Here is a 56,413-nt window from a genome sequence, read left to right on the forward strand (position 1 = left end):
AATGATTGTCAGCTTCTGCTCGGTTGTCCACCGCCTGCGGCGGACATCACCCGTCAGCAATTCAATGTGTCGGTACTCGTTAGACATAAGCCTATACCCAAGCCTGTGCTTGAGCCTTACTGCTTATGCCGACTGTCCGGTCGAAACGGGGGGCAGTTCAGCCTGAGACGATGGAAGCCTGTCCCGGAGCGCATTATTGGGGCCGCGAGATAAGCAACCTCGGCCATACCGTCAGGTTGATTGCGCCGGCTTATGTGAAGCCCTTCGTAAAGCGGCAGAAGAATGATGCTGCTGACGCTGAAGCGATCTGCGAGGTCGCGCACGGCCGACGATGCGCTTCGTCGCGGTCAAGAGCGAGGAAAAACAGGCCTCGGCGATAATCTTTCGGACCCGCGATGTCCTTATCGGCCAGCGCACGCAAACCATTAATGCGATCCGTGGGTCACTTGTCTGAGTTTGGCTTCATTGCGCCGCAGGGGCCCTCTCACATCCAGCAACTCATCGCGCAGGTCGAGGATCCTTCCTCGCCCCTTCAGAAGCCGCTCGTTGTTGCCTCTACCTCCTGGTCGAGGCTTTACGCCGTCTCGAGGCGCAGGTCAGAGAATTGGATGCGGAGATCAAGGCGCGGGCGAAAGCTGACGATACGGCCCATCGGCTGATGAGCGTTCCTGGTATCGGTCACCGCTGATCCCCACCGCCCTGGAAGCGCTGGCTCCGCCAGCGGAGACCTTTCGTTCTGGACGCGACTTCGCCGTGTGGATAGTCTCCATGGAGAAACTCCTTGTCGCTCGTCCATGGAAACTCGATCACAGATCAAGCATCAGCGGGCAACGTGGGATCAAAACACCGGTTACGCTTGATCGAGACGGATACTCTAGTGGATCATTCTACACCCAAAGACCAAGGAGCACGTCGGAGGGTTTAGTCAACGCCGAAACAGCTTGAGTACCGTCCGCATCATTAAGACTACATCGAAGCATAGGCTCTGGTTTCGCTGATACATAAGATCGAGGCGAGCTTTTCGCGGTACGCATGCTCGACCATAGACAGCGTCGGTTTCTTCTGTGGACACGCAGCGTCTAAGCAGCCAGGTCTCGTGGCGATGAAAATGAACCGAAGCAAGACCGGTTATTCCGGGTCTTGATCGTAGTACCTTTATATAGATGTCCGGAAAACGTTCGACATATTGTCGCAACGGCGGACGAGGCCCAACGAAACTCATATCTCCAATCACTACGTTAACTATTTGCGGTAGTTCATCAAGCCTTGAGCGGCGTAGAAATCGACCCGTCCGCGTGATTCGATCAGCCTTGTCCCCACCCGACACTCCAGAGTCTGTTATAGCCGGCTTCATCGTTCTGAACTTGATGAGCGAGAATTCCTGAGTCATGGTTTTCATGCGCCTGGAAAGATAGAAGACCGGTAGGCCATCCAGTAGCGCGACAAGCAAGGCAACACTGAAAATTAGTGGTAAAAGAAGAAGTAAAAGGCTCAGTGACAGCACAAGATCAAAAATACGCTTCTGGACACTCATAAAGTGAATCCCAAATCTTCCAATCTAGATATCATCGACGAGGGGTTGCAGTCACCCTGCTCAAATTTATGATACTGTTGCAACAGATCACAATCGAGCACGATACGTTCATAAGCGATTGAAGGAGCGGGACGCCAGCGCCATGGTATCCTAGCTGCGTCCGCCAGTGCTTGCATAGAAACAGGAGTTGGACAAGCCACGTTCAGGACTCGGGGTAGACCACTCGGGTAGCAAGCAAGGGACTCCAAAACACAGGTCAGGAGAGCAGGATCTATGTACGAGCGGACGGGTCCACCGCCGCTTTCAAATTGGTCCAGCTCAAGGGGCTCGCCGCACTTCAGCTTGCGCGCTGCAGTCAACAGAGCGTCGGCTCCCAATACGTTTCCAATTCGCAAGATGGAGTAGTCTAATTCGCCTGCGCTGTCAAAAATCGCGGCTTCCATTGCTAGTTTCGACTCGCCATAGGCGTTCTGCTGATCTGGATTATAACTTTCGTTTATCGGCGTCCCTAAGCCCGGACCATAGACGGATGATGATGATGAAAAAAGAACTCGTCGCGCTCCTATGCGCTGCGCAACCTCAACACATTCGATTGCGATATCACGATTGCCTTGTAGTGGCGAACCAGACGCGGGCGTAATCCCCGCCATGACGATCATCGTCGTCTCTGCTCCGTGGCGGATTATATCTGCCGGTGGAGCCGACTTCAGGTCCCAAACGATGGTGTTCTCATCGGCTGTAACATCGGCAGTTCGCCGTTGTCCAATCACTTCAAAATTGGCGGGCGGTGATCTGCGCCAATACTTCAGCATCAATGAGCCGACCCGGCCAGAGCTTCCAACTAGGAGCAACCTATGCCTCAGGCCCGCTCCTCTACTCATTCTAATCTCCTGCTAATGCGATTACGCTCTGTCATCAAGACGACTACCGGCTGCACGAGGCCGAGATAGATCCGACCCTAAGATACTTCCCGTCCGGCCTTCTGCAGTGCAATCAGATCAACGATCTCCGGACTCGGTTGGTAACCCGTAATCAGAGTTGTTAGCAGCTTCTTCATCTCATTGATCTTACCCCCATCTATATAAGCTACAAGATGTGCAATCTCTTTCTGTAGCGTCGGCCAAGGCACGAAATCCTCTTTGGCCCGAAATATAAGAGGGTGTTGGCTCCTGGAAGGCTTGTTCCCAATGAGCAATTCCTCATAGAGCTTTTCTGCAGGCCGTAGCCCAGTCATGACAAACTCTATATCGCCAGTAGGATTGCTTTCATCTTTCACGGTGTGTCCTGATAGCTCAACCATGCGTCGCGCGAGATCCATAATCTTGACCGGCTCCCCCATATCAAGGACGAATACATCGCCACCCTTAGCCATAGCTCCCGCCTGGATGACCAACTGCGAAGCTTCTGGGATGGTCATGAAGAACCGAGTGATCTCCGGGTGCGTCAGCGTCAGTGGCCCCCCCTCGCGAATTTGTTGCCTAAACAGTGGCACCACAGAACCCGAGGAACCTAGCACATTGCCAAAGCGAACCGCCGAAAAAACGGTTCCCTCACATGCTTCCCCTATAGCCTGAATCACCATCTCTGCAAGCCGCTTGCTTGCTCCCATTATGTTCGTTGGGCGGACGGCTTTATCAGTGCTCACGAGCACAAAGCTAGAAACTCCGTGACTTATTGCTGCGCTGGCAAGACTTTGTGTCCCAAGAACATTCGTTCGTATTCCTTCAACTGGGTTTTGCTCAACGAGAGGAACATGCTTGTAGGCGGCAGCATGATAGATCGTGTCAACGGACCAGCTTGTAAGAATTTCATTGAGACGGTGTTCGTCGCGGACGGACGCGAGTAGTGGGATTATGCGCTCCGCGTTGGCGGGGAGCAGACGCGATAGTTCGCGATGGATAGCATAAAGACTATACTCGCTTTGCTCTACTAGGAGGAGCACCCTAGGTTTTAAAGCTACGATCTGGCGGCACAGCTCACTACCGATTGATCCTCCGGCGCCTGTAACAAGAACGGTTTTACCTTCTACATTCAGATGAAGCAGGTTCTGGTCAGGCTCAACGGGCTCACGACCAAGCAAATCGTTCAGATCAAGCTCCTGGATTGCCGAAATGTTCAATCGGCCTTGCGCGATTTCGCTAACGTTGGGCGCCGTACGGACGGCTACGTGCTTGCCCCTCAAGCTGTCTATTATCTCTCTTCGTCGGGAGGGTTTCAAAGCCGGAAGTGCTAGGAGGACGGTCCGAACATCATGTGTCACGACAAGCGTGCTGAGCGCTGCCGGGTCGTATACCCTCACTCCGTTGATGACGGAGTTATGGAGGGTTCTGTCGTCATCAAGAAAGCCGATGACGCGCTGTGTCCCGGAGTTCGCCAGCGCACTAGTCACCTGACGCCCAATAGAACCCGCGCCATAGATCAAGACGTTCGACTGATCTCGTCCACTTAGGATCCGACGGTACGGCTCTCCGAGAAAAAAACGAGCGACCAGACGCGACAGACCCACTGCGATTAGCAGCAATAGGGGCTGTAACAAGCCTACTGTCCGGGGCACCCCTGGAAAGCTGATCCATGTGAAGATCGCGGCGTAAACTAGCCCATAGAGGCCAACGGCTTTGAGAATGGCAGAAAACGCCTGCCATCCAACATAACGGAACACCGCCCTATATAATCCAACGCGGATGAATATGGGGATCGCTACCGCAATTGACACAGGAATAGTTATCAATTGACTTCCGGACAGTATGACCCATGCATCAAGCCTCAGGCAGAATGATAGCCAGACTGTCGTGCTACACAGCAAGATATCTACCACGATCACGATCAGGCGTTTTGCGACGCGCGGAATACTGAGGATACGGGTTATCAGTGCATCAATCATCATGTCCCCAAGTCCTAAAGTACGGCATTGAATAACCCCTATCTCCCTACGGTCACAAGATCCGCCTTTCGTCCGAATCTGACGCTAAGGTAATCGCAGTCTGAACACAGAAAAATCTAGACACCGCGCTCCCTTTCGAGGCGTTGGCTGTAGACTCAGAGCCCCATCGCTCTGATCATCACAGCGTTGATGTTGCGCACGTCAAATTTTTCCTCGGCATAGGCGCGGCTCTTCGCGCCCATAGACGAGATGAGCCCGGGTTCGGTGATGAACCGGCGCATTGCAGCAGCTAATGCCTCAGCGTCGCGTGGTGGTACTAAGAAGCCATTCTCCCCCGCAATCACGGTTTCGCGGCATCCGGGCGCATCGGTGGTGATAATTGGCCGCCCCATCGCCATGGCTTCCTGGGTAGAGCGGGGTACCCCCTCGCGATAGGAGGGCAATACGAAGACGCTTGCCTGCGCCAGCCATTCCTTGACGGCGACCTGACCGGGCCACTCAACAATCCCGCTTTCCGCCCAGGCCGTCAGTTGCAGGCGGCTAATGGCCTCCGGGTTGGCATCGGTATCACCGGCGAGAATGAAGCGCGCCTGAGGATGCACTTCGCGTACGGCCCTTGCGGCCTCAACGAACTCGAAAACCCCTTTATCGCGCAGCATCCGCGCGACGAGAAGGAAAGTGACTGGCGAGGATACGGGCGGTGTAGGCGCCCACTCGTCGAGGCGGATCCCGGTTCCGTCGACGGTAATGATCTTGTCCTGATCCACGATCCCCATCGAGACGAAGTCGTGAGCGTCGTCCGGGTTCTGCATGAAAACACAATCTGCGCGGGCAAGGGCAAGGCGATAGAACCGCCGCGCCGAAAGCCCAACAACCCGACGCTTAAGGCTCACGTCCTCACCCTCAGTGAAGGCGTAACCCAGCCCGGGCACGAGGGCATGGCGGCGTGGGACGCGGGCGAGAGAGGCGGCCAAGGTGCCATAGATGACGGGTTTGATGGCATAGCTCAGGACGCAATCGACATTCAGCCTATCCAGCGTCCTGAACAGCTTGAAGCTATCCACAAAATCCCTTCCTGGATTGAGCCCGGTGCGAGAGAGCGAATACTCCACCGGCTCGGCGCCGAGCGCGCGAACCGCTGCCCGTGTGGGCGCGTCAAAATCGGGCGCCAGCGCGAATACCCTGTGGCCACGGGCAACGATATCTTCTATCAGCGGACCGCGAAAGTTGACTTGCGAGAAGCCCGTGTGGCCAATGATGGCGAAGTTGGCTGGAGCGGAAACGTTCTTCAAAATCACTCTCCTGCCGATCCCTCTTTCGGGCTCGCGGAACTCTTCCAGAGCTGGTGGTAGGCCTCAATCATCCGTTCGAGCGAAAATATCTCCACGATGCGCCGACGCGCGGCGAATCGTCTCGCTTGCCACGTTTCCTGGTCCTGGCGCTCTTCCAGAGCCTGGTCAAGTGCGCGAGCCAGGCATATCGGATCGGCTGGCGGAACAACCCAACCGGTCTCGCCCACGATGAATGCGGCGTCGCCCACATCGGTGACGACGCATGGGGTCCCACAGGCCATCGCCTCGGCCACCACGTTGGGAAAGGCTTCGCTGGATGAAGAAAGCACGTGAATGTCCAGTGCGTTCATGACTGCCGGAATATCGGAGCGTCGTCCGGCGAAGATAACGCGGGAACTGAGACCATGGCGTTCCACCTGCGCAGCCAGTTCGGCATTTTCTAATGTACAGCCGGCCCCGATGAGTAACAGGGCGATATTCTTCCGCTCGCACGCGAGTCGCGAAAAGGCGGAAAGAAGGTTCGGATGGTCCTTTTGCGCATTCCACCGTCCGACAAGTCCGATCAGGATCGTGTCTGGGCTTACGCCGAATTCCTGCCGCAGGGTCGCCCTGGCTTGCATATCTGGCTGGAAGCGAGTCACATCATAGCCATTGTGGATGACGGTCAATTTGCGGCAATCATAACCCATTTCAATGTGGACCGTGCGTGCACGTTCGGCGCAGGCGACAATGCCCGTTGGCACGAAGGGCGAAAGAAGAGCTCCGATTCGCGCCACCAGCCGCGTGCTGCGCCCTGTGGCGCCGGGGACCAAATCGGTGTGGCGAATGTTCCAGAACACGTTTGTGCATCCGGCCAAGCGGCCCACCACACCCCCGACGAGATCACCGTGATACATCCAGGTTTGCATGGCATCGGGCTTGTGCTGGCGGATTAGGCGATGAAGTTGCCAAAGCCCCCGCAGGCTAATCCACCCGCGCGACATGCCTAGACAGGTGACGCGGACACCTGCTCCTTGGAGCAACGGGCCATACTTGCCCCCGTCTATCATCGAGATGACGTGATGACGCGAAGGATCGTCATGGGTGCATAGCCGATAGAGAACAGCTTCCGCCCCACCATCGCCGAGCCCGGTGATGATGTGGAGAATTTTCATCGGCCAACTAACGGTTTTGGAGTTGCATGATGCAAGGCAAAGCCTCGGAGCGAAATAACAATTAAAACAATAGCGAACATCGTAGCAAAATTGAGATATGACACCATATAGGTATTCTCGAAAAACTCCCGTGCACTGAAGTAAGCGACCAAAGAGCCCGCTACTACACCCCAAAATTGGTGTTCTCGGGGGTTTTTGCTGTTCCGCGCTACGGTGTTCAGCGTTCTTTTAACGGCCACGAGGATAGCGAGAAGCGGCAGCGCAATAATGGAAATATAGCCAACTAAACCCACCTCCGAGAGCAATCGCACATGAAGGCTATGAGGAGATGCTGCAACATCGGGGTGCTGATCCAATAATCTTGTTGAGTTATACCAGCCTACGCCACCGAAAAGCGGGTTCGAGCGGAATTCGGCAAGAAGAATACCCCAGGCCCGCGCCCGAGACGATAAATTATCGTCACCATTAACAGAGAGACGCGTTTCCAAGTACTGGGCAATAGGGTGCCTTAGATAGGTCGGCTCTAATAAGAATGCGTTAAATAGTAATATAATGAACGTCAAAACAATCCCAGCCACCGATATTGCTAGCCAAAGTACGAGAAGACTGGTGCGAAAACGCCCCATAACCAGTATTCGAAGCAGTTTTACCCATGTCAAAAATGCGAAAAGGACAGAAAGAGCGAGCCAAGCGGAGCGTGAAAAGGAGAGAGCGGCTACGGTTATGGCGAGCAAAAATAGTATTCGATCGTATGTGCGCCAATACCCTTTGGAAAACGCGGAGAGAAGGGACCAAACTACTGTGGTGAACGCGAGAAACCCGGCGGTATTTGGATTGATGCCGGCGGCAAGACGAAAGCCGCCCATTCCTCCCGACCTGAAACCTCCGAATCCGAACAGGTAGCCGCTGAGCAGGACTAGCAGGAATGCTGATAATGCTGCACTTATCGAAGGCAGCACTTCATCAGCATATCTTTCAGTCACGTTCACAAATCGGTAAGCGACGATCCCCGATGTACCGAAAAGGAGGCAGGAGGTTAACGCTCGCGGCGCCGAGTACATCGGATCCGAAGATGCGATGGTGGCTATCAAAAGTGCGGCACCTAGAGTGGCAGAGTAGAGTAGCAGCCAACACTCTTGTCTATGGAGACTTCCGCTCTGCAAAATTAGAACAAGAACGAGAAGTACAAAGCCGACCCTGCCTGCCGTATCTGGACCCTCATACATCCTTAGGAACCAAAAGCCAACGACCCACACCACAACCCCAGAGATGACTAGGTGGGCAGCGCCAAAGTTCTGCGGATTAAGCGTCACAACCCAAGCCTTCATGAGTTCGTATCGAAGCCGAAGATAGGCCAAGTAACTTGAGATATTGGTGGACAGCTATGTCCACGGAGAAATCCATTACGCGGCTCGGTGCTGTATCTGAACGGTCTTCCTTCAGCGTCTCTATGATCGCCTCAGCCATGGCTTCGTGATCTCCCACCGGCACCAGCCGCCCCCATCTTCCGCCTTGCAGTATTTCCGAGGGACCGCTGGAACAATCGGTGCTGACGACTGGTACACCACATGCCATGGCTTCTACCAGCGCATTACCAAAGCCTTCCCAGCGCGAGGACAAGACGAATACCGCCGACCGGCCAACGTATCGAAAGGGATTCAACGTGAACCCCGGCAGCGAAGCGCTTGCCTCAAGGCCCAGGTCTTTGATGAGTTGCTCAAGATCTGGACGCTCCGGTCCTTCTCCTAGGATGATAAGGCGCGCCTCCTGTTCCCGTCGTACTGCAGCAAAGGCGTTGATGAGGGTGCCAAAATCTTTGGCCCGGACAAGACGCCCGACTCCAATTATAACAGGGACGGTATCATCAAACCACGGATGTTCGATTGGATCCCGCGCCTTCTCTCGAACAGTTTCGACGTCGATAGGGTTGTGGATCGTCACTACGTCGGTGCGCCCAGTCGCATGAATGATGTCCTGGCTTACGCCTTCTGAAATGCCGACGACACAATCAGCGCGGCGATAGGCCCATCTATATGCTAACCGGAACAACCCATCCCTGAAACTCTGTTTGTTCTCAGGGTTTAACATACTGGCTTCCCGCAGGACAAGCCGGACCTTGAGACCAGATAGAAACAGCGCCAGGGAGGTGGTGACGTTGAGATGTCCGAGGGTACACAAGACTGCGCGGGGGCGCTCGCACCGGAAATACCGCAGCATGGGAGAAAGTGCATATCGCGCTTTGGAAACGTTCAGGTCTACGATCCGAACGACATCGGATACCTCATCCAAATAAGCGCCCTCGCGGCGCAAGAGGACGAGATCGACCTTCCAGCCCAGCTTTGCAAACCTATTGGCGAGCAGGAGCATGATGCGCTCGGCTCCGCCCCCGCGAAGAGAGGGTACCAGTAGTGCAATATGCGCCTTTGATAGGTGATCCTTCATTTCGGCTGCTTCTTATCGAACCACCGCGCCAACAGCAGATAGGTAATAATTTGCAGTACGTAGAGAGCCGTGGTTGCTACCGAATAGCCTGCCACAGCAGCTGCAGCGGTGCCGTAGAGGGTCCGCCCGCCCAACATACCAAAAATTCCTCCTACCAAAATGAGCAAGTTGAATATGAGATGTGCTGCCTGCTGCCTGATGACAGGCAACAGGCGTACGACAGGAATGTTGGCAAGCATTCCCGTCACCAAAAGCGCCATCCACTGCGCGTACTCGCCGGCAGTTCGCCATGTTTCTCCGAAAACAAAAGCGAACAGCGTTGGAAACAAGAATGAAAACAACAGTAGCGGACCGGCTAGAAGCGCAAGGTGAAGTAGTGTACTTTTTGCTGCTAGTGGAAATACCGGGTTGCCTTCTCTGGCCAAGGCGGTGAACTGCGCATAGTAGACGTTGCCCACCGCACTGCCCACAACATTGAGCGGCAGACCGACAACACTACGGGCCAAGATGTAAAACCCGGCAGTAGCCGGAGAGAACAGCTGGGACAAAAGCAGGACAGGCGAGGTTTGGCCTAACGCACCCACCACATCGGTCGGAACTCGGTAGCACGGGAAATCTCGGTGCATCCGGAGCAGAGCAAGGGACCGCGCAGTCGAGTGAGTGGGGACAGCCCCACCATGTAGGCGTCGGATTCCGAGAATCAAAAGCCCCGCCTGCACGGTCGGAGCAAGCGAGGTGACGAAAATCAGGACGGCGGCGACTGGGGCCAGTAATCCACCCAAGACCCGGGCCAGATTTGTTACGAAGGAGTGCACCGCGGTAACAGTCCCCACCAGATGAAAGCTGCCAAGGCGAGTGGCACGGTAGTTTGCGACATCCTGCAATGCTACACAAAACAGAGCCAGCGGCAGGAACCAGACCAACGCACCCAAAGCCTCAGCACCCAGCAATATCAGGAAAGGTTCCTGCAAGATGGCAAGCATCAGCGCCACCATGCAGGAGAGGAGGAAGGCGATCATCAGCGCCAGACGCGAGAGTTGCAGAGCATCCGCTTCGTTAGCGGCGACAACAATGGCCATCGGATAGCGTAAGGCAATCGCGGGGCTTAGGATGCTAATCAGCGACAGAAATACGCCCTGCAGCCCGAAAACTTCGGGACTATAAATTCGAGTAATGAGTGGCGCAAAAAAAAACGCCACCAGTTGGCCTGTCGCAGTGCCGCCGGTCACAGCCAACAGGCTCCGCAGAAGGGGGGAAGAGGATAGGTCGCGTGCGGCCTTCATCTGAGCGTGGTGTCTGCGGGGTGGCCGTGGTAGTCCAGATACCACTCCACGAACTGGGCGACGCCTTCGGAGACCGGGGTTTTAGGCTTGTAGCCAACGGCGCTCTCCAGGGCAGACGTGTCGGAGAAGGTGTCGGGTACATCGCCCGGTTGAAGGGGCAACAGGTTGCGGATCGCCTTCCGGCCCAGTGCCGCTTCGAGTGCCTCAATATAGGCCGAAAGGTTTACGGGCGCCGAATTACCAATGTTAAACAGGCGATAGGGCGCATTGGAGGTCGCGGGGTTCGGTGCTGCGCCGTCCCAATCGGGATCGGGCACGGCAATATCGTCCGAAGCTCGGACCACGCCTTCGGCGATATCATCCACATAGGTGAAGTCACGCGTGTGATTGCCGTGGTTGAAAACGTCGATCGGCTCGCCCGCGAGAATGTTGCGCGTGAACTTGAACAGCGCCATGTCCGGTCGCCCCCAAGGGCCGTAGACGGTGAAGAAGCGCAGTCCCGTAGTGGGCAGGCCAAAGAGGTGGGAATAGGAGTGGGCCATCAACTCGTTGGCGCGCTTGGTAGCGGCGTAAAATTGCAGCGGGTGGTCGACACCCTGACGCTCCGAAAACGGCATTTTCGTGTTGGCGCCGTAGACTGAAGACGTTGAGGCATAAGTAAAGTGCGGCGTCGCGGCGTGGCGGCAGGCCTCGATCAGATTGGTGAAACCAATAATGTTAGACTGGACATAGGCGTGAGGGTTCTCAATCGAATAACGTACGCCCGCCTGCGCTGCCAGATGAATCACACGATCGAAACTATGCTCGGCGAAGGCTGCGTTGACGGCGACAGCATCCGCCAGATCGGCCTCGATGAAGCTGTAGTTGGCCCCTTGCCGCTCGCCCTCGTCGGCAAGGATGGCAAGGCGGGCGCGCTTCAGATCCGGATCGTAGTAATCGTTGACCACGTCCAAACCGACTACGTCATCCCCTCGCGCGATGAGTTTCCGGACGACATGGAACCCGATGAAGCCAGCATTTCCGGTGACAAGAACTTTCATAAGCTAGTTATTTCCCAGTTACAGCCGAAGGTCGCTTTCATCCGGCGCAAAGAGGTATTTTACGTCGAACAGAACATGCTCGGGCTTTCCGAACCGCCTTATGGCGCTGGCCCCCATCTCGGCGAACTCGCGGTGCCCGACCGCAACGATGATAGCGTCATAGGTGCCGGGTTCGGGACTGGCAATGGGCGATATGCCATATTCATGCAGCGCGCCTTCGGGCTCGACCCACGGATCGTAGACATCGACAGAGGCATCATAGTCGCGAAGATCGCGCACGATGTCGATCACGCGGGTGTTGCGAACGTCAGGGCAGTTCTCCTTGAAGGCAAAACCCATGACGAGGACTCGCGCGCCGTCGACATGAATGCGCGACTTGATCATCTGCTTGACCAGTTTCGCCACGACGTAGGAGGCCATGCCGTCATTCAGACGCCTGCCCGCCAGGATGACTTCGGGATGATAACCTACAGCCTGCGCCTTCTGGGTCAGATAATATGGATCGACGCCAATACAATGTCCTCCAACCAGACCCGGGCGGAAAGGGAGGAAATTCCATTTGGTGCTGGCCGCTTCGAGAACGGCCTGAGTGTCGATGCTCAGCCGATCGAAGATGATGGCAAGTTCGTTGATGAGCGCGATATTGAGATCGCGCTGCGTGTTCTCGATGACCTTGGCTGCCTCTGCCACCTTTATCGACGGCGCCTTGTGCGTGCCTGCGGCGATGATCTCACCATAAAGAAAATCAATGAAGTCCGCTACATCGGGCGTCGACCCCGCAACAACCTTCCTGATGTCCGTTAGGCGATGTTGCTTGTCCCCAGGATTGATTCGTTCCGGACTGTAACCGGCAAAAAAATCTACATTAAACCCGAGCCCCGAGACTTCCTCGAGGATGGGCACGCAATCTTCCTCGGTAGCGCCGGGATAGACGGTCGATTCATAAATCACAATATCCCCTACCTTCAAAACCTTACCGACTGTCTCACTGGCTTTAAGGAGAGGGGTTAGATCGGGCCGCTTGTGCTCATCGATCGGCGTAGGAACCGTGATGATAAAAACATTGCAGGATTGAAGATCGTTGGGATCAGTGGTGACATGAAGGCCACTGGCCGCCTTCAACTCGTCTTCTTCGACCTCCCTGGTAACATCCCGGCCGTCACGCAATTGCGCGACCCTATTGGCATTGAGGTCATAGCCTACCACCCGATGGCGGCTAGCGAATGCTACGGCCAATGGCAAGCCGACATAGCCTAGCCCGATAACGGCTATCACGGCCTTGCCGGCATCTGGTCTGTGACGAAACTCGGTTTGCATGTTGGTCCTTCAGCAATATCTACCGGAAACACGACGGCGCGAGAAAAATGACGCCTAGTTAAGCTTTCTTGCGGTCCAGCCAGAATGCCCGACGGATGCGTGCGACCTTGGCCGACCCGTTTGGGCTGGCCGATGCACGGCGCAAGCCCTCGCGCGCAAATGCGCCGACAAGCACCAGAAAGCCCATTATGACGACGACAAGCGCCGATATCATAAACAAACCGCGCGGTTCGGGATTGTCGGGCAGCGTCGGCGCCTGAATTACGTCTTCCTCGGAAAGAGAACCAGATAGCGCTTGGGTTGTCCTCGCGACCTCCTGGCGCTTAGCCTCGATGCTTGAGATGAGGGCAACGAGCGACTGCCCGATTTCCCCCTGTATAAGCGGAACCTGCCCGTCCCCGCCAGTCAGCAACCTGCTGTAACCCTCATTCAGGCGGGCGAAGGAAGCCGTCAAGTCGTCAAGTGCCGCTTGCTGGGTTTCAAGCTGAAGTTCCAGCATGCTCCGATAATCTCCGAGGGGCTCGGATTCCGAGATGAGCTTGGCTATAATTTGCGTCAGCAGTCGATTTGCTTCATCGGGATCATCAAGCGTAAGCGTGATACGATACATGCCGGTGCCGTCGACAGGTTCGAGCGTCATGGCTTCGAGCAGGCTGCTCCGTGCGGCCTGTATTCGATCGTCGTGCTGGCTCAAGAGCGTGCTTTGGCGAAGGGGTTCATTCAACACTCGCGCCGATCGAAGCAACGCAATCTCATGTGCATCGGCCCGAACAAGCGCTTCTGATTTGTATTCGCGTGGCTTTAGGGCATCAATCGCGAAGTACGCTAGGGTACCTGCCAGCAGGGGAACGATGATCAGAAGCTTTAAGTTTTCCGCGACTACAACCGACAGATCCAGCAGGCTGATCTCGTCATCGCGGTTATGATCCATCTCATCCATTAAATCGTTCCGATGATATAGGGGACGACGCTCCATAGTCGAAAGCGTAAACGATGCCAAGCAGTCGCGAGAGAAATAGTAATGAGGTGCTGTCGGTGAGGCGCTCTCAGCCTCCGGATCATCCGGCCGGTGGATTTGCAGGACTTGCCCTTTGGAGGGGGGACGGGCTGGAGCCATTCCTGAGCTTCTGGAAACGAAGCCACGGACGCGGCCGCCATTTGCGAAGCGGTGACGCGGCCCTCCATGCAGCTTGTCGCCGGCAAGCGCCAAGCCTGCTCATCACTCATGGGTCTCCACCGCACACGGGAGTTTGTGGTCCGTCAACGTACACAGATCGGTAATGCGATCCTGAGCGCATATGACAGAATTCGGCGTCATTGCAGCGAAGGGCGCCGAAATGTCGATCGGCTGAAAGCACAACTGGATCAGTTGCCCCAAATGGCTCGAATGCCTGTGAGCCGACTGTTCGACCAACTGTCGAGACGGATAATCGGATCAAGGGCCTGACTAGATCACGGAGACCTATGAGCAAAGCGGGACAAGTCAGCGTCTGGCGACGCTGCCAGGTGCGCGTGTCCTGTCAACGGCGATTATCGCGACGACGACACCCAATGTCGACGACTTCGACTGTGCGAGGGACTATGCCGCCTGGCTCGAGTCACGCCCGAACCGCACTTTATCCGAGGCAAGCACAGGGTGGGCGGGATTTCGAAGTGGGCAATCGATACGTCCGACGCTTGCTATATCTCGGCGCGATGGCACAGATCATGCCCAGACGTCAGCTCAAGCGCGCCCGGGATCGGATTGGGTGTCGGGCATGCTGATGCGCAAGAAAACGAAGGTTGTCGCCATTGCCTTGGCGCATCGCGTGGCAAGAGTGCTTTCGCCGTCCTCAGCGACGGGTCTCGCTACGAGCGGGAGCCCGCTTGGCAGGATCAAGGCGTGGTCGGAAATGAGGTGATGGGAGACAAGGAACCAGGATACCCCGATCAATCCCGAGCACCCTCGAGCGCGCGATGAAGTGGACCCATTCTCGAGCGGATTTCCATGAGGGTGCGCAGCGTTGCAAATCACACACCCTATACAGGGCCGTAGTCCACCTATCTACCAAATCTAAACCGACACCCTGACCCGCAGGAGCCGTACAAGGGATTGAGGTCCAGAGACTAAGGCGGCAGGAAGAGAATTCATGCGCCCCTAGGCTTCGACCAACGCCTCTGCTCGCTCACTCTTGTGAAAGCCGAGACTGTTAAAAATGACGGCTCGCCTTCGATCGTGGAGCAAATTGTGTTTCCACCAGGCATTCGAAGATGCGACTGTTCATCGGCGCATTGACATATGCAGGAAATCTGCGCTTTGAAGACTACAGGAGACGAAAGATGATGGAGACCTCCACCCCAACCATTGCAGCGCTTCAGGAGCGAGTTGAAGCCATCTTCCTGAGACATGGCCTGAGCGCCCTGCAGGCCGGCGCGGTGGCACGCGTCATCGTGGCCGGCGAGCGTGATGCCTGCAAGTCGCACGGCATCTATCGCATCGAAGGCACGTTGCGCACGGTAAAGGCGGGAAAAGTGAACCCAAAAGCCGTGCCGATGCTCGATCTCAACGAAGGCTCCGCCATCGTCAAGGTCAATGCCAATGGAGGCTTTGCCAATCCTGCCTTCGAACTCGGCGTTCCCGCACTAGCGGAGCGTGCGCGCAAGCTCGGCCTCGCCGCTCTCGTTATCAATGATTGCACCCATTTCTCTGCCCTCTGGTCGGAGGTTGAAGCCGTCACCAAGGAGGGTCTTGCTGCTCTCGTCATGTGCCCAAGCTATGCAACGGTGGCGCCCACCGGCGGCATCAAGCCATTGCTTGGCACGAACCCTTTCGCTTTCGGGTGGCCGAGGCCAGATGGTGTGCCCTATGTCTTCGATTTCGCAACCTCGGTGGCCGCACGCGGGGAGCTCGAACTGTATCGGCGCGCCGGAAAGCTGCTGCCACAAGGATGGGCAATCGATGCAGATGGCGAGCCGACGAACGACCCGCAAGCGGCACTCGCCGGCGCCATGCTGCCCTTCGGGGGCCACAAGGGCTCAGCCATTGGCACGATGATCGAACTTCTTGCCGGCATCATGATTGGGGACCTCACCAGTCCCGAGGTTCTCGACTATCTCGGAACAACGACGCTTGCTCCAATGCATGGTGAACTCGTCATCGCGTTTTCTCCCGAGGCCTTTTCTGCCGGACGAGCCGGAGATCCCTTCGCCCGAGCAGAGATGCTCTTTGAAAGCATCATCGGCCAGGGAGCCCGCCTGCCCTCTCAGCGCCGCTTTGCAGCCCGCGCCAAGGCTGAAGCGGACGGAATCTCCCTGACGGCCGCCGAGTTGGAGCACCTTGACCGACTTTTCGAGAAGGGCCTAGAGGCCATCGCCTAATCCTTGACGCAGCTTTTTGAGCGTCCTGCCTGCAACGGCTCAATCAGCTGCAGCGTGACAAGAAGGCTCTCTCCCGGATAGCCCCTAACGGAAATGTGGAAGCTTCCAGATCCACATTTCCCCCATTTGCCCGCGGAAGCCGCCACCAGCTTCCGGGTCAGCCATGGATTAACAAAGGCCTATCGCTTCGATACGGTTTCCAGACATAGCCGTCAAAGGTCTCGGGGACGAGGTTCAGCTGCTAGTCTAGGCGCGGTCTGATGCCGGAGGTGAAGGCGTCGCCCTCATGCTAATTGACCAGGGTAACTAGCCGGAACTGCGGCTGGGATCGGAAACTGCTCACTTTACCAACAAGGGAAGCAGCAGTTTCGCAGGGTCAGGTTGTGAGGCAATTGGAAGCCGGAAGCCGTTGTGGCTGGCGAGCTTCCTGGGATGTTCCATCTGGCAAAGGGCCGGCTCCTCGCAGGGCCGACCCTTTCTGAGGACGTGTCTACGCCTTGTACGTCTGCACGGCGCCCGGCAACGTGCTCCACTGCGCATACCATCTGTCGAATAGCTTCAACTGGCTCTCGACATAGCCGCGCTGGCTCTCCGACAGTTCGTCCGTCTCGTTGAAGTGCAGCGTGTATTCCTTGTCGCCCTTCAGAACCATCATATGTTTGAAATAAAGGACAAGGTCTGGCCCCTCATCGAAGGAGGACAGGACCGCAAGCGCCGATTCCAGTTCCAACGCACGCTGGCGGGCATCCGGATCACCTTTCGCGGCGCCTTGAGCGAGGTTGCACAGGTGCAGCACCTCCTTCGGCAGGACACAGCCTATCCCGGTGATGGCGCCGGTCGCGCCGCAGTTGACGAAACCTTGGAAGACGCAGGTGTCGACCCCGATCATCAGCGACACGTCATCATCACGGCTGGTGATGTTCTCCGCCGCATAACGCATGTCGGCCGCTCCGCCGAACTCCTTGAACCCGACGAGATTGGGGTGCTCGGCGCGCAGTGCGAAGAAGAGATCCGCACGAGTGGCGAAGCCGTAGTAGGGGCTGTTGTAGATGACCGCGGGCAGATCAGGAGCCGCAGAGAGGATCGCCTTGAAATGGCTTCTTTGAGCCGCCATGACCGAACCTCGGGACAGGACGCGGGGAATGACCATGAGACCCCGGGCACCGACCTTCTGGGCGTGGGCCGCATGGGCGACGGCGGAGCCCGTGTTGACGGCGCCGGTTCCCACAATGACGGGAACGCCGGCCTTTACCAGCCGCTCTACACCTTCCATGCGCTGCTCATCGGTCAGCAGTGGCCAGTCCCCCATGGATCCGCAATAGACGACGGCCGACATGCCCTTCTCGACCAGTTCCTTCCCCTTGCGGACAAGCGCATCGAAGTCCGGGGTGCGATCATCCTTGCAAGGGGTCATCAGCGCGGGGATGACACCGGAAAAAATCTTGGCCTTCACGTCACTCTCCTTCTAGCGATTCAAATGGACCGTCGGCTGGAAGGACGCCAAAGGCCTCCCTTCCGATAATCCCAGGTATCAATCTGCATTCATGTTGTCGACAATTATTATACAAGGGCTATAATGTGATGTCGAGCCCGCCATTGCGACTGAACAGTTTTTGCACCTGAGCAACGATCTGCTCCGCATGGGCCTTGCCAAGCCGGTCGGCTCCCTCGACGTCTCGTGCTTCGATTGCCGCAATGAGTTGCGCATGTTCCTCGACGAAGTGCTGCGGGAACTGCTCGTCATAAGACCTGTAGTAGAGGCGCAGGATCCGCCTCCCCTCGTCCAGCAACCGCTGGAAAAGGCCTGTAAAATAGGGGTTGCGGCCCGCTTCTGCGATGGCCGCATGGAAGGTGGCATTGGTTGTGATCATTACCAGCACGTCCCGCGCCTCCACCGACGCAGCGTAATCTAGATGATGGCGGCGGATGATGGGCAGGTCTTCGAGCCGATGGTTCTGGGCCGCGAGCCGCGTCGTCACCCGGTACATCAGCACAAGGGCGTCGAAAAACGGGCTCAGGTTCAGGAAGTCGATGTTCGATACCATGGTCGAGCGATTGGGCAGCGTCTCGATCAGCCCTTCGCCCGCCAGCCGCACGAGCGCTTCGCGGATCGGGGTACGCGACATCTGGAAGCGTTCCGCAAGCTGTACCTCGTCGATGGGACTGCCAGGGGCGAGCTTGAGATCCAGAATTTCGTTTCGAAGAAGGTCGTAAACCGTCTTGACGCCAGAGCCTCGCTTACGTCCGGGCGGTGGAGGGGAATGGGTATCGGTCATCGATAAACCTCTTGTCGACACTTAAAATACACCCGACGGCGGCCCATCAATCGATCGACGCTGCCGTCGCGTCAAGTGCAGCGGCGACAGATTCCGGGATATAGCGTGCAGAATGATCATAGGGCCGCACCACGTCCGTCGTGGCCTGCCGGCTATCGCCTTTGCGGGCACGTAGCCGCGTGCTGGTCAGCATTGACCTCTGCTCCAGCAGATGCGAACCCTTCCACCTTGGGCAAACCGGTTTGGGCAAGTCTGCCTGCCTGAAGCGTCTTTGATGGCTTTCGTGGACAGCCTGAGATGCGCAGCATAGCCGTATCGGTCTATGAGCCGCAGCTCCTCCGGTCCCGGGACAGAAAGCGCCTCGCCTGTCTGTCATTCAACCAGGAGGCCGAGTGGCCGGAAAGGAACCGCCCGACGAGCGGGCGGCTCTGCTTGTCTTAAAGCGACGCGCCAACCTTGCGCAGATCAGCGAGGATGGGTGCCTTCGGCAACCAGATCTTGTCATAAGCCTCGATGATCTTGCCGGCATCGGCGACTTCGACATCCTTGATCGTGATGACCTTCCCAAACTCCTCCAGAAGCTTGGACTCGTTGGCGACCGTTGCGTCGATCTGCTCGTCGAGCGCCGACTTGGTCAGGCGCGAAATCAGTTCGCGGTCGGCTTCCGGCAGTTGCTGCCACATGCGTCCCGATGCGAGCGCAACACATGGCATGAAGATGGCATTCATCTTCAGCATGGTCTTCGAGACCTTGTCGAAACGCTGGTTCCAGGAGAACTCCAGATCAGCTTCCAGCCCGTCAACCTGACCGTTCGACATCGCATCGAAAACCGCCGGCGTCGGGATTGGTGTCGGCGCGGCACCTAGCAACTCATAAAAGTCCTTATAGGCGGGCGTCGTGTTTATGCGCAGCTTCATGCCATTGAGATCCTGAAGCCCCGCAATCTCCTTGGCCGTAAACACGACGCGCATCGTGGTGATGCCCCAGGCCAGCCCGATCGTGCCGGTCTCGGCGGGAAGGACATCTAGCATCTGCATGGCGATCGGATCCCGGACCAGCTTCGCCACTTTTGCGGTGGAATCCACGACCCATGGCGCATTGATCGCTGCAATTGACGGGATGCGCGATCCAAGTTCGGCCGTCATGATCCAGCCAAGGTCCAGCGAACCGGCCTGCATCTGCTGCAACATGGCAGCCTCGGTGCCGAGCTGATTGGCCGGAAACACGGCTATGTTCAGGCGACCATTGGTCTCCGCCTTCAGCATCTCGCCGACCTTCAAGGCGGCATTATTCCACGGATGCCCTGGGGGCGTGGTGATACCTAGTCGGAGGGTCCGGCTTTCCTGGGCACGCGCAATGAAGGGCGTGCCAAGTACCGCCGCACCGATCGCGGCACTGCGAAGTATTGTTCGACGGGTTATGTTCATTGTCTTATCCTCTGGAGTTGTCGGCTACCCGGCAAAGAAGGTGGAGAGCTGGGGGAAGATCGAAAGAAGGACCAGCAGTACGCATGACGCGGCAAAGAACGGCAATGTGACGATAAACATCTTGCCAGGCTTTGCACCAGTCACCGCTGACGCCACGAAGAAGCACAGCCCAACGGGCGGCGACAGAAAGCCCAGAACCAGATTGATAACAACCACCACACCGAAGTGAATTGGATCAATGCCGTACACTTCCGTCGCGATCGGGAGCAGGATGGGCACCGTCATGATCAGCCCCGGAGCGCCATCAATGACCGTGCCTATAACCAGTAGGATGACGTTTACCAGCAGCATGAAGGTGATGGGATCAGACGCCACCGTCTGAACCCACGCGGCAACCTTCTGCGGCACCATTCCGTAAACCAGAACCCAGGAGAACACTGCCGCTGCGGCCACGAGAAACAGTACCACTGCCGAATAGATTGCCGAGCGCAGCAGCATCTTTGGAATGTCCGCGTAAGACAAATCGCCGATCCAGTAACGCCCAACGGCGAAGGCTGCCACCACGCCGACAGCTGCGGCTTCCGTCGGATTTGCAATACCAGCCAGGATGGAGCCAACGATGATCACGGGGATGAGCAGTGTCGGCAATGCATCGAGGACGATCTTCGCGCGCACTCGCATCGGCTGCTTCTCTGCCTTCGGGTAGTTGTAAATGAAACCCATCAAGGCAATCACGACACAGAAGATCACCGTCATCAGGATGCCGGGGACCATGCCTGCCATGAGCATGTCAGCGACGGGTTCCTGGGCGAGCACGCTATAGACGACGAACATGATTGACGGAGGTATGATCGGGCCCAACATGCCGCCATAGGCAGTAAGACCGGCCGCAAATGTCTTGTCGTAGCCTGCCTTTTCCATCTCCGGCACCATCATCTGGGCCATGATAGCTACCTGCGCTGTAGCTGAACCCAATATCGAGGCCACAAACATGTTGGCGAACAGATTCACATAGGCCAGCCCGCCGCGCAGCGCGCCAATGAAGGCCATCGTCATGTCGATGATCCGGCGCGTAATCCCTCCGCCGTTCATCACCTCGCCGATCAGCACAAACAGCGGAATGGAGATCAATCCGTAATTGTCGACGCCGCCAAACAGTTGAACCGGCAAGCTTTCGAAAAGGAGGATATTCCCGCTGTCGAGAATGTAGATCATGCTGACAAGCATCAGGCACAGCCCGATTGGCACCCCGATCAGCATCAGCAAAAGGAATGCGGAGGTCGTCACCATCAGTTCACGCCCTCCGCATGGTCAAATCCCGGCCGTGAGCGTACTGGAGCAAAGCCCAAATCCTCTAGAAGATTTGCAAGTCCATGGATCAGCATCGTCGCCGCAAAGATCGGGATGATCAGGCTGACCATCCAGGTGGGCCAACGCAGCGTTTGCGTCTGTTCCGTGTACAGGAAGTTGAACGTCTGACCGGCATAGGCCTTGGCATCGAAACCAGCTGCGGCAATGCCAAGTGGATCCATCCAGCGCCAGCACATATAGCCGAGAGCAAAGGCGAACACGGCGATAAACAGGCTTGCGGCCGCCTTTAGCCGCCGGGCATGAACCTCCGACAGCTTGTCGGAGAGCAAAGTCACGGAAAAATCCAGCCGAAGTCGCGTGAGAGCCGAGGCGCCGACGAATGCGAGCCAGACCATGGCGTACACTGCGGCTTCATCGACCCAGTAAAGGGGCACGCCGGTGTAGCGGGTAATCACGTTGAGCAGAATTAGCCCGAGCACCAGCGCCATGAAGGCCCCTGCCAAGACCTTTTCGAAGACGAGTACGGCTTCCGAAAGACCGACCACAAGACGGACGGGTGCGGCCGGTGTCTTCACATTTGCAACCGATCCTGTTCTCATTTGTCCCCCTTGTTTTCATATAAAGTAGATTTTATACATTTCGCGATGTCAATGCCCAGCTGGATGATTTTGTGAAACCATCTTTCAAACACCGAACGCTGTCGGCGGCGCTCCTGGAAGAAATCCGCCAGGACATCTTGTCGGGGCGCTACAAAGCGGGAACCCAGCTCAGACAGGACGCTTTGGCAGAGGCCTATGGCGTCAGTCGGATTCCGATTCGAGAGGCTCTGTTTCAGCTGGAGGCAGCAGGACTGGTCAAAATCATGCCGCAGAAAGGGGCAGTGGTATCCCACCTTTCGCGTGAAGAGATCGAGGATGTATTTCAGCTTCGCATCCTACTGGAGCCGCGCCTTTTGCTGGCGTCGGCGCCCCAACTGACCGATGAGGACTACGAACGTCTGCAGGTCAAGCACCTCAATTATGTTGAGGCCATCTCCGCCAATGCTGTCAATGAATACGGTCGGTTAAACGCAGATCTTCATCTAGCCCTCTATCACCGTGCAAATCTACCAAGAACCGCCCAAATCGTAACTTCGCTCCTGGAGACAAGTGATCGCTATACCAGGATCCAGTTGTCGAATCCGGCTGCCATGCAAAGGGCTATGACGGAGCATGCGGACCTTATTCAGCTGTGCCGTTCAGGCCGATTTCAAGATGCTGCCCGCTTCCTGGCGGAACACGTGGCTGCGGTTCAGGACGACCTGGTCATGACACTGGCCAAGGTGCCGGAAACAGGCCCGCCAGATGCTTCTTCAGTCCCTGTGCATGAACGGGCGTAGGCAGTGACTGGCGCCGAGGGACATTTGATTGGCCTTAAGGCGATCCTGGTAAAAGGATCGATTTTCGACCGAAGCTCGATGGAGCGCGCCCTCCTGACGAAATCGCTTAAACTTGCAGCTGCTGCAACGCTCGATAGAGCAAACATCCATGACCTGGTGCAGATCCGCGAGGATTGGTGCCTTCAGCAGCTTGATCTTGGCATAAGCCCCCGATGATCTTGCCGGGCATCGGCGACATCGACATCCTTAATTGTGTTAACCTTCCAGATCCCTCCAGAAGCTTGGGCGCGTTGGCGACATCCAATCGATCTGCTCGTCGGGCGCCGACTGATCAGGGTTTGAACCCGCCTTTGCGGACGGCGCTCGATTGCTCTCGGTGACTGCTCAACGGTGCGTGCTAGCTCGGACATCCGATGCAGGGTATTCCCATGCACGGCTCCTGGCATAGCGCCTTTTCTCATCAAAAGGACCTGTCGCGCAGGTTGCCGTTAAGCCGTCAGCTGCAGCTTTATTTTGCGGCCGACACCAACATGCAATTAAGCTTGCGGATCGGCCTGCGCCTTTAGCCCCAGGATCTCGCGTTTGCCAACGTGGTTTGGAGGCCCCACCAGACCTTCCTGTTCCATCCTTTCAACGAGAGAAGCAGCGCGATTATAGCCAATCGACAATCTTCGTTGGATATAGGAGGTCGAACATTTGTTGTCACGTTGCACGATCTTCAGCGCTCGATCGTAAAGTTCATCAGCGCCTCCGTCTTCACCCGCCTCGGTTTGATCGAAGACCACGGCATCTTCCGCCTCATCCGTCTCCGTATCAGCCTCCTCGGTCACTCCACAAAGATAAGATGGCCGTCCCTGTGCCTTCAGGTGGGCGACAACCCTCTCCACTTCGTAATCGGACACAAAGGGTCCGTGCACGCGGCAGATGCGGCCGCCACCCATCATATGCAGCATGTCCCCTTGGCCAAGCAGATGCTCTGCACCCTGCTCGCCCAGGATAGTGCGACTGTCGATCTTTGAGGTGACCTGAAAAGAAATCCGGGTCGGAAAGTTGGCTTTGATTGTGCCGGTGATGACATCTACCGACGGACGTTGAGTGGCCATGACAAGATGAATGCCGGCCGCACGAGCCATTTGCGCGAGCCGCTGAATGGCACCTTCGATCTCCTTGCCGGCGACCATCATGAGGTCTGCCATTTCATCGACGATCACGACGATGTAAGGCAGTGGTTGAAGATCCAACTCTTGCTGCTCGAGTAACTCCTCACCAGTGCTTCTGTCCAACCCACAGGGGACGCTGACGTAGATGGTCTCGCCCTTGCTACGGGCTTCTGCCACGCGCTGATTGAACCCGTCGATGTTGCGCACTGCCAGACGCGACATCTTGCGATATCGCTCTTCCATCTCACGGACCGCCCATTTGAGCGCAAGTACAGCTTTCTTGGAGTCCGTCACAACAGGTGTAAGCAGATGAGGAATACCATCATAGACCGACAGCTCCAGCATTTTCGGATCAATCATGATGAGGCGGCATTCGTCCGGCCTGAGGTGGTATAGCAAGGACAGGATCATCGTGTTGATGGCGACTGACTTGCCAGACCCTGTTGTGCCTGCGACGAGCAGATGCGGCATTCTGGCAAGATCAGCAACGACGGGTTCACCGCCAATCGTCTTTCCCAAGCAAAGGGGCAGGCGTTGGTCCGTGCTCATGTAGCTTTCGCTTTCAAATAGCTCTCTAAGATAGACCGTCTCTCGTTGCGGGTTAGGCAGCTCGATCCCGATGACGTTACGCCCCGGCACGACGGCGACACGCGCAGACAAGGCAGACATGGATCGGGCGATGTCATCCGACAGATTGATGATGCGCGAGGATTTCACGCCAGGTGCAGGCGCAAACTCATATAGAGTTACGACCGGACCGGGGCAGACATCAATGATGTCGCCCTTGACGCCAAAATCTTCCAGAACACTCTCAAGCAGACCGGCGCTCTTCTCAAGAGCCTCCTGACTCATCTCACCGACAGGGATCGCTCTTGCGGGCTGCAAGAAATCGATGGATGGGAACAGATAATCGAAAGCGTCGGTGCCGGATGACGCCGTCCTGACGCGACGAAGGTTGGGGCTGTCGCTGCAAGCCGGCGGATGCCGCTCAAGACGGTGGCCGGGAGTAGTGCTAAAGGGTGATCTGCTTACGGCGCTGTCAGCTCCCTGGGGCCGAACTTCGACCTGTCGATAAAAAGCCAAGGGAGATGCCAGCTGTGCCGGAGCATCATGGGAAGAGCTCCCCTCCTCCAAACGCGTCGCTGTCACTTCAGGAGCTTGAATGAGCCGCTGCGGCCGAGGCGTCGTGAGAACTGGATGTGGCATCGACGGTCGCGCGAAAGTCGTGGTCGGCTGTCGCTCCTGATGCTTGTCGAGATCCAAACCTGAGGTCCCCAAGCTAAGCATCTCCCAAAAGAGGTGATCCGGAATTGCCCGCGCCACTCGCTCTTCTTGTGATCGTCTGCCGTTAGCCATTGGCGGCTCTGGAAGCTTCCCCAGGTTTAGACCACCAGGAACGTCCTGCTTTTCTATCTCCACAAAGTTCGCGGCGGCCGCGGCAGCTTGAGCATGAGCGTCGGCGTGCTCGGATGAACCCCGCGCGAGGCTTGCTTCCTTCTTGAGACGCACGTCCAGCGCGGGAGTCACAGTGCCGACAATGGCCTGCTCGACGCGATGCTGTAGCTCTCGAGCTGGTGAGACTGCCTCAGCGGTTTCGGTCAAACCAGATGTTAAGCCCACGTTCGCAGTTTGCCGATCTTGCGATTCCACATCTTCGGGCCTCGCCCTTCCCGGAGTGCGAGTAAAGCGGACGTTGGGCTTGAGTACGAATGGACGCTGCCACCGCGGTAACTGTTCCGGATCAAGGATAATCGCATCGTGCACCGGATCCGGCGACGTCTTCACATCAGGCAGACTTTTAGCAGAGGCTGGTGAAGTGGTGACGGCGGATGGATCCTCTCCAGCCTGGTCGATTTGATTGTTGGGGAAAGAAATTCGAGGATGCTCGTGCATACTACGCGACACCATTTATGAGCGATCAAACCGGGACCGTTAATAGAAAGAAAACCTTAACCAGGTGTTGCCGAGCTTCATCGTGAGGGGGTGGAATACCCGCTTACCTGACGTCATGGGCAGGTGCCGCGATGTGCGCTTATCCCGCTGCGTTCGTTATGGTCACGACATGGTCAGCTTCATTGAACTTAAGCTCTGGAAGTATGTCGTTGACGATATCGAGGTTGCAATGGCCTACTGGCTCGGCACGATGGGCGTAGGGCCATGGCACTACAACGCAAAGGTGCCGATCGAGGACTACACCTACGAGGGAAAGCGCTACGAGGTCCACAATTCCGTCGCGCTCGCCAATGCCGGCTTTATCCAGGTCGAGCTGATCCAGACTTTGCGCCATCGGGAGAACCGATTGTAGAGCGTGGTACGCGGGCCCTATCGTTCGGGCATATCCCGCCACGATGAACCGGTCCGAAACCGCCATAGGATGCCATTGATCACTCGGCGGTCATCAACTCTTTTGATCCCACGGCGATTGGTCGGTAAAAGCGGCGCGAGGACGGCCCACTCTTCGTCGCTCGATTCGTGACGGCGCATGGCAATCTCCTTTCGCGAAGATTGAATCACACACCGTTACGAAGATGAACCCCGTTTATGCGGTCACGGCCTAAGGTTGCGCGCTCTGATCGGGGAGTGGAAACCCAATGGGATTGGGTCCCGCAACCTTCAGCCGAAGCCTTTTGTATACGTTGCGGGCTCCCCGACCGAGGCTCGCGCGGCGTTCGAACAGAAGCACAAGAGATCGTCCGTGCCAAGAACAATAGAGCAGCCGCAACGAGGGTGGGGCTCTCACCCGCTGACTCGGCCCCCACCTTCCCCGCGATCATCAACGCCGTCCAGCATCTGGGCGAGGTGATCGATGGCACTAGCTGCCTCGGCTCTTAAGTCATCCATGAAGGAGACGAGCAGACCCGGCTGCGGCTTGTGGCGCGGCATGAGGGCGTAGATGGTGAACGGGATGGCGGGGCTGAACGCCACGACATCGATCCCGCTGGTCCTGGCGGCGGCGAGCGCGGTGAACGGGTCGACGACGGTTACGCCGACACCTGCTGCGGCGAGCGCGCAGGCAGAGCATGCATAGCCACTCTCGACCACGTTCTTCCGATCGACACCGCTGATGTCGAAGACGGCATCGATCCTTCCGCGCAGTTCGGTTTCCCTACTCAGCGAGATGAAGCGCTCTTCCTTAAGATCCTCCGGGCGTAGCGAATGTGATCCTGCCAGCCTGTGGCCGGCCGGAAGCACACAGACGGCCGGCGCAGAGACCAGGACTTCGGACGCAACGGAATCCCTCTTCGGCTGGGCTGTCGACAAGCCGAGGTCGCAGCGGTGACCACTGACCCATTCCTCGACATAGCTCGAGCTGCGGATATTGAACTCGACCGTCGCCTCGGGGCGATCGGAGAGAAACCGACCAATTACCTGGGGTAGCGTATCAAGACCAAGTGCCGCGGTGGCAACGATGCGCAGATGCCCGGCCGAACCGCGCGAGAGGCGACGGGCATTGCGCGCGGTCTCCTCAAGGACTGCAAAGGCTTTATCGACCTCTTCGAATAGGGCATTGGCTTCAGCGCGCGGGACGAGCCGCCCGCGAACCCGGTCAAACAACCGTATCCCCGTATGTGCCTCGAGCTGCGACAGAAGCTTGCTGACGCTTGGCTGGGTCAGGCGCAGCATCTCTCCCGCACCTGTCACCGAGCCGCATAGCATCGTGGCTCGAAAGGCTTCCAGCTGGCGAACATTCAGGGGCGGCATAGCCCGTCCATAGATTTGGTGAATGGATCCGTTCCCTTTTCGACTTTGACACTGCCGGACCCCCACGGCAACCTCACCCTTGGAAAAAAATGGGAGACTACATATGCGGATGCTTTCAAATCGCCGCGGCGGCAGGCCGTGCGCGACGCTCATTCTTGCTGCCTTTTTCTTTACGGCCCCTGCAATCGCCCGTTCTCAGTCGGCAGACACGACCCTCTATGTTGCGGGATATGGCGGAACCTCCGAAGCGACGATCAAGACGCATGTGCTTGAGCCTTTCGCGCTCCGTCACAAGGTCAGGATCGAATATATCGCCGGCACCTCTGCGGCGAACCTTGCGCGCCTGCAGGCACAGTCCGGCAATCAGCAGATCGATCTCGCCATTCTCGATGACGGTCCCATGCAGCAGGCGGTCGACCTTGGCCTGTGCGACGAGATCAATCCGTTTCCCGCCATGGAGCGCCTCTATCCGCTGGCAAAGGCCAATGGCCAGGGCCATTCCCTCGGCATCGGCTTCGTAGCTACCGGCTTTGCCTACAATGTGGAGACATTCGCCGCGGAAGCTCTGCCGGCGCCGGCATCCTGGCTAGATCTTGCAGATCCGCGCTACAAGGGCCGCTTGCTCGTGCCGTCGATCACCAACAGCTATGGTCTGCACACGCTTCTGGGACTGCAGCGCGCCCTCAAGTCGGACGACATCGAGCCCGCCTTCGACTTTTTCGAGGAAAAGGTCGCAGACAACGTCTTCAGCTTCGAAACCTCGTCGGGAAAGATCTCCGAACTGCTGCAGACCGGTCAAGTGAGCATTGCCGTCTGGGGAAGTGGCCGCAGTCATTCTCTCGCCAAATCGGGCTTCCCTGTCAGGTTCGTGACACCTCGGGAAGGCGCCATTGCCCTGCAGACTACGATCTGCCCGATCGTCGGAACCGAGGCGCCCGAGCTCGTCCAGTCGCTTCTGCAGGCCTTCTATGATCCCGAAGTCCAGGCAGCACTGGCAAGGGAAGCCGGTTGGGGACCGTCCAATCGCGATACGGTGCTTGATCCCGAGACGGCAGCTGCGGTGCCCTATGGACGGGAAGCGGTTGGCAAGCTGATCGCCGTCGACTGGACCCAGGTGAACGCCAGCCGCAGCGACTGGTCCCGCCGATGGACACGGCAGATCGAGAAATAACGATCGCCAGAATTCCTCCTACAACATCAGTTTCGGGTGCCCAATGACCTTTCTTGAGTTGAATGGGCTGCGCAAGCACTATCACAGTGTTCGCGCAGTCAGTGAAGTGAGCCTGTCGGCGGAGAGAGGCGAGTTCATCAGCCTCCTTGGCCCTTCCGGTTGCGGCAAGACCACCACATTGCAGATGATTGCGGGCTTTGTTGAGCCGTCTTCCGGTTCGATCTGGCTGGATGGCCAACCCTTGACTACCGTCAAGCCGCAGAACCGCGGCCTCGGCGTCGTCTTCCAGTCCTACGCGCTCTTCCCCCACATGACCGTTGCGGAAAATGTCGGCTTCGGGCTGGACATGCGCAAGATACGGGAGCCCGAGCGCGGCCGCAGGGTTCGCGATGTTCTGGAGCTTGTGCAACTGGAGCAGCACCGGGATCGCCTCCCGGCTCAACTCTCCGGCGGCCAGCAACAGCGTGTGGCGCTGGCGCGTGCTCTCGTTATAGCACCTCCTCTCCTTCTCCTCGACGAACCCTTGTCGAACCTCGATGCCAAGCTTCGGGCGGAGATGCAGCTGGAGCTTCGGCGCATCCAGCGTAGCTTCGGTACCACCACCGTCATGGTCACCCATGATCAGGACGAAGCCATGGCTTTGAGCGACCGTATTGCAGTCATGGACTCTGGTCGCATCGTCCAGCTCGGAAGGCCGCAAGACGTTTATGAACGGCCTGCGACGGCCTTTGTGGCGAGCTTCCTTGGCTCCACCAACCTGATCTGCGGGCAGCTGCGCCTCTCGGCAGCAGGAATGCAGCTTGTGGTTAGCGATAGGGTAGCACTGCCATGTCCGGACAGTACAGGCCGGGCCGGTGAAACTGCGTGGTTCTCGATCCGGCCTGAAAAGATCCGCCTCGTCGGAGACGGGTCAGGCGAAACGGGTCATCTTAAGGGGAAGATCGTCATGCGCGTGTTTTGCGGCGATCGCTGGATCTATGAACTGGACACCGATGTCGGTCGGCTGGTTCTAAGGGTCCAGAACCAGGGCCATCCCGCAGATGAAGGCAGAACCGCCGGCCTCACCTGGAACCTCGGTGACATGATCAGCGTTGAGGGCGGCCATGCATAGTCAAAGGACGATGCTCATCTGGATGACGCTTCCGGCGCTGCTCTTCTATCTCGCCCTGCTTGCGGTGCCGCTCCTGTCGATCTTCCTGCTCAGCTTCGAAACCGAGGCCGGTCCTGGCCTCGACAGCTATCGTCAGGTTTTCTCGGATCCGTATTTCCTGACGATCTTCCTGCGCACCCTTGGACTTTCACTGCTGGTCACGGCCATTGCTTTGGTCCTGGGCACAGGTGAAGCGCTCGTATTGTCGCGAATGTCACCATCATGGCAGGGGATCTTCCTGGTTGTTATCCTCGGTCCCTTGCTGATCTCGGTGATCGTGAGGACGCTGGGATGGGCCATCCTGTTTGGCGGCAATGGCCCACTGAGCGTCGCTGCTCAATGGCTCCACCTGTCCGATGGGCCGATCAGCCTCATGTACAGCATGACAGGATTGATCGCGGCACTGGTCCACGTCAGCGTTCCATTCGTGGTCATCTCGGTCTGGGTCTCGCTGCAGGGCATCAATCCGGATGTGGAACGGGCCGGCGCCTCCCTGGGCGCAAACGGGTTCACCATATTCCGGCGCCTTGTCCTGCCGCGGATCCTGCCCGGTATCCTGTCGGCATCGCTCGTGGTGTTCTCCCTGGCGGCAACCGCCTTCGCGACACCGGCCATCATTGGCGGCCGGCGTCTGAAGGTGGTGGCGACAGCCATCTATGACGAGTTCCTGAGCATGCTGAACTGGCCTCTGGGGGCGGCCCTTGCGGTCGTTCTTCTCCTCGTCAATGTCGGCCTTTTCAGCCTCTTCAACAGGGTCCTCAACAGATCCCGTCGTCGCGCCACCACCTCTCTCTCACGTCCGGAAGGTCAGCCAACATGATGAGAAACGGTCCCCTCTCACTTGTCTTTCATGCCGTCTTCGTCGCGTTTACCGCCGCCCCGCTCGTCGCGGTCATGCTCGTCTCGTTTACCGACAAAGGCTATATGGCCATGCCATTCTCAGGCGCCTCGCTACGCTGGTACGTCGCCCTCATCGATGCTCCGCATTTCCTCGATGCTTTCATCACAAGTCTCTGGCTCGGCGCGATCTCCGCCAGCCTTTCGCTCCTCCTGTCGCTTCCTGCAGCGCTAGCGATCTCCCGCTACCGCTTTGTCGGGCGCGATGCCATCAGCGCAGCGCTCTTGTCGCCCCTGCTGATCCCTCACGTCGTGCTGGGTGTCGCCTTTTTGCGCTTCTTTACCGACTTCGGGATCAACGGCACGCCGGCAGGTCTCGTCGCCGCCCACGCTCTGATCATAACGCCCTACTGCTTGCGATTGTGTCTGTCGGCCGCCAACAGCATTGATGAACGGATCGAACAGGCTGCCGTATCGCTCGGCGCCAAGCGTCGGCAGGTATTTACCCGCATTACCCTGCGGCTCATCCTTCCGGGCATTGTCAGCGGCTGGGTGCTTGCCTTCATTCACAGCTTTGACGAAGTGACGATGAGCGCCTTCCTCGCCTCCCCCTCCCTGATGCCACTTCCCGTCGCTCTCTATCACCGCATCGAGGATTCCATCGACCCGAGTGTGGCTGCCATGTCGTCACTGCTGATCGTGATGGCTGTCATGGCCATGGTCGTCATCGACCGGGTCTATGGCCTCAGCCGCGTCTTCACCGGCAGCCGCTAAGGGAGAGGACCGATGTTTCAGTTTCTTGAGCCCCATGCGCCGCTGGTCACCTTAAAAGTGGACGGGCGCGACGTGCAGGTGCCGGCAGGAGCCTCCGTGGCCCTTGCACTTCTGGCAAATACCGGCGGCCCCACCCGATACTCCCCCGCTGCACACGGGCCGCGCGCTCCGTTTTGCCTGATGGGCGTCTGCCACGAGTGCACTGTGGAGATCGAAGGACAAGGTATCACCCGCAGTTGCCTGTCTACCGTCTGCCCCGGCATGCGCATATCCACGGAGACCGGCAATGGGACACTATGACCTCATTATCGTCGGCGCCGGTCCTGCTGGCATGGCGGCAGCCGTCAAGGCCGGCGCCTGTGGCCTTCGCGTCCTCATCCTCGATGAGCAGGCGAGACCCGGAGGGCAGATCTACCGCAATGTCGAGATCCTCGCGCCCCACCTGCGTCAGGCTCTTGGCGAAGACTATAGCCGCGGCGAAGACGCCACCCGGGCGCTGCAGAACAGTCTTGTCGAATATCGGCCCAATGCCACCGTCCTTCATCTGGATCAGGGCAGATCGATCGTCTGGTCTCAGCATGACGGGTTGCACTCAGCATCCGCCAAGCGTTTCATCCTGTCGACGGGCGCGTTAGAGCGCCCTTTTCCAATCGACGGGTGGACGCTGCCCGGCGTCATGACGGTAGGCGCAGCACAGATTGCCCTGAAGTCCGGTGGAGCGGCGGCAGACAATGCTGTGCTGGCCGGCTCAGGCCCGCTTCTTTGGCTCGTGGCCAGTCAGTATCTTCGGCTCGGGCTGAAGCCAAGGGCAGTTCTCGATACTGCGCCGCCGGAAAACTACGTCCAGGCACTGCGGCAGTGGCGAGGCGCTGTCGCCGGTCGCGAGCTTCTCCTCAAGGGCTGGCACTTGCAGCGGGAAGTGCGTGCATCCGGCACTCCGGTCTATCGCAACGTGAGCGATCTATGGGCGAGCGGTAAACGCCGCCTCGAGTCGGTCGGCTTTAGAACCCATACCGGATGGCATCGGCTCGACGCCGTGAGCCATCTCTTCCTGCACCAGGGACTTGTCCCGAACGATCAGCTGGCGGCGATCGCGGGCTGCGAGCGGCACTGGAACAGCCGGCAGCTCAGCTGGCAGGTCATCACAGACCCTTATGGTCGCACCTCGATCCCGTCGATCTTCGTGGCCGGTGACGCGATGTGGATTGCCGGTGCCGACAGCGCAGCTCTTACCGGCCAGGTGGCAGCTGTCTGTGTGGCCAGTGACCTTGGCCACCTCCCCGCCGATCTCTACGCGCTGGAGCTCGAACGGCTGATGAAAAGCGTGCAGGAGCAGGCTCGCATCCGGGCATTTCTCGACATCCTGTTTCGACCGCCCCGCTGGGCGGTCGTGCCCCGAGAGGAGGAGACTGTCATCTGCAGATGCGAGGACGTCCAGATGAAGCATCTTGATGACTACCTCTCCGCGGGAGGAGACGACATCAACGAGTTCAAGAGCGCGACACGATGTGGAATGGGGCCCTGCCAGGGCAGGCTGTGTGCGCCAACGGTTGCGGCGATCTTGGCGGATCGAGGACAGTTGCCCGGCGGCAAAGCACGCCCACCAAGACCCCGTCCGCCCGCCAGTCCCGTTTCACTCGATCAGTTGGCGGCTTTGTCAGGGGACGGATGCAGGCAATGAACGGGTCAAGCGATGTCCTGATCATAGGAGGTGGCATTCATGGGTGCGCTCTGGCTTTCCATCTTGTCCGCTCGGGTGCCAGCGTGCGGGTGCTGGAGAAGGACTATCCCGGCAGACACGCATCAGGCGTCAATGCCGGAGGCGTGCGCACGCTCGGTCGGCATCCGGCAGAGCTCCCCCTTTCGCTGATCGCCAAGCGCTGCTGGAAGGGATTGGCAGACCTTCTCGACTCTGATGTCGGTTTCAGCGCGGTCGGTCAGCTCAGGATTGCGGAAAATGAAGACGAACTGGAAAAGCTCCGGCACCGGCGCGATCTCGTCAGCGGCCTCGGGCTCGATTACCGTGAGGAGATCATCGGGGCGGACGACCTGCACCGAATGGTGCCGGCCTTGTCACCCCATTGCATCGGCGCCCTTTACGTTGCCGACGACGGCCATGCCAGTCCCTTCCGCGCCACGACCGCCTATCGTTTGGCGGCCGAGCGCCTCGGAGCATGCTTCGAGCGGGGAGCCGAAGTGGTTTCCGTGACGGCGGGTCATGATCGTTTCCATGTCACGTTGCGTGACGGCAGGTCCTTTGGGGCCGACAGGCTCGTCAATTGTGCCGGTGCCTGGGGTGGGCGAATTGCCGCTCTCGTCGGGGACGATATCGCGCTGGAGCCGAACGGCTCGATGCTGATGGTGACGATGCGAATGCCAGCCTTCCTCGGGCCCGTCGTCGGAGCCGCCGGCCGCTCGCTGTCCTTCAAGCAATTCGCCAATGGCTCGGTTTTGATCGGAGGCGGGCATCGCGCTCCTGTCGACATTGACCGCAATGGTACCAGTATCGACCTCATGGGACTGGCAAGGGCTGCGCAGAATGCCACCGCCCTTTTTCCTCGAATGAAGAATGCCAAGGCACTGCGCTTCTGGTCCGGGATCGAGGGCTTTACATCCGACCATCTGCCGGTGATCGGGCCAAGCGCGTCCCAAGCCGGCGCCTTTCACGCCTTTGGCTTTTCCGCCCATGGTTTTCAGCTTGCCCCGGCAGTCGGCCTGGTTCTGTCGCAGGCGATCCTTGGGGCGACCACGGCCTGTGATCTCTCAGCGTTCAGGGTGGACCGCGAGAGCATCAGAGGATCGGTAACAAAAGGAGCCTAACGGATGACGTTAGGTTTTTTCTTTGTGATGTCCCACGTGTAGTCGAGCCGCGGGGAAGAGATGGCTGACGAAATCGACCTCAAACTTCAAAACTCTCTCCAAGCCGTTGAGTATGCAAGGGTAAGAGCGAGAAGAAGGCTTTGGGCCTCACTGCCACAGGCATCGCGCGCGGGGTGTCTCGATTTCCGCTTTTTGCTACCGCGTCTATGTGGCAGGCAAAGCTCTGTTCCCCGCCGCTTGATACAGCAGCCGTCTTTAAGAACCCCTAGCGCCAACTAGCTGTTTTCCTCTCTGGGCGTTACCAGTAGGCGGTGACGTGGCAGAAGAAAGACCGCTGGACGCGAGCCTGGGGCGACAGTTCAGCCACCCATCTTCATACATAGGCAGCACCCGCGAGGTTTCCTGGAAGGCTGAGGCCTCAACGTTTCCTGAGGCAGGGAAAAGCTATTCGATGCTCAGGCAGCTACGTCTTCCAATTTGATCCTCCCGCAATCTTTTTGGCGCTCACGAACTTGCAGGAAAATGCTGCGGATCTTCTTTCGCTTGTCCCAACGGTTCCATCGGGAAGACCAGCTTTTAAAGGGAACCGCGGCCGTCTCTCCGTAACCGTCTATGAGCACAAACCGCGGGGCGCTCCCTACCCTGTCAGATAGAACAATGTTTCTGAGGCCGATATCGTTGACGATCACAGGGCTAGTCTCAAGCCACCTTACGAATTCCTCAAAACGAGGCATCATGCGGAGTTCGAACCGTCCCTCCGACAGCAACGTATGAACGTTCGGCGCCAACTCACCGCCAAAGGTTTCACGTTTCACGACCAGGCCTGGTCCAAGATCGGTATCTGCTATCCCAATAACCTCCTCCAGATATTGAGCGCTTCGCCCCTCTTTCGCCAGTACAGCAACCTGCTCTTCGAAGACCCGGATGACGTTTTTTAGGTGATGGAATCGCCGTCTACGACCTCTGAACAGGTTTGGCTTCCTGTTATGTCGTTCAATGGCTTCCGGACGAACTACCTTCACGAGGAGTGCACAATCCGAAGGATGCTCGAATACTTGGCTGTTGTTGCCTGCTGCTAGAGGTTGATGACCCTTTAGATAAATCAAGACATCCCCGTCTGCTTCTAATCCCACGCGGGGTATTTAGTATCGTAACAAACCAAACGAAGCTTAACGCTTGAAGCGCGGCATGTCGAGGAAGTGTGGGACGAGCAGATGGCCTGATTGGGATGTCGACGGCGACAGATCGTCCTTGTCGGACGAGGCGGAGACTCTACCTTCAGCCGCATGATCATTCCGCTACCGCCATCCGACTGTGATCCCGAAGACCGGCACCTGCTCTGTCAGCACGCCGTCGACCTTGCAGTGCAGGACATCGTGGCGAGCGCCGTTGCCGTCGGATGGCAGGAAGAAGAGGTTCTGGTCGCAATCGGAGCGGTGGCAGATCACCTGGCGCTGAGCAAGGCAGCGCACGACGAGCTCACCATGCTGCTCGGAGAGCTGCGGCGACGTAGAGATCAATCTGACGGCCGGTAACCCCCGGAGGTCGATAATGCCGCGGCTGCAGCACCCGGCCCCCGCGTTTCGGGTAGCTTGTGCGGCGAGAAGAATGCGAACATTATGTTGGGCATTGGGCTGCGGGGATTGTGGAATGTCGGACTGGCTCGCCACCAGCATCATAGTTGTCACAGCGATACTGGCCGTCCTTTCGTTCGTGGGACATGCGGCTCAGGTGCTGGGCTGGCACTAGCGCTCCCGCCTGATCTCCCTCTGGATATGGAGCTCTTCGCGGATCCTGTCCGCCTCGATCGTAAGCGTGTTGATCGCGGTTCCCCTCCTGAACGGTGTCAATCAGCCGCTTGGTGACTCAGTATGGGCTTCGAGCGCAGCTGTCGCCTTATTGAGCGCCGTGGGATCAACGATGACGGCTGAAACCTGCGCCGAAGCACTGGAAGCCGCCGGAGAACTCTGGCGTCCCTGCCACAGTCCGATACCGACCCGCGAAGATGACGGCGAGAACGGGTCCAAAGGTGATCAGCGCAGGTGCCGGCAGATTAGCGAGCTGGTGTTCCATTCCTGTTTCCCCCTCGTCGTGCGCGGCACGGTGGATGTTGACGAGCTCGCCGACGCAAAAGAACGGATAGATGGCGAGCAAGGTCGAGACGACATCGGAGGAGAATCCGCATTTGATGCCTGCTCAGATGATGCAACCGGTTCCGGCCGATATCTGTCTGATCTGCGAAGTGACGTTCTGCTTTGCACAGTTGATGATGAGCCCGACGATGCGCAGGATGCCAACGAAGAACATGATCCAGCCGAGCAGATCTTCGGAGTGGAAGATGTAGCGGAAGGCGATCCAGGCGGGCTGGTTGAGCGTCTGCGCAGGCAGGAGGGGGTTGGTGAAGCCGTGAGGGAACATGGCTCCGCCCCTCAGGGAGGCGAAGAACGCCGCTCTGTTCATGATGTCTCTCCGGTGATGTGATTCCTGATATGTTGCGCTGATCCAATGGACAGGCAGGACCTACTCCGATTAGCCAAGTTTGAACGCAGCCGGAGTTCCGCTACGTCTATCTTGCGCCCCGCCGGGCGCTACTGAGCACGCGCCCGTTCCCTTACCTCAACTCCGGTGGGCGCGTGCTCTTTCTAGGACAGAGGATTTCGCCACGAGGACCAATCCGATGCATGATGCTGACGTAGCGCTACATGATGCCGGTGATGCGGACGAAGCCGCTGTATCACAGGAGGTCGCCCAACTCCTGCGCGTTGCAGAGAGCCTTCGGGAACTATCTGTCTACCTCGCTGACCTCACCCAGCAGCCACTGGATCAGGACCCTGCGCGCGATCATGCTCGTCCAACGGTTTGAGGCTAATCACCGTCACTTGCCCCGCCTCCACCCTAGAAGATCGAGATGAAGCTGAAGAGCATATGGCGAGCGCTACCCGGCGGGTTCATAAGTCGGGCCTTCTGGTTCAAGCGGAGGTCCTCTCACTGATTCCCCTGATGGTACTGTGCCTCAGTTGAGCTTGGGGATGCTGGAACGTCAGCACGGGGTAATTTAAGAGCGCCTGCCAACCGATCTGCTCCGCGGTGATGGGTGGTTCATGGTGCTCTTCTGGTGTTGAGCTCTCGTAGGCCAGCTTCGCGAAGCTTGGAGAAGATTAAGGCCCTGCTAATCTACCGGCCGCGCTTTACGGCTCAGATCATGAGGATCAGGCAATGCAGTACGATTGGACAGGCGGAAGGACGCGCCGTATCCGCAGACTGACATTGTCGATGTACATAAGCGGGTTGTTAGCTGCGCTTGGTTCGGCATCACTTCTGCCAGGCGTAGATCTGGCCTCTCTCCTCGCGGTGGTTTGGTGACGGCGAGAAAGCGCACTTAACGTCTCGTTAAACGGATCCGCCTACCGTGCCTGACTGTGCCATGACGGACATCAAGCACCTGCGAGGCAAGATGAACACCAACCTCCCCTACCGGCGCGTCGAGACGTTTTCGGATGACGCAATTACTGTCCGGGTGAAGCGTGGCAGTGGCGGGCTGGTCGGCGTGATCGACTTCCCAAGCTTTCAAAGAGGTGGCAAAATGATCACCGCCTCCACCATTGCGCCTCGCCCTCTGAATGATGCGCTAGCGGCAGCTGAACGTATCCTGCCGCACACACCCTTCCCTGAAATTGTCATCCTCGTTCAGCCGGAACTCCGTCAGGCCGCGGAATAGGCGAGCATCGCAAGCGGCCCAATTTAGCCATGCCACTCTCCTTTGCTGCGACGGTACCAGAGGAAGGCCGTGCTAGGAAGCGATGTCAATTCGTAGAGGACGGCAACTCCTGCCGGCGCCAGCGGCCGGCCTTCGACCACCTCCACCCAAGGGCGATTCTCGTCAGCATCCTCCGCTCTCAGCCCGATCGCTACCTTATGGCTCTTCGCTGGCACCGCGTCAGGATCAGCCGTACGCCAGGCTGCATTACCTCAAGGCTCAAACGGCGTACTCCGTGATCGTGCCCTCGTAGAGCTTGTTGAGCACCCACAGGCAGCGCAGCACCAGACCAGAGCTCCAGGTTTGGTAAAGCCGCCCACGTTGCTCATGCGATGCCTCCAGATGTGAGGATGGTGCGGGATCCATTTGGCTCCGCTGACTGTTTGGCTGTCCGGAAGGAGAACCACCATGAACGACCCGAGAAAGCCAACTGCTACCCAAGGCACTGACGACACAGTCATGCCCAGTAATGTTGCCGACGTCGCTGAAACCGGTCAGGACGCGAACACAACCAGTGAGAACATGGACGGCGACGGACAGCACAAGTTGAAGAAGGAGGTCGATGAAGCCACCGACCTCCCTCAGAAGGGCTCGGCTTAGCCCCTGCGTTCAGTCCAGCTTTGAGGGCAGCATTGGCTTCTTCATCATTGCTGACGGGATCGGCTGAGCTTGGAAGCACGCGACCGGCGCTCCGGCCAGGTAAGCTCCTTCCAGTCAGCCGAAATTCGACCTTGGAACGATCGCCGGCGTGGGCATTGCCGTTGCCGTCGAGGGGCTGATTGCCAACGATCTTCTGCGGGTCCCGGCCTCACTGCCTAACCAGCTGCTCAATCGTCTGTGTCGGATACCCGGTGGAGACGTCGGTGTTGCTGCTGGCCTTGATGCTGATGCCAAAGACTGCTGCCACTTTGGCATTGGCAGCGAAGATGCAGAGCTTCTGCCTACCACTCGCAGGCCGGTGGATCAAAGGCTAACCTATGGCTATCGGCGGATCGCCGCGCCCCTCAATCGCAACGCCGAAGCATAGGGCACGTGATGAATGACTGGCTGACCCGCTTGAAGGAATGGGCGCGCAGGCTCAAACGCGACGCCATTGCGCTTTGGATTGCTGCTCGCGATCCCCGTACACCCTTCGCTGCAAAGGTCGTCGCCGGCTGTATCGCCGCTTACGCCTTGTCTCCGATCGACCTCATTCCAGACTTTATCCCAATCCTAGGCTACTTCGACGAACTGCTGCTGCTTCCTGCCGGCATTGCTCTTGCAATCCGGATGATCCCCGATGACCTCATGGCGGAGTTCCGACTGCTTGCCGAGCCAGAGGGAACGCCCCGTCAGTCGCGTTGGGTTTGGGGCGATCATCCTGATTTGGCTGATCGCTGCTTGTCTCACTTGCTGGTGGGCATGGAAAGCGGTCGCAGCCAGCTAGCACATGAGGTCCGGGCCAGGGTTCGGAGCAAGCCGCCCAGGCATGAGCGAATAATCGTCAAATGACACATACCCTGACGGATCATTTCGCCCGAAAGAACTCCGCCCCTCGCAGCTTATCGAACGAATAGCCAGCGTCCCCTCTCAGGTACCAGCCGCCCGCTTCACCTCATTTGGTAACACTGGTTCCTCACCTCCTGTAAGGCACGTTAGCGGACCGCAACCGTCGGCCTTCCCTCCAATCGTCTAGCTCGAACGAGGGCGCAATCCCACCTTTGGCCCATCGCCCAGGGGTGAGCGTGTGTTTTTGGAACCATTCCCTGCGGCTCATGTTTATCTATCGGAACCGCGAGGATGGTCCTTGTCTTGTCCCTTCTCTGGCATCTGATGAAGATTATTCCCGCGCCTCCTAGAGTCTCCCCCTCTACCAGCTAAACCCGCTTCGGCGGGTTTCTTTTTTGCTCCATCGGCACGCCACCGATCAACATCACAGTAAGCGTCACGGGCTGGATGATCGTGTTGAGGTTCCCGGTCTCGCTTTGGAAGCTGCATATCATCGGTCCTATCCGTCGAATCCCGGCCCTTCATGCGCATGCTATGCGGTGTGTTGATTGAGAGGCACTCCTGGTTGGCGGCAAGTGCGAGCGGAGCTTGCCCTCCTTTTTGTTTCGGTTGAAGGCGCCCGTTGGTTACGGCACTCATTGCGGAAGAATAGGGTTCGGAAGGGCCGGGGCTGCTTGCAAGTCCGGCCCTCTCGAATCTGCGGTGCTTACTTCTCGGCGTGATAGTTCTCTGGGAACAAACCCGATGCGGGTAGGTTCAACGAATTCCTGCGTCCTTCCCCGACTGCCCGCCGTTATGGCGGGCTCTTTCTTGCCACTAGCCGGAGGTCCTCAGGAGCCCGTCGACCGAATAGTTCAAGTTCTCTCTGACCGGCTGCATCTTACCGCCGGTCTCCAGGTACGGCGTGGCCAGGATACAGGCCAGATCTTTGAGGGGAGTACCCCCGGGCTCGGCTTCATCAAGGATCGCCTAGATAACCTGCACCTGCTGAAGCGTAAGGCTTGTCCCGGAGACGCCAGACGCACAGGCTTGCAGACTCGCGTAGGACGCGGCTCTTTTCATGATGTCTTTCCGATGAAGGTGATGCTGATCAGCTTCGCGCAAGGCTTGCGAAGGAATGGAGGAATGCTAATTTATCGAGCACTGATGGTGCGACTCAGATCATGAGGATCTTGTCGATGCAGTATGATTGGGAGGGCGCCGGCAGGCGTCCAGTTCAAGCCCTACTCCGCGCGTCCACCCCGCGACCAAGCTGTGTCACATCAGGCAATCGCCCCTTTGGCATGCCACGCCAAGCAGCTCATAACCGCACAATGTCGTGGCCAAGTAGGGTCGGCCTAAGCCTTGCTATACTCGTCGGAGGCTCTGCGCTCGTGACGACTGCTTTCGCAGCAGCAATCGGGCATCACGAGGCGCTCCACGCGCAATTATGCCACGAAGTCCATCACCTTGCGGCAGCAGAGCCCCTCTTTAGAGCAACTTTGGCATTCATCGGCTTTGATCCCGCCTAGCCCGCTGAAAACAAGTCCCGTCGTTCGGCGGCCTTCATCCATTGCTGCGCTCTCCAAGTAACCTTATTTTGGTCGACTGACCATCGCCAGATGTGTGAGGTCGGACATGTGGTAGCGTTGTCTTCAGCGCCCCGCTAGGCGCTACGGAGCACGCGCCGTCACTTTACCCCCTACACCGGCGGCGGCGCGTGCTCTGTTCTGATTGATAGCCAAAGCTACCTGTTAACCTTTAGGGAGAGTTCCAATGACGCCGAGGGCCGTGCTCCTGGTCGCCTCTACGTTGATTGCTCTCATGATCGGATGGCTTGTGCTCATCACATGACCCGCGAGACCTGCGACAACACCGGATGGGTCTGCGACGCGCACCTCGACCGCCCGTGGAACGGCCCGACTGCATGCGGATGCGGTGGCGCCGGCATGGCTTCCGTCATCTGCAATGGCGATGGGCACGTTTTGCGGTGATGAAGTCGGTGTTGGCGGTAGGGGCAAGAAGGTGCAGTAAGACATAGTGTACGCTACCGCCCCAACCTCTTTCTGAACCGAAGTTAGAGGTATACGTCGCTTTGCCCTTCCCTCAGGGCGCCCAAGGGCGCGCGCTGCACTGGAAGTCTCCTAGGCGCGCGCCGCCCGCCGCTTCTTCCGCGCACTTCGGTTCCTCCATGACATGCGGATAAACTCCGCCGTGATCGGCAGATTCATGATGTTTTCTCCGGAGGTCCTGATCTTGGTCGACGTACCTCTGGCAGATGCCGAGATTGGCAATGTGGTAGGGTTCTCATGAGCGCACCGCTAGGCACTACGGAGCACGCGCCTGCCCCGAATGGCCAGCGTGCTGTAACAGTCTGCAACACGTGTTTATTTGATTGGCCGCACTGCTGGCCGTAGATGCAGATCCCTGCCGCTGTGGCCGTGCCCTTAGACAGGTGAAGAGATGCAAGACCAAGTAGCGCACCAAGACCAGGACGAGACCGCCAACCCCGACGATCAGGTTGAACTCTACGACCCTTGGCAGCAAGCCTTCCACGAAGACCTGAAGCGCCGCCAAGACGAGTTCGACTTCTGAAGACCAAGCAGCGGCTTCTTTCCCTGTTGGCTCACCGGCATGCTGTGCCTTCTCTGCAACGTTGATGGCGAGAAGCCCCGACGTCCCCGGGAAGCCCGTTCGCTACCGCGGCAGGCTTTCTTCGTTCCTCCTGATATCCTGATCTTGGTCGAGCGACCTTCGGCAGATGTCGAGGCGGCAGACTTGATGCAGGTGCGACAGTGCCGCCTGCTCGCCGAAAAGCGCGACATTCCAAGATGCCTCTACCCTGCGGGATAACTCCTACTTGTAAACTGGAGTTGTGACGGGCGGCTCGTACGAGGACGGCTCGCTTGTGGCGCATCCGCAAAGGGTGACTAGAGCCATCAGCACAATGTATCTCATCTGTTTTCCAACTCCTTCAGTACTCTTAGCTTGCGAGGTGTCCATGGAATGCACTGTCGCCTTGATTTCCGGCAGCAGCCAGAGGGTCAGTCGTCGTCTTTGCCACCCTTGCCTTTACCGTCGCGCCCCTTGTCAGCACCGGATTCTTTGCCTCCAGGTCCCTTGTTACCGCCAGGACCTTTACCGTCAGGGCCCTTGTCACCACCGGGTCCTTTACCTTCAGGCCCCTTGCTACCGCCAGGACCTTTACCGTCAGAGCCCTTGTCACCACCGGGTCCTTTCCCTCCAGACCCCTTGCCGCCGCCAGGACCTTTACTGCCAGGCCCCTTGCTACCGCCAGGACCTTTACCGTCAGAGCCCTTGTCACCACCGGGTCCTTTCCCTCCAGACCCCTTACCCCCGCCAGGACCTTTACTGCCGGGCCCCTTGTCGCCGTCAGGTCCTTTAGCGCCAGGCCCCTTGCCCCCGCCAGGACCTTTACTGCCAGCCCCCTTGTCACCAGCGAGCCCCTTGTCACCACCAGGCCCCTTGCCTCCAAACACTGCATCAAAGCGACCACCATATCCGCCGCTGCCGCTGCTACTGTCGCTCGACGAGGAGGTGTCGCCGCTGTTGGAGGAGCTCACTCCGCCAGTGCTGGCTGATTGATCACTTCTGGATTCGCTGCCAGCCTCGACGCCGATGGGAGACACCTGACCAACGGCCGCTATCGAAGCGGCACTTGGGGCAACTGATTCAATCGAAGGCCTAGCATCTAGGCCGGCGACAGACATTGTCTGGTTCTGGTCCACAGTCACTTGTTGGCCCGGTCCAACATGAGTGCTCTGCCCTCCGGTGAAGGAGGAGACCTGAACGAGCCCTTCTTGAACAGAGAGTGACGCGTCTTCTTCGGTTACCGTCACCGTAAAGCTTGTCCCCTTCACCACCGCCGCCAAAAAAGGAGTATGGACGTAGGTGTGGGGCCTGCTGAGCTTCTCAATGTTGAGCGCCATTTGTCCCTTCTGCTGGACCACGTCGGTCTTACGCGAGAACAGACCTTGCGTCGTTATCACTGCACCGAGCGTATTGGGCTGAAGCGAAATGCTCTCTGTGCCCCTGGCAAGTGTGGCGCGTCCCCTTGGACCAGTCGAAATCCAGGCCTGATTGGGGAGGATTGCGCCCGTCTCCACCGGGTGCCATGTCGTCTTGTCGACAGTGTAACTGACCTGTTTGGTGGCTCTGGTCACTGTCCAATCTTGTGACCCGGCAAGCGCCGGACAGGCAATCAGCAGGAAAAGCGCGATGACGCGCAAAAGACGAACGGCGAAATATGGCATCGAGGCCCCCATGAGTGCCCCCTAATGTAGAGAACTTCCCTTTAAGAAAGCTTTCGCAAGGTCCCTCGCCTTTTACCAATCATCGTGATGCGACGGCACGCGTGCATTGGGCTAGTGCAGCCTGACCAGGCAGCGTGGCAGTCGCAAAGGGACTGCACACGACATTAACATATCTGAGGGCGCGACCCGCGGTAGGAGGGTAGTATCATATGTTCCCGTTGCGACGGCTAACCCAACCTTTTTGAGCAATATCGCATCATAGGTGGACCTCACTTGTGGAAGTGCGTCCGTGAGCTTCAGCAAGAAATCCGTCAGACCCGGTCCTTCGCAAGATCTTTGACTTGCTTGATCAGACCTTGGTCCAGTCGCTCCTCCTCGAGGGTTCATCTAGCATTCATGTCTGCCCGATCATGTTGGGAGGATGATACAGCACCTCCTAAATCCTCTACTCCTTGAGCCTTCGGACCTGGATGTCCTTGAACGCGCCCTTGATGCAGCTTGCGAGCGGCGAGGCATCGACAGAACCGACGTGGGCGCTGAGTATATTGCCGCGGAGCTTGTTCAGCTTTACGAGCTTGGCGTGAAGAATGAAGTGGAGCTCAGTGCACTCATCAGCTAACCGCTATCGCCGCAGAGCAGGTCCAAGCGATCAATCAATGAACTCGACTTTTACACCTGGGTCGACCATCGCGCCGAGCTCTTCGACATCCCAGTTCGTCAAGCGCACGCAACCATGCGAACCCACCTTGTCTATCAGAGAGGGTTCAGGCGTGCCGTGGATGCCATAGGTTGGCTCTGAAAGATCAATCCAGACAGTGCCTACGGGATTGTTGGGACCGCCGGCAATCTCCAGCACTTCCGTGTTGTCGCCTTGCTGGAAGTTGACATCTGGATCGTAGGTGTATGTCGGCATAGGCGCGACGCCGTTTACGTTATGCGTTCCGGATGGCGCCGGGTTATCCTCACTGCCTATTGTTGCTGGATAGACCGAAAGGAGCTTTCCGTCTTCGGCGAAGGCGCGTACCTGCCCCAGGTCCCGGAGCACCTCGATGCTGGAGACCTTCCCCCTCACCCCTTCTCCCGGCGCGGCAACCCATACCGCTTCGCCTACCGCGAAGGCCGAGGCAGGGTTGAGAGCTTCAAGCAGGTCGATATCCATGTGGAAACGCTCCGATAGCCGCTCAGCTACACTGGTGTAGCCAAGCTTCTCTAATTTCGCCATCTGGCCGACGTCTTCCGGAATGGCGTTGACGAGATCCTCAGCGTCTTGAGAGATGATCTCGTACTGCTCCAGGACAGGCTTCTCACCTCCAAGGTGATGACCTCTAAGCCGTCCTAAAACTTCCGAATCGAGTTCCCCATCCTCTTCCAGCCCCTGCAGGGCCTCGAAGCCTCGAATGGCCTTGCTGACATTCTCACCGTAAAACCCGTCGATGACGCCAGGCGAGGAGCCGGCGCGGTCGAGGAGGATCTGGACATGCACAATGGACGGATCCGGTTCTTTCGCTGCGACAGCCGGGGGCTTCGATGCGATAGCGTCGATAGATGCGTGAATAATGGATTCCGGTCGTATCTCCGCTGCGTTGAGACCGTGTGCTGGAATCGCCATGGCGAAAGCTAGTGTTGCAAGCTTGTTCTTCATGAACAACAAATCAACATGGCAGCAACTTGTTCCAAGCCTGTTAACCATCACACGTGGTTCCATAGCGGCCGGCTCGCAAGAATGATGTCGGTAACTGTCACACTGGGTTCGGTGGGGACGTGGAGGTCACAAGTTCTGAGGCTCAGGCAGCTGGCGAACGGTCCCAATCTGCCTGGAGCGGCATTTCTTTCCTCGTCGTGCGGGCGGGACTGCTCCTCGATACTGTCGAGGCTATGATTGCCTTAAGGGCCGTCCTTCTGACATCGCCCTGCTAAAATCTGTCGCGTCCATTTGCTCAGGCAGCTTGCGCGCGATGCAGGAAGCAAACGGCTTCGCATTGCGCGTCCCCACCTGCTGCTCTCATGGCTATGTGGTCAGAACCTCTTCAAGCTGCCGCACCAGTGCCTGGCGCTTCTCAGCCATCAAACTATTGAGGTTCTGTTGCCGCCATCGCACGGCCGGCAGTTCGGCAGCTGCCTCCAGGTCGAGCGCTGGCCAGTCTGGTTCACCGCGCTCGAACGCCAACAGGAACTGGCGGTGCGCATCGGGCATTGCGCCGACGATGTCGGCGATCAATGCCTCACGCGCCGCAAGCAGGGTTTCAAGTTCAGCCGGTTGACGGGTCATGCCAACAAAGCCGCGCGCGAATTCGCCTGTGATGTCCTTGCGCCGAACGGCCAACACCTCAGCCATGGGACGATCATGGCTGATGAGATAGATGAGAAAGGCCCGACGAATTGTTTCGTCGATGCCTTCGTTGGCTAGTAGATCGCGGACGTCGAACAGATCGCGCGGATGCTGTCTGTCGAGCGCCGCAACGATCTTGCCAGCATAAAGATCGGGGAAGGAGACGATGCGCGTTTCGGCAAAGCCAAACTCGTCTTCCACGCTGGGTGAGACCGAACGTATGGCGGGCTCGAACACGAAACCCCGCAGGACCGGTGTCACCTCAATCTTGATCTGAGCGCCGTCGCCACGGACGACGAGCTTGGTGATCACATTCTCGCGTGAGCGTGACGGAGCGACACGGGAGCCGCGGACTGCCTTGGCAATGCGCTCGGCGATACGCGCCATTGCCGCATCGATCGTTGCAAGCGAGGTCGCACGGTCCTGCACTGGCAAGTAGGTAAGGTCGATATCGACCGAGAGACGCGGGAGGTCGCGCACGAACAGATTGATCGCCGTGCCGCCTTTCATGGCGAAACATTCTTCCGCGGCTACTGAAGGTAGTGTGCGGATCAGTAGTGTGACCTGATTTCGGTAAGTGTCCGCAAATGCCATCAATACGCCTCGGCCAGTTCTTTCGGGACAGTGATCTGGTAGGTCGGGTCGTACCTGCCATTCTTGACCAGCATGCGCTTGCCCGATCCCAGGTCGATTGCGGCCCGGTCGACATGCTTGATCCATGCATGGCGGTGCCGATCGGCGAAGAAGAAGAACAGGCGCTTCACCTTCACACTGCGGCAGCGGATAAGCAGCTTCTGGAGCCGCCTCGGCGCAAGATCGCTCAGACCTTCCATCAGCACGTCGACCTGATCGAAGCTTTCATGCTGCGGGAGTTCATCGAGAAGTTCGAGAACCGCTCGTTCGGGCATCGACACTGTCAACGGCCAATCCCATTGGCCCCAGGATAGAGCGCGCAGTCCGGCATCCTGAAAAGATCCCACATCTCGCGCATCAGGTGCGGAGTCCGAAGCGAGCGAAGGAAAGCTGACATCCTCCAGGTCGGCCGCGAACAGTGGCGAGCTGTTGTGATACACGAACCGTTCCTTCAGTGGCAGCGTCGTGAGCCAACTGGGCGGCCTCGCCGGACCGTGAAGGTGGATCTCGGAACGATCCTGTGAAAGGTAATGGGCATAGCCTTGTAGCTCGAGGGCTGTCCGGCCGCCAACGGTCAGACGATAGCCGAGAAGCGTCTGCAGCGAGACGACCACCTGCTGCCAGCCAAGCTGTCCGCGAGGACGCCGATACACTCGGCGAGCCGGCTGCTCGAGCCAGCCAGAGGCAGCATATTTTGTGCGCAGCGAGGTCGAGTAGCCATGAGCGGACAGCCACGCGGCATCGACGAGCAGTCCCTCAGGCAGGACCTGCTCCAGTTGCTTTAATTTTCCTACCTTTTGCTCACTCATGGTGAGTGTTTCGCATGTTTTCAAACCGGATCCCAGTTTAAAGATATCTTGGTTTACTGCTTCACGGTTAGCAAGCCGTCACAAACTCAAACTGCACTCTTATCGAGGCAGGCCGCTGTGAAACGGCGTTTACAGGGTCGAGACTGGCGATTGACACCGATTGTCCCTGAAACCCACGAATTTTTTCGAGCTTTCCCTTTGAGATCGAAAGCGTATCTTATGACCAGCCCAGTTGTCGGTTTTGCGCCCGAAAGCCGTACTTGTATGAAATATCGAGCTTAATGTGGGTTTGGACAATTGAGTGGGAATGAATCAAGCCCATCGGACGCCGCCGATAATGCGCCAGACTTCCCTGACATTCTGATTGAAAATAATTTCTGATCCGCAATCTATCGAGACCGATCGATGGGTAGCAAGTCCAGGCCTTGGGCAGGGCGACGGCTTCAGACGCCAGCCTGACCGGCTCAACTACAGACCTGATACTCGTGTGGCCGGAACTTCGCCGGCCTCTTGATTGTTGCTGGCGCAAAGCGGAGGAGTTGGCCATGACAGCCACAAGCAAACCGAGCGATGAGGCAACAAAACTGCTGCCAGGCGACGAAACAAAGCCGGGCTCGAAGCAATCTGCAGAGGGCATCTGCCCGGCTTGCGCCGGCACTGGCAAGCTCGGCCGCGAAACCTGCCCTGACTGCGGCGGAAGCGGAACCGTCACGGTGATCGTCGGTGACGCCTAGCGCCATTGACGTATTCAGACATGGTTCAGTCAGCACGACGTAGTGTCCGGGCTAAGGAGACGGCCCCATGCGCACAACCATCATCCTCGCCAACATAATTGCGGCTTTGGCCTTCGGTGCCTTCCCCGCCAAGGGCCAGGTTGTCGTGGGAGAAGAGCATTGCGTTGTAAACGTCAGGACAGACGATGCCCTGAACATGCGATCTGCGGCCAGCGCTCACAGCCGGATCATCTCTACGCTACGCTATGGCCGGTGCGGCGTCATGGTGATTGACCAATGCAAAGGCCAGTGGTGCCCGGTCGAGGACGGATATAACGGCGGATGGGTTCATCGGCGTTATATCTCGATGGTCTCGCCGGCAATGTATTGCGTAAATGGTCCGGCTGAAGAAGCTCTCCAGGTCAGGGCATACCCTGCTTCAAGCTCACGCGTCGTCACGGCACTCCCTGCCAACCAGTGCGACATACAGCTTCTGCCCTATTCGACGCAGGGATGGCAGAAAATCCGGGTCTCTGGCTACGAAGGCTGGGTACCTGCCCGGACCCTTTTCGGACAATAGCGGCCCAGCCCGGTACAGTCCCTTCACCGTCGTTGTCGTCGTTGCCGGTGGCGATGTGCTATGAGAGCGTTTAGCGCCTAGCTCGCGCTGTCATCGTTGTTTTCTCCGGTCTACAAGAAAAACCCCGCCATTGCTGACGGGGTTGAATAAGATCGCGGGTTTACTAACCAGCCTTCGTAATCAATTCGTCTGGTTTAGTCGGCGCAAGCTGCGTCTGGAGCAGAATTGCTGTCGGTCGACGCCGTCTGCTCGGAGCTGGCATCCGTGCAGTCATTGTCGTCAGAGTCGTCTTGCGTTTCTGTCGTAGATGAACCGGTGGTAGCGGAGTTTTCGGTCTCCCCACTCGTGCCACCAGCGTTGTCGCTGCTTTGCGCCATTGCGCCCGTTGCAAGAGCCAGGGTGAAAGCGGATACTGTGAGAAGCTTAGCAATCATGGGTTCCTCCTGAGGCCAGAAATCTGGCAGGTTGTCGTTTGCGCTCCTGTCAACCCGCCAGATGTGGACTTGTTCCACTGCATCCTTTTGTTGCAGCTCAGATTCATGTCGCCGAAATTTTGCCATGGGCGGGCACCAGGGGGAGGAACCTAATCGGTTTCGCCAATGGAGGTCAGCGCGAAGGCTGGAGCGAATATCTACGCCGCCTCCTTGCTGGCGTTCCCGTCCGCGGGTTCCCTTGCAATCCCATACTCTCGCCACATGAAGCGGCAATGGTGCTGCTATGGCCTTAGGTATCGCTCTAGGAGTTGGACTTGGTGCTGCAATCGGGGCTGCTGTCTTCGACAACGCAGCTATCGGTATTGCCATGGGCATAGCCGTTGGCGTGGCCGTGGGTGCAGCGGCCGAAAAACGTTGATATTCAGGCTTCCTCATCCTGGTCGGCACCCAAAAGTGCACCGAGAACCCGATTGCACTGCTGGCTTTCGCCCTCCAGTAGCGACAGCGGATCGACCAAACCCACGCCTATCCCGATCGCGTTCGCCGCCGCCCAGGCCCAATCATCCTGAGCTCGCAGAAGAAGCCTCGGAGCCTCCTCTGCGATGCAGGTCCGACCTGCCTGTACGATTTCAGCAGACGGACACCTTGAAGCCGCTCTGACACCTCCGCTTGAAGAGGCGTAACGACGAGGATCGCGAACAGGTAGCTGATGATCTCGGACATTCGTTCTCCCTTGATTGCGGGAGATATGGGTATGACCACATAGTGGCGCTAGAGACGTCGCCGTGAAACAAAAAAGGCCGGGGCGAAATCGCACCGACCTTCCTCATCATCGCTTTTCTACCAGTGCCAGTACATCCGTGGTCAAAAGTCTAAAGCGACAGCGGCGATTGCGAGCGGCGAATTCATTTCAGCGCTCATCAGCAATGCCGATGGACACCATATAGATAGGCATTGTGGTCTAAACAAGGTCAGGAGAACCTGTGATGTTTGGCGCATTTCTCTGGAGGGCCGGTAGCTCACAGAACTTGACAAAAGGGTCGCTGACACGTTCACGACCAAGGTAATCGTGATTACGGTAATCGCGATTACTGTAATCACGATCACTGTAGTTATCACGACCAAGGGCGGGCGAATGCAGTTTCTCGGGCGCAAGCGTGAACTCAAGCTCGTGCCGACTGAATGGGATCGCAACCACCTTTCCTTATCATCGTGTTTGGCCGACGGCGGATCGGCAAATAGCGGTTCCTTCGGGAGGCGTATTGCCAATCCTAACGCGCCGCCTGCGCATGTGGCACTTGCTCCATTACGGCGGTGAGCTCTCCGTTGATTCAGATACTTAAGCTAGCTTCGGTGGTCTTTGCCGCAAAAACGCAGCTTGCGAAGGTGGAGGCATCGGCTGAAGTTGGGCCAGCTGCGGAGGATAAAGATGACCATCCCTCACCTTGCTCAACACCGTCCTGCCATCCATTACTATTCGCGACTGGAAATGCAGCGGCTCGGCGTGCAGTTCGATGCCGCCGAGGTGCAGGCTGTGGCGGATCGGGCTTGGTCCGACATCCGCGATGACAGAACCTATGGCCTCAAGTCCGTTCTTTCCATGCGGGAAACAGAGCTTTGGTCAGACCCTGAGCTCATCCATCTGCGCAAGGCATTTTCCGATGAGCGCCTGGGCTGGAAGCTGTCGAGCCTGGCTGCCGCCAATCCTCATTGTGCCGGTGTGAAGGTGATCGGCGCCAACGCGCTCAACCGCCATTTTGGCAAGCCGAGGTCCACATCGACCTTCCTGCTGCTCGACAAGGTTGGTCTTTATCCGCTTTGCCTGATGGACTCAACGGAACTGTCGGCGGCACGGACCGCGACCTATCCTGTGCTGGTGTCGGATTTGTTTCTCGGCGATGAGACGGAACCCTACGATGTCTTTCTTTTCGGTGCCGGCCCGATCAGCGAAAAGATCATCATGGGCCTTGGGGTCAATCGCAGCAGGCGCATCCGAAGGGTCTATATCCGCAGCCGAACGGAAGAATCATCCAAGCGTCTGAGCCGGTCGCTCGAGCACAAGGTCCCCTTCCCGCTGATTGCGGTGGCTGGCAACCAAAAAGCTGTCGAGTGCCGGCTGGTGATCACCGCCTCCAATGCCAATGCACCGGTGTTTGAGGTCAACGATCTGGCCCCCATGTGGTGCTCCTGCATCTCGGCGGAGACGAGTGCCCGGCCGCCTTCGTCGGGCAGGCCTTGAGGCGCGGAACGGTCGTCTGCGATGACATCAAGATCGTTGCCTCGCGCGGATCCCAGAGCCTTCCTCTCTACTTCACCCGACGTGGCAGCTCTCTGGACGAGGTTGCATCATTGTTTGGGATTGCCAACCTCGCGACCATCCATGCCGGGTCATCGTCCGACTGCCCCTCCCCTGTCTTCGTCACCTGCGTCGGCCTTCCAATGCTTGACCTTTATCTGGCGCAGTATGTTTACGAAAAATATCTCAAGGAAATGCCGGCATCGGACCGGTGGAGCTAAACAGGGTCGGCTTTGGCTCCGCCGTCTGCCACGCACATGGTCGAGGAAGCGCGCTAGATCAGACGAAGGGCAGTGGCTATGGCTGTTGCCTGTGGCAGAGTGACCGCATTGAGTTTCTCCCTCGCGGCATCCAGTGACCAGCGGACCGTCGATGCCTTGACCTGCAAGATCTGAGCGATCTCGTGGTTCTTCTTTCCTTCTGCCTTCCAACGAAGGCAAAGCTTCTCCTGAGGTGTCAGGCAGGGCGATCTCGCGGGTTCTCCGCGGCTATCGTGCACGGTGATGAAGGCGTGGATCAGGCTTGCGGCGACGAACGCCTCGTTGGCGTCCGGCGTTTCGTACTTGCCGTCCGGCTGGCGGGCGGAGGCAAAGCTCAAAATAGCCCTTCTGCCAAATCCGTCGGGCAAGGGGATGGACAGTCCGGACCTGATCCCATGCTCGGCCGCCTGATCCACAAAGGCCCTTTTCTCGCGCGGAAGCGACTTGCGGTCTTTGCCCATTGACCATTGAAAAGGCAGTGCCGTGTGTTGCGCCCTCCACACCACCGGGTCCAGGCGTTCATAACCTTCCCGGAGATAGCGTCGCTGCCATTCCTGCGGATAGTCGGAAATTGCATAGGCTCCGCCTGGCTTGATGCTGAGATAGGCGAAGTGGTCGAAGCCACAATCGGCTGCGAACCGCCGCAAGGCGGCACTGATGTTGCCGATTTCGGCGGACACCATGATCCTGTCGATCAGGCTGTTGAAATCCCATTTCATCGTCGATCCCCTGGATGCCGCGCGTAAGCCGGCGGTCCAAGCTGCCTTCCCCTTGTGTCGAAAGCTATGAGACAAGCAGCCGCGGGTAAACCGATACCCCCTCACTTTTGCAGCTGCGCCCCTGCGACTTTTTTGCTTCCTTCAAGAACGGGGAGCAGGCTCATGAAAGTTCTGGAAATTGACGCAAGCGGCCCGGATGATGCCGGTTACCGGGAGCAGATGTACCGATTGCGAGCTAGAATATTCGGCGGCAGGCTTGGCTGGCGGGTCGATATACGCGATGGCCTTGAGCGGGATTATTTCGACCAGCTCGCGCCGTCCTACCTCGTGCTCCTGGCTGACGACGAACACGTCTGCGGCAGCGTTAGATTGCTGCCGGCAATGGGAGAAACCATGCTATCGCGCGCCTTTCCTCAGCTCGCCGACAAAGGCAGTTTTCAGGCGGACGGCACTATGGTCGAGAGTTCGAGATTCGGTATCGATACTTACCAACTGGCATTGAAGCCGGGATCGGCCGCAGGTGATGCGACGCGCCTGCTTCTGGCCGGGATAGTAGAATGGTGTCTCGCTCGAAACTACATGACGCTCGTCACCGTGACCGATCTGCGGATGGAGCGCCTGTTGAGGCGCTTCGGCTGGTTCGCTCATCGGCTGGGCCCGCCATGTGACATCGATGGCGCTCCGGCTATCGCGGCGACACTCGTGTTGAGCGAGCCTCTGTTTCACAAACTAAGGCCGGCGGCCTATCAGGCAGTGTTCAAAACTGCTTCTCAAAAGCCTGGAGATTGACGCAGGTTTTCGTCCTTCTCGCCGCGGTAGCTGGCGAAGGCCCCATCTCCTTTGCCAGTTGCGACCCTCCATCCCTTCAAGCTGCCTTGAGAAGCCGTTCAAATCCTCCACCTTCCTGACCGTGTGGCAGTTTGGGCTTGCACCGTTAAGCCAGACCAGAAAGCGGTGTGGCAATGCGTTCCTGATGACAGGATAGTTCAGCCCTCTCAATTTTATCAATCCACGAGCGGCGGTCGGCATGCGTCACTTGCCCTTGCTCGGGGAGAGTAACCCGCTCATCATGGCGTGATTCAATGAAGGGCGACGGAGCAGCAATGAGCAGCACAACAGACTTTGTTGCCGAGCTCGTACGGGCCGCCAATGAGGTCGAGAAGCTCCAAATGATCGAGAAGGCGCGCCTGCTAGACCGGGCGGTGACGACTATCCGCGACTTACGTGAGACAGTCGGCATACCGAACAGCGACACGGCCGCCGATCGGATACTTAATTTCCAGGAGACACAGCTGTTGCTGATTCATGGACAAGCCACCGACGCGCAGGTGAAGATGTCGCTGCTTGAAGGGGCTGGCATGATCCGGGACCTGCGCATTGTCCTGGATACGCGGATGGAGATCAGGATCAATCCAGACCAGCGCCGTTAGGCGGGCGCGGGAGGCACCAGAACCCCGCTTGCGTGCGTGAGATCCGAGCTACGGTCTGTGCTATTCGCGTGGTGAGAGAGCACCACGATTTCATCGGTAACGCGGATCTGTCGGAAGAAGCCTGTGTAGAAGTGAACCCTGAGCGTCAACGCCTTCTGGGCTGAATAGGGCCGCCATCACCATCTTGCGATCAAGAGCACAGTGCGTATCAATGGTGTTTTGGGAGGACGCATACATTGGATAGCGAAGATTGTGAGGACGAAGCAGGCATCTTCACATGGTGTCTCGATGAAGAACGGCTCTACGGCGACTCGGCAATTGCCGCTATTTTCGGCCTTGATCCGAGTCGAACCGTGAGCGGGCTGCCCGTGAGCGACTATGCGGACCGCATTCATGCAGAAGATCGAGGCCGCGTAGCCGCGCTGGTGTCGAAGGCTGTTCGGGATGGCAAACCGTATCGTGCGGACTATCGTGTCATTGATCCTGAAGGAGAGCCCATATGGGTTGTCGCTTTCGGTCGGTGCTTCCGGGATCGCACCGGAAACCCGAAGTACTACTCCGGTATTGTTCACCCAGCCGATGTGCTGCTTGAGGACGATTGATCGATCACGAGGCGGCCTTAGAAATCAGCGGTCGCCTGCGCCCGGTAAACATCTCAATCTTCATCCATCCAACATCAGCAGCCCTGAAACAGGGGCGACGCAAACGAGTTATCTGCTCGGGCGGAGAACCCGTGGAGGAATGCTAGCAAAGCTTAGCAGGTAGTCCTGCCATGACGGCAATCGGCCCAGAGCAGCCGTTGACAATCGAATGTTGTTGAACTCCTTTGCCAGACGAGTGTCCCGTTGTGTCAGCCGGACTAGACTATGAACTATCGAGCAACAAAAATTCGGTTGACGTGCGATGAGCCGGTAGTGCGAGCTTGGGCGAGCTTCATGGGGGAGCATCTTGACGAGGTTTCAGCCGCCCTTCGCAACGAGAACGTGCGACATGAAATGTGGTTCTTGGGCCGAGATACTTCCCTATACATCATAGGCGTCATGGACGTTGACGATCATGGCGCGTCCCAAAAAGTCGCAGCCGATTCAAGCCTGAAAGTGGACGAGGTGCATCGAAACTTCAAGAAGTTTTGGGACAGAGGAAGTGTCCTGCGGTTGTCTATCAATCCGGCTACCGCCCCTGATTTCGAGGAGTGTGAGTTGCTCTTCGAGGCACGTAGCTGACGTGCGGCCCTGAACTGACCTTCAGCGCATTATCAATGATGCCTGCGGCCTGATCGCAGTCATGGGAGGGCGGACAGACTCCGCTCGGCGACGTAGGAAATTGCTTGTTCTAGCGACAGTTCAGATGTGTCTAAGACATCGCATCCTACATCCAGCGCTTCCGACCGCAGGTAGGCTGCCCAGTTCATCATGTCGTCAGTAGCGAGTTCCGGCTGCTGTCGATCAACGATCAGCCTTCTAGCTCTCGTCGCATCATCGCAATCGATCAAAATCGGCGTGTAGCTGGACAGTCCGGCAGCCGAAGCGCCCTCGGAGAGGAAGGCAAGGCGCATCTGGCCTTCAAGGATGATGTTCCGCCCTGATCCTGAAAGGGAGACGAGCCGCTGCATCCACTCAAATGTCTTGGCGCGTTGCCAACCTTCAACCGACCCGTACTCTGTGATCATCGTATCGGCGCTTGGCACACCTATGCTGTCAAAAAACAGTACCTCGATGGCTTCTGGGAAACGCTCCGCTACTGCCTTGGCAATGGTGGTCTTCCCGGATCCCGATGCTCCAACCAGGATGACTACGTGCACTCTTTCTCCTCCAAGGGCTCAACTCCATCAGCTAGCGTCTGGAAGTCACCCCAGGCGCAACGTCTGCAGTCGGCCCAAAGCGGACAATAAGGTCACTATTCGCAACAGGCGTTGCTGACCGAATGGCCGCGACACTGAACCTCTTCTGCTGATCTCTCAGCCAGCCATCGGTCACGCGGCTTGCAACTGGCAGCTCTTGGCACCAGTGTCACCGCCAGAACGCCTTCACTCGTCGAAGGTTCGTCGGCGCAAAACAACTGCATCGGGCGCATGCCGTCGGAAACTTCAAACGTCAGTTTTGCCTCGGCCGGGAGGCGAACGTGCTGGGACACTTTCCTGACGATCGCGCTGAACTTACCCGCGGTCATGTGGGTCCGGTCCCTCTCGTCAACATCCCATAGCTGGACGAAGATTTCCGCCCACGCTTCTGGATTGGCTCCGCAATCCAACGCGGAAAAGTGACCCGCTTTCACCTCGGTGACATGGTAACCGGACTTGATCGCTCGCCCCTCGTAGCTGAACACGAGCGGAAGGTCATGGTTGGCGGCGGTCAGTTCGAGCAACCTCCCGAGAGTAATGTCGCCCGTGTGGGAAATGCTCTTGCC

At 57.9% G+C, this 56,413-nt stretch carries 52 protein-coding genes and 6 pseudogenes (1 of these 58 running past the window's edge); 24 read left to right on the plus strand and 34 right to left on the minus strand.

Annotated elements, in window-relative coordinates:
• Nucleotides 1-170 precede the first annotated feature (170 nt).
• A pseudogene (locus tag RTCK_RS20805) lies at nucleotides 171-762 on the plus strand (IS110 family RNA-guided transposase); the annotation flags it as partial.
• A 163-nt stretch (nucleotides 763-925) separates the two neighbouring features.
• Here RTCK_RS20805 and RTCK_RS21175 read toward each other — a convergent pair.
• The 11 genes from RTCK_RS21175 to RTCK_RS08280 all read right to left on the minus strand — a co-directional run bounded on the left by RTCK_RS21175 (nucleotide 926) and on the right by RTCK_RS08280 (nucleotide 13,883).
• Nucleotides 926-1,534 (minus strand): sugar transferase, encoded by a 609-nt coding sequence (locus tag RTCK_RS21175; protein WP_142592456.1) that lies wholly within the window; start codon nucleotides 1,532-1,534, stop codon nucleotides 926-928.
• A complete protein-coding gene (locus tag RTCK_RS08235; protein WP_142592457.1) occupies nucleotides 1,531-2,415 on the minus strand; it encodes an NAD-dependent epimerase/dehydratase family protein in 885 nt (294 codons plus the stop codon). Before RTCK_RS08235 ends, RTCK_RS21175 begins: the two co-directional genes overlap by 4 nt.
• 77 nt (nucleotides 2,416-2,492) lie before the next feature.
• The gene (locus tag RTCK_RS08240) at nucleotides 2,493-4,418 is read right to left on the minus strand and encodes a polysaccharide biosynthesis protein (protein WP_408004517.1); all 1,926 of its coding nucleotides are present in this window, start codon (nucleotides 4,416-4,418) and stop codon (nucleotides 2,493-2,495) included.
• A gap of 152 nt (nucleotides 4,419-4,570) precedes the next feature.
• Nucleotides 4,571-5,707 (minus strand): glycosyltransferase family 4 protein, encoded by a 1,137-nt coding sequence (locus RTCK_RS08245; RefSeq protein ID WP_211181442.1) that lies wholly within the window; start codon nucleotides 5,705-5,707, stop codon nucleotides 4,571-4,573.
• 2 nt (nucleotides 5,708-5,709) lie between these two features.
• Entirely contained in the window at nucleotides 5,710-6,861 is a 1,152-nt protein-coding gene (locus RTCK_RS08250; RefSeq protein WP_142592458.1) for a glycosyltransferase family 4 protein, read from the minus strand.
• The gene (locus RTCK_RS08255) at nucleotides 6,858-8,189 is read right to left on the minus strand and encodes an O-antigen ligase family protein (RefSeq protein ID WP_142592459.1); all 1,332 of its coding nucleotides are present in this window, start codon (nucleotides 8,187-8,189) and stop codon (nucleotides 6,858-6,860) included. Before RTCK_RS08255 ends, RTCK_RS08250 begins: the two co-directional genes overlap by 4 nt.
• Complete coding sequence (locus RTCK_RS08260; protein ID WP_142592460.1) at nucleotides 8,164-9,303, minus strand: glycosyltransferase; 1,140 nt, start codon at nucleotides 9,301-9,303, stop codon at nucleotides 8,164-8,166. The genes RTCK_RS08255 and RTCK_RS08260 overlap by 26 nt, the downstream gene beginning before the upstream one ends.
• A complete protein-coding gene (locus RTCK_RS08265; protein WP_235988648.1) occupies nucleotides 9,300-10,532 on the minus strand; it encodes a lipopolysaccharide biosynthesis protein in 1,233 nt (410 codons plus the stop codon). Before RTCK_RS08265 ends, RTCK_RS08260 begins: the two co-directional genes overlap by 4 nt.
• Nucleotides 10,533-10,582: 50 nt before the next feature.
• Nucleotides 10,583-11,626 (minus strand): NAD-dependent epimerase, encoded by a 1,044-nt coding sequence (locus RTCK_RS08270; RefSeq protein WP_142592462.1) that lies wholly within the window; start codon nucleotides 11,624-11,626, stop codon nucleotides 10,583-10,585.
• A gap of 18 nt (nucleotides 11,627-11,644) precedes the next feature.
• Entirely contained in the window at nucleotides 11,645-12,943 is a 1,299-nt protein-coding gene (gene tviB, locus RTCK_RS08275; protein ID WP_142592463.1) for a Vi polysaccharide biosynthesis UDP-N-acetylglucosamine C-6 dehydrogenase TviB, read from the minus strand.
• A 58-nt stretch (nucleotides 12,944-13,001) separates the two neighbouring features.
• A complete protein-coding gene (locus RTCK_RS08280; RefSeq protein ID WP_142592464.1) occupies nucleotides 13,002-13,883 on the minus strand; it encodes a GumC domain-containing protein in 882 nt (293 codons plus the stop codon).
• Between the two features lie 195 nt (nucleotides 13,884-14,078).
• Between RTCK_RS08280 and RTCK_RS20810 the strand changes: the two are divergent.
• Both RTCK_RS20810 and RTCK_RS08285 read left to right on the plus strand, forming a co-directional pair.
• Nucleotides 14,079-14,798 (plus strand): annotated as a pseudogene (locus tag RTCK_RS20810) (transposase); the annotation flags it as partial.
• A 464-nt stretch (nucleotides 14,799-15,262) separates the two neighbouring features.
• Nucleotides 15,263-16,300, plus strand: a complete 1,038-nt coding sequence (locus RTCK_RS08285) for an Ldh family oxidoreductase (RefSeq protein ID WP_142592465.1) — start codon at nucleotides 15,263-15,265, stop codon at nucleotides 16,298-16,300.
• Nucleotides 16,301-16,790: 490 nt separating this feature from the next.
• Here the strand turns inward: RTCK_RS08285 and RTCK_RS08290 are convergent, their stop codons facing one another.
• The 6 genes from RTCK_RS08290 to RTCK_RS08315 form a co-directional block, all read right to left on the minus strand.
• The gene (locus tag RTCK_RS08290) at nucleotides 16,791-17,753 is read right to left on the minus strand and encodes a dihydrodipicolinate synthase family protein (protein ID WP_142592466.1); all 963 of its coding nucleotides are present in this window, start codon (nucleotides 17,751-17,753) and stop codon (nucleotides 16,791-16,793) included.
• Between the two features lie 118 nt (nucleotides 17,754-17,871).
• On the minus strand, nucleotides 17,872-18,576 hold the full coding sequence (locus tag RTCK_RS08295; RefSeq protein WP_142523274.1) for a GntR family transcriptional regulator: 705 nt from the start codon (nucleotides 18,574-18,576) through the stop codon (nucleotides 17,872-17,874).
• Between the two features lie 46 nt (nucleotides 18,577-18,622).
• On the minus strand, nucleotides 18,623-18,769 hold the full coding sequence (locus RTCK_RS08300) for a hypothetical protein (protein ID WP_185927956.1): 147 nt from the start codon (nucleotides 18,767-18,769) through the stop codon (nucleotides 18,623-18,625).
• Between the two features lie 244 nt (nucleotides 18,770-19,013).
• Complete coding sequence (locus tag RTCK_RS08305; protein WP_142592467.1) at nucleotides 19,014-20,003, minus strand: TRAP transporter substrate-binding protein; 990 nt, start codon at nucleotides 20,001-20,003, stop codon at nucleotides 19,014-19,016.
• Between the two features lie 24 nt (nucleotides 20,004-20,027).
• Nucleotides 20,028-21,293 (minus strand): TRAP transporter large permease, encoded by a 1,266-nt coding sequence (locus tag RTCK_RS08310; RefSeq protein WP_142592468.1) that lies wholly within the window; start codon nucleotides 21,291-21,293, stop codon nucleotides 20,028-20,030.
• On the minus strand, nucleotides 21,293-21,913 hold the full coding sequence (locus tag RTCK_RS08315; RefSeq protein ID WP_142592469.1) for a TRAP transporter small permease: 621 nt from the start codon (nucleotides 21,911-21,913) through the stop codon (nucleotides 21,293-21,295). Before RTCK_RS08315 ends, RTCK_RS08310 begins: the two co-directional genes overlap by 1 nt.
• A 71-nt stretch (nucleotides 21,914-21,984) precedes the next feature.
• On the opposite strand from RTCK_RS08315, the gene RTCK_RS08320 reads away from it, so the two are divergent.
• Nucleotides 21,985-22,692: a GntR family transcriptional regulator gene (locus RTCK_RS08320; protein ID WP_142592470.1), complete on the plus strand. Its 708-nt coding sequence runs from the start codon at nucleotides 21,985-21,987 to the stop codon at nucleotides 22,690-22,692.
• 536 nt (nucleotides 22,693-23,228) lie between these two features.
• On the opposite strand, the gene RTCK_RS08325 is transcribed toward RTCK_RS08320, so the two are convergent.
• Nucleotides 23,229-25,745 (minus strand): DNA translocase FtsK, encoded by a 2,517-nt coding sequence (locus RTCK_RS08325; RefSeq protein WP_142592472.1) that lies wholly within the window; start codon nucleotides 25,743-25,745, stop codon nucleotides 23,229-23,231.
• Between the two features lie 169 nt (nucleotides 25,746-25,914).
• Between RTCK_RS08325 and RTCK_RS08330 the strand changes: the two genes are divergently transcribed.
• Nucleotides 25,915-26,157, plus strand: a complete 243-nt coding sequence (locus tag RTCK_RS08330; protein WP_142592473.1) for a VOC family protein — start codon at nucleotides 25,915-25,917, stop codon at nucleotides 26,155-26,157.
• A 20-nt stretch (nucleotides 26,158-26,177) separates the two neighbouring features.
• On the opposite strand, the pseudogene RTCK_RS08335 reads toward RTCK_RS08330, so the two are convergent.
• A pseudogene (locus RTCK_RS08335) lies at nucleotides 26,178-26,336 on the minus strand (transposase); the annotation flags it as partial.
• A gap of 252 nt (nucleotides 26,337-26,588) precedes the next feature.
• Nucleotides 26,589-27,554, minus strand: coding sequence for a LysR substrate-binding domain-containing protein (locus RTCK_RS08340; protein WP_185927957.1), 966 nt, complete (start codon nucleotides 27,552-27,554; stop codon nucleotides 26,589-26,591).
• 103 nt (nucleotides 27,555-27,657) lie between these two features.
• Between RTCK_RS08340 and RTCK_RS08345 the strand changes: the two genes are divergently transcribed.
• Genes RTCK_RS08345 through RTCK_RS08375 form a run of 7 tightly spaced genes read left to right on the plus strand, consistent with a single transcriptional unit; the run spans nucleotide 27,658 to nucleotide 34,306 of the window.
• Nucleotides 27,658-28,725: an ABC transporter substrate-binding protein gene (locus RTCK_RS08345; protein ID WP_211181444.1), complete on the plus strand. Its 1,068-nt coding sequence runs from the start codon at nucleotides 27,658-27,660 to the stop codon at nucleotides 28,723-28,725.
• A 43-nt stretch (nucleotides 28,726-28,768) separates the two neighbouring features.
• Nucleotides 28,769-29,836 carry an ABC transporter ATP-binding protein gene (locus RTCK_RS08350; RefSeq protein ID WP_142592476.1) on the plus strand — a complete coding sequence of 356 codons (1,068 nt, stop codon included), beginning with the start codon at nucleotides 28,769-28,771 and terminating at the stop codon, nucleotides 29,834-29,836.
• Nucleotides 29,829-30,695 carry an ABC transporter permease gene (locus RTCK_RS08355; RefSeq protein ID WP_142592477.1) on the plus strand — a complete coding sequence of 289 codons (867 nt, stop codon included), beginning with the start codon at nucleotides 29,829-29,831 and terminating at the stop codon, nucleotides 30,693-30,695. The genes RTCK_RS08350 and RTCK_RS08355 overlap by 8 nt, the downstream gene beginning before the upstream one ends.
• Entirely contained in the window at nucleotides 30,692-31,486 is a 795-nt protein-coding gene (locus RTCK_RS08360; protein WP_142592478.1) for an ABC transporter permease, read from the plus strand. The genes RTCK_RS08355 and RTCK_RS08360 overlap by 4 nt, the downstream gene beginning before the upstream one ends.
• A 12-nt stretch (nucleotides 31,487-31,498) precedes the next feature.
• Nucleotides 31,499-31,786 (plus strand): (2Fe-2S)-binding protein, encoded by a 288-nt coding sequence (locus RTCK_RS08365; RefSeq protein ID WP_142592479.1) that lies wholly within the window; start codon nucleotides 31,499-31,501, stop codon nucleotides 31,784-31,786.
• Nucleotides 31,773-33,167: an FAD/NAD(P)-dependent oxidoreductase gene (locus RTCK_RS08370; protein WP_142592480.1), complete on the plus strand. Its 1,395-nt coding sequence runs from the start codon at nucleotides 31,773-31,775 to the stop codon at nucleotides 33,165-33,167. The genes RTCK_RS08365 and RTCK_RS08370 overlap by 14 nt, the downstream gene beginning before the upstream one ends.
• Nucleotides 33,164-34,306, plus strand: coding sequence for an NAD(P)/FAD-dependent oxidoreductase (locus RTCK_RS08375; RefSeq protein ID WP_142592481.1), 1,143 nt, complete (start codon nucleotides 33,164-33,166; stop codon nucleotides 34,304-34,306). The genes RTCK_RS08370 and RTCK_RS08375 overlap by 4 nt, the downstream gene beginning before the upstream one ends.
• Nucleotides 34,307-34,761: 455 nt before the next feature.
• Here RTCK_RS08375 and RTCK_RS08380 read toward each other — a convergent pair whose 3' ends face one another.
• The 4 genes from RTCK_RS08380 to RTCK_RS08395 form a co-directional block, all read right to left on the minus strand.
• Complete coding sequence (locus RTCK_RS08380) at nucleotides 34,762-35,412, minus strand: YrbL family protein (protein WP_185927958.1); 651 nt, start codon at nucleotides 35,410-35,412, stop codon at nucleotides 34,762-34,764.
• Nucleotides 35,413-35,604: 192 nt separating this feature from the next.
• Complete coding sequence (locus RTCK_RS08385) at nucleotides 35,605-35,826, minus strand: hypothetical protein (RefSeq protein WP_142592483.1); 222 nt, start codon at nucleotides 35,824-35,826, stop codon at nucleotides 35,605-35,607.
• A 394-nt stretch (nucleotides 35,827-36,220) separates the two neighbouring features.
• Nucleotides 36,221-36,460 (minus strand): hypothetical protein, encoded by a 240-nt coding sequence (locus tag RTCK_RS08390; RefSeq protein WP_142592484.1) that lies wholly within the window; start codon nucleotides 36,458-36,460, stop codon nucleotides 36,221-36,223.
• Between the two features lie 42 nt (nucleotides 36,461-36,502).
• On the minus strand, nucleotides 36,503-36,766 hold the full coding sequence (locus RTCK_RS08395) for a hypothetical protein (RefSeq protein ID WP_142592485.1): 264 nt from the start codon (nucleotides 36,764-36,766) through the stop codon (nucleotides 36,503-36,505).
• A gap of 964 nt (nucleotides 36,767-37,730) precedes the next feature.
• Between RTCK_RS08395 and RTCK_RS08400 the strand changes: the two genes are divergently transcribed.
• From RTCK_RS08400 to RTCK_RS20995, 5 genes and pseudogenes are all read left to right on the plus strand, one after another.
• Complete coding sequence (locus RTCK_RS08400) at nucleotides 37,731-38,024, plus strand: hypothetical protein (protein ID WP_142592486.1); 294 nt, start codon at nucleotides 37,731-37,733, stop codon at nucleotides 38,022-38,024.
• A 447-nt stretch (nucleotides 38,025-38,471) separates the two neighbouring features.
• Entirely contained in the window at nucleotides 38,472-38,663 is a 192-nt protein-coding gene (locus RTCK_RS08405; RefSeq protein ID WP_142592487.1) for a hypothetical protein, read from the plus strand.
• A gap of 148 nt (nucleotides 38,664-38,811) precedes the next feature.
• Complete coding sequence (locus tag RTCK_RS08410; protein WP_142592488.1) at nucleotides 38,812-39,090, plus strand: hypothetical protein; 279 nt, start codon at nucleotides 38,812-38,814, stop codon at nucleotides 39,088-39,090.
• 8 nt (nucleotides 39,091-39,098) lie between these two features.
• Nucleotides 39,099-39,489: pseudogene (locus tag RTCK_RS08415) on the plus strand (YkvA family protein).
• 2,504 nt (nucleotides 39,490-41,993) lie between these two features.
• Nucleotides 41,994-42,125, plus strand: coding sequence for a hypothetical protein (locus RTCK_RS20995; RefSeq protein ID WP_268963124.1), 132 nt, complete (start codon nucleotides 41,994-41,996; stop codon nucleotides 42,123-42,125).
• 388 nt (nucleotides 42,126-42,513) lie between these two features.
• Here RTCK_RS20995 and RTCK_RS20815 read toward each other — a convergent pair whose 3' ends face one another.
• From RTCK_RS20815 to RTCK_RS08435, 5 genes and pseudogenes are all read right to left on the minus strand, one after another.
• Nucleotides 42,514-43,035, minus strand: coding sequence for a hypothetical protein (locus tag RTCK_RS20815; RefSeq protein ID WP_235988621.1), 522 nt, complete (start codon nucleotides 43,033-43,035; stop codon nucleotides 42,514-42,516).
• Nucleotides 43,036-43,351: 316 nt separating this feature from the next.
• A pseudogene (locus RTCK_RS21180) lies at nucleotides 43,352-43,816 on the minus strand (hypothetical protein); the annotation flags it as partial.
• Nucleotides 43,817-44,453: 637 nt separating this feature from the next.
• Nucleotides 44,454-45,446, minus strand: a complete 993-nt coding sequence (locus tag RTCK_RS08425) for a L,D-transpeptidase family protein (RefSeq protein ID WP_142592490.1) — start codon at nucleotides 45,444-45,446, stop codon at nucleotides 44,454-44,456.
• 366 nt (nucleotides 45,447-45,812) lie between these two features.
• Nucleotides 45,813-46,727 (minus strand): nucleotidyl transferase AbiEii/AbiGii toxin family protein, encoded by a 915-nt coding sequence (locus RTCK_RS08430; protein WP_142592491.1) that lies wholly within the window; start codon nucleotides 46,725-46,727, stop codon nucleotides 45,813-45,815.
• Nucleotides 46,727-47,575, minus strand: coding sequence for a type IV toxin-antitoxin system AbiEi family antitoxin domain-containing protein (locus RTCK_RS08435; protein WP_142592492.1), 849 nt, complete (start codon nucleotides 47,573-47,575; stop codon nucleotides 46,727-46,729). The genes RTCK_RS08430 and RTCK_RS08435 overlap by 1 nt, the downstream gene beginning before the upstream one ends.
• Nucleotides 47,576-48,120: 545 nt before the next feature.
• Here RTCK_RS08435 and RTCK_RS08440 point away from each other — a divergent pair.
• Together RTCK_RS08440 and RTCK_RS08445 are read left to right on the plus strand one after the other, a co-directional pair.
• Nucleotides 48,121-48,309 (plus strand): hypothetical protein, encoded by a 189-nt coding sequence (locus RTCK_RS08440; protein WP_142592493.1) that lies wholly within the window; start codon nucleotides 48,121-48,123, stop codon nucleotides 48,307-48,309.
• A 67-nt stretch (nucleotides 48,310-48,376) separates the two neighbouring features.
• Nucleotides 48,377-48,868, plus strand: coding sequence for an SH3 domain-containing protein (locus RTCK_RS08445; RefSeq protein WP_142592494.1), 492 nt, complete (start codon nucleotides 48,377-48,379; stop codon nucleotides 48,866-48,868).
• Nucleotides 48,869-49,062: 194 nt separating this feature from the next.
• Here RTCK_RS08445 and RTCK_RS08450 read toward each other — a convergent pair whose 3' ends face one another.
• Nucleotides 49,063-49,302: a hypothetical protein gene (locus RTCK_RS08450; protein ID WP_142592495.1), complete on the minus strand. Its 240-nt coding sequence runs from the start codon at nucleotides 49,300-49,302 to the stop codon at nucleotides 49,063-49,065.
• Nucleotides 49,303-49,723: 421 nt separating this feature from the next.
• Nucleotides 49,724-50,025 (minus strand): annotated as a pseudogene (locus tag RTCK_RS21105) (hypothetical protein).
• Between the two features lie 706 nt (nucleotides 50,026-50,731).
• On the opposite strand from RTCK_RS21105, the gene RTCK_RS08455 reads away from it, so the two are divergent.
• On the plus strand, nucleotides 50,732-51,541 hold the full coding sequence (locus RTCK_RS08455) for a Rossmann-fold NAD(P)-binding domain-containing protein (protein ID WP_142592496.1): 810 nt from the start codon (nucleotides 50,732-50,734) through the stop codon (nucleotides 51,539-51,541).
• 331 nt (nucleotides 51,542-51,872) lie between these two features.
• Here the strand turns inward: RTCK_RS08455 and RTCK_RS08460 are convergent, their stop codons facing one another.
• Entirely contained in the window at nucleotides 51,873-52,577 is a 705-nt protein-coding gene (locus RTCK_RS08460; protein WP_142592497.1) for an autoinducer binding domain-containing protein, read from the minus strand.
• 162 nt (nucleotides 52,578-52,739) lie between these two features.
• On the opposite strand from RTCK_RS08460, the gene RTCK_RS08465 reads away from it, so the two are divergent.
• The 4 genes from RTCK_RS08465 to RTCK_RS08480 all read left to right on the plus strand — a co-directional run bounded on the left by RTCK_RS08465 (nucleotide 52,740) and on the right by RTCK_RS08480 (nucleotide 55,230).
• Nucleotides 52,740-53,366 carry an acyl-homoserine-lactone synthase gene (locus RTCK_RS08465; protein ID WP_185927959.1) on the plus strand — a complete coding sequence of 209 codons (627 nt, stop codon included), beginning with the start codon at nucleotides 52,740-52,742 and terminating at the stop codon, nucleotides 53,364-53,366.
• Between the two features lie 314 nt (nucleotides 53,367-53,680).
• Nucleotides 53,681-54,007: a hypothetical protein gene (locus tag RTCK_RS08470; RefSeq protein WP_142523370.1), complete on the plus strand. Its 327-nt coding sequence runs from the start codon at nucleotides 53,681-53,683 to the stop codon at nucleotides 54,005-54,007.
• Between the two features lie 236 nt (nucleotides 54,008-54,243).
• Nucleotides 54,244-54,609 carry a PAS domain-containing protein gene (locus RTCK_RS08475; protein WP_185927960.1) on the plus strand — a complete coding sequence of 122 codons (366 nt, stop codon included), beginning with the start codon at nucleotides 54,244-54,246 and terminating at the stop codon, nucleotides 54,607-54,609.
• A 264-nt stretch (nucleotides 54,610-54,873) separates the two neighbouring features.
• Nucleotides 54,874-55,230, plus strand: coding sequence for a DUF6176 family protein (locus tag RTCK_RS08480; RefSeq protein ID WP_235988622.1), 357 nt, complete (start codon nucleotides 54,874-54,876; stop codon nucleotides 55,228-55,230).
• Nucleotides 55,231-55,289: 59 nt separating this feature from the next.
• Here the strand turns inward: RTCK_RS08480 and RTCK_RS08485 are convergent, their stop codons facing one another.
• Both RTCK_RS08485 and RTCK_RS08490 read right to left on the minus strand, forming a co-directional pair.
• Nucleotides 55,290-55,808: an AAA family ATPase gene (locus tag RTCK_RS08485; RefSeq protein WP_142592501.1), complete on the minus strand. Its 519-nt coding sequence runs from the start codon at nucleotides 55,806-55,808 to the stop codon at nucleotides 55,290-55,292.
• 95 nt (nucleotides 55,809-55,903) lie between these two features.
• A protein-coding gene (locus RTCK_RS08490) for a DUF6428 family protein (protein ID WP_118850794.1) crosses the window boundary here: on the minus strand, nucleotides 55,904-56,413 show its 3' portion. Its footprint extends 12 nt past the window's final position; the window shows 510 of its 522 coding nt (coding positions 13-522); its start codon lies off the right edge, out of view; its stop codon occupies nucleotides 55,904-55,906.

Source organism: Pseudorhizobium endolithicum (assembly GCF_902153245.2).
GTDB classification, from domain to species: domain Bacteria; phylum Pseudomonadota; class Alphaproteobacteria; order Rhizobiales; family Rhizobiaceae; genus Neorhizobium; species Neorhizobium endolithicum.

What these genes read in the sequence shown, in the direction of transcription:
- tviB (WP_142592463.1), bottom strand. Translation starts at nt 12,943, where the DNA reads ATGCAAACCGAGTTTCGTCACAGACCAGATGCCGGCAAGGCCGTGATA.
- RTCK_RS08425 (WP_142592490.1), bottom strand. Translation starts at nt 45,446, where the DNA reads ATGAAGAACAAGCTTGCAACACTAGCTTTCGCCATGGCGATTCCAGCA.
- RTCK_RS08405 (WP_142592487.1), top strand. Translation starts at nt 38,472, where the DNA reads ATGAACGACCCGAGAAAGCCAACTGCTACCCAAGGCACTGACGACACA.
- RTCK_RS08270 (WP_142592462.1), bottom strand. Translation starts at nt 11,626, where the DNA reads ATGAAAGTTCTTGTCACCGGAAATGCTGGCTTCATCGGGTTCCATGTC.
- RTCK_RS08280 (WP_142592464.1), bottom strand. Translation starts at nt 13,883, where the DNA reads ATGGATGAGATGGATCATAACCGCGATGACGAGATCAGCCTGCTGGAT.
- RTCK_RS08360 (WP_142592478.1), top strand. Translation starts at nt 30,692, where the DNA reads ATGATGAGAAACGGTCCCCTCTCACTTGTCTTTCATGCCGTCTTCGTC.
- RTCK_RS20815 (WP_235988621.1), bottom strand. Translation starts at nt 43,035, where the DNA reads ATGCAGTGTTTGGAGGCAAGGGGCCTGGTGGTGACAAGGGGCTCGCTG.
- RTCK_RS08315 (WP_142592469.1), bottom strand. Translation starts at nt 21,913, where the DNA reads ATGAGAACAGGATCGGTTGCAAATGTGAAGACACCGGCCGCACCCGTC.
- RTCK_RS08455 (WP_142592496.1), top strand. Translation starts at nt 50,732, where the DNA reads ATGACCATCCCTCACCTTGCTCAACACCGTCCTGCCATCCATTACTAT.
- RTCK_RS08450 (WP_142592495.1), bottom strand. Translation starts at nt 49,302, where the DNA reads ATGATTGCTAAGCTTCTCACAGTATCCGCTTTCACCCTGGCTCTTGCA.
- RTCK_RS08465 (WP_185927959.1), top strand. Translation starts at nt 52,740, where the DNA reads ATGAAAGTTCTGGAAATTGACGCAAGCGGCCCGGATGATGCCGGTTAC.
- RTCK_RS08370 (WP_142592480.1), top strand. Translation starts at nt 31,773, where the DNA reads ATGGGACACTATGACCTCATTATCGTCGGCGCCGGTCCTGCTGGCATG.
- RTCK_RS08375 (WP_142592481.1), top strand. Translation starts at nt 33,164, where the DNA reads ATGAACGGGTCAAGCGATGTCCTGATCATAGGAGGTGGCATTCATGGG.
- RTCK_RS08440 (WP_142592493.1), top strand. Translation starts at nt 48,121, where the DNA reads ATGACAGCCACAAGCAAACCGAGCGATGAGGCAACAAAACTGCTGCCA.
- RTCK_RS08345 (WP_211181444.1), top strand. Translation starts at nt 27,658, where the DNA reads ATGCGGATGCTTTCAAATCGCCGCGGCGGCAGGCCGTGCGCGACGCTC.
- RTCK_RS08340 (WP_185927957.1), bottom strand. Translation starts at nt 27,554, where the DNA reads ATGCCGCCCCTGAATGTTCGCCAGCTGGAAGCCTTTCGAGCCACGATG.
- RTCK_RS08430 (WP_142592491.1), bottom strand. Translation starts at nt 46,727, where the DNA reads ATGGCATTTGCGGACACTTACCGAAATCAGGTCACACTACTGATCCGC.
- RTCK_RS21175 (WP_142592456.1), bottom strand. Translation starts at nt 1,534, where the DNA reads ATGAGTGTCCAGAAGCGTATTTTTGATCTTGTGCTGTCACTGAGCCTT.
- RTCK_RS08355 (WP_142592477.1), top strand. Translation starts at nt 29,829, where the DNA reads ATGCATAGTCAAAGGACGATGCTCATCTGGATGACGCTTCCGGCGCTG.
- RTCK_RS08305 (WP_142592467.1), bottom strand. Translation starts at nt 20,003, where the DNA reads ATGAACATAACCCGTCGAACAATACTTCGCAGTGCCGCGATCGGTGCG.
- RTCK_RS08460 (WP_142592497.1), bottom strand. Translation starts at nt 52,577, where the DNA reads ATGAAATGGGATTTCAACAGCCTGATCGACAGGATCATGGTGTCCGCC.
- RTCK_RS08480 (WP_235988622.1), top strand. Translation starts at nt 54,874, where the DNA reads ATGAACTATCGAGCAACAAAAATTCGGTTGACGTGCGATGAGCCGGTA.
- RTCK_RS08235 (WP_142592457.1), bottom strand. Translation starts at nt 2,415, where the DNA reads ATGAGTAGAGGAGCGGGCCTGAGGCATAGGTTGCTCCTAGTTGGAAGC.
- RTCK_RS08330 (WP_142592473.1), top strand. Translation starts at nt 25,915, where the DNA reads ATGGTCAGCTTCATTGAACTTAAGCTCTGGAAGTATGTCGTTGACGAT.
- RTCK_RS08250 (WP_142592458.1), bottom strand. Translation starts at nt 6,861, where the DNA reads ATGAAAATTCTCCACATCATCACCGGGCTCGGCGATGGTGGGGCGGAA.
- RTCK_RS08470 (WP_142523370.1), top strand. Translation starts at nt 53,681, where the DNA reads ATGAGCAGCACAACAGACTTTGTTGCCGAGCTCGTACGGGCCGCCAAT.
- RTCK_RS20995 (WP_268963124.1), top strand. Translation starts at nt 41,994, where the DNA reads ATGCAAGACCAAGTAGCGCACCAAGACCAGGACGAGACCGCCAACCCC.
- RTCK_RS08255 (WP_142592459.1), bottom strand. Translation starts at nt 8,189, where the DNA reads ATGAAGGCTTGGGTTGTGACGCTTAATCCGCAGAACTTTGGCGCTGCC.
- RTCK_RS08310 (WP_142592468.1), bottom strand. Translation starts at nt 21,293, where the DNA reads ATGGTGACGACCTCCGCATTCCTTTTGCTGATGCTGATCGGGGTGCCA.
- RTCK_RS08325 (WP_142592472.1), bottom strand. Translation starts at nt 25,745, where the DNA reads ATGCACGAGCATCCTCGAATTTCTTTCCCCAACAATCAAATCGACCAG.
- RTCK_RS08400 (WP_142592486.1), top strand. Translation starts at nt 37,731, where the DNA reads ATGACGGACATCAAGCACCTGCGAGGCAAGATGAACACCAACCTCCCC.
- RTCK_RS08300 (WP_185927956.1), bottom strand. Translation starts at nt 18,769, where the DNA reads ATGCTGACCAGCACGCGGCTACGTGCCCGCAAAGGCGATAGCCGGCAG.
- RTCK_RS08350 (WP_142592476.1), top strand. Translation starts at nt 28,769, where the DNA reads ATGACCTTTCTTGAGTTGAATGGGCTGCGCAAGCACTATCACAGTGTT.
- RTCK_RS08240 (WP_408004517.1), bottom strand. Translation starts at nt 4,418, where the DNA reads ATGATGATTGATGCACTGATAACCCGTATCCTCAGTATTCCGCGCGTC.
- RTCK_RS08445 (WP_142592494.1), top strand. Translation starts at nt 48,377, where the DNA reads ATGCGCACAACCATCATCCTCGCCAACATAATTGCGGCTTTGGCCTTC.
- RTCK_RS08285 (WP_142592465.1), top strand. Translation starts at nt 15,263, where the DNA reads ATGATGGAGACCTCCACCCCAACCATTGCAGCGCTTCAGGAGCGAGTT.
- RTCK_RS08435 (WP_142592492.1), bottom strand. Translation starts at nt 47,575, where the DNA reads ATGAGTGAGCAAAAGGTAGGAAAATTAAAGCAACTGGAGCAGGTCCTG.
- RTCK_RS08365 (WP_142592479.1), top strand. Translation starts at nt 31,499, where the DNA reads ATGTTTCAGTTTCTTGAGCCCCATGCGCCGCTGGTCACCTTAAAAGTG.
- RTCK_RS08260 (WP_142592460.1), bottom strand. Translation starts at nt 9,303, where the DNA reads ATGAAGGATCACCTATCAAAGGCGCATATTGCACTACTGGTACCCTCT.
- RTCK_RS08295 (WP_142523274.1), bottom strand. Translation starts at nt 18,576, where the DNA reads ATGACCGATACCCATTCCCCTCCACCGCCCGGACGTAAGCGAGGCTCT.
- RTCK_RS08395 (WP_142592485.1), bottom strand. Translation starts at nt 36,766, where the DNA reads ATGAACAGAGCGGCGTTCTTCGCCTCCCTGAGGGGCGGAGCCATGTTC.